Source organism: Anaerolineae bacterium (genome assembly GCA_011176535.1).
Lineage (GTDB): Bacteria > Chloroflexota > Anaerolineae > Anaerolineales > DRMV01 > DUEP01.
Map to the genome: position 1 here is coordinate 1 of DUEP01000002.1, position 57671 is coordinate 57671.

Genomic DNA, 57671 nt, shown 5'->3' on the forward strand with positions numbered 1-57671 from the left:
GAGCACCAGGTTTTGGACGGCGAACCACACCGGCCGACGGGCCCATTGCATAGCGGGCGGGAAGTCGGCATGGCCGCTGGCCTGGGCCTTGAGTTCGCGCAGGTTGTTCAGCCACTGGGGGTTAAGGCCGAAGTTCCAGAAATGCGGCCCGCGGAAGGCGTAGGGCTGGAAGACACGGAAGGCCAGCAGGCTCAGTCCCCCGGCCAGGGCCAGCAAGCTCACCCCCAGCAGGCCTTCCTCGCGCCGTTGGGCGGGGCTCAGCCGGGCCCAGCGCACCAGCAGGGCCACGGGCAACAGCACAGCCACAGGGAAGGCGCTGATTTTCGCGGCCATGGCCGCGCCGTAGGCCAGACCAAAAGCCAGGAAACGCGGCGTCAGGCGGCGCAGAGGTCGCTCGTCCAGGGAAATGTGCACCGCCACGGCCACCGCCGCAAAGGTGAACAGGTTGAAGAAGTTGTCCACGGTGAAGAAGTGGGACTGCTGGATTTGCATCACGGCCAAGGCCGAGAAAGCGGCGGCCAGCAGGCCCACTTTGCGCCCGTAGAGGCGTTTGCCCACCCAATAGACCAGCAGCACTAAGAGCACATCGGCCAGGGCGGAGAGTTGCCGCCCCACCAGATGCACCTCGCCGTAGCCGGTCTTGCCCAAGGCATCGGCCACATAGCGCACGATGAAGATGGGCAGGGTGCCGTAGACGAAGAAGCCGAAGCCCTTGTTGGCCGGGTTGAGGGAGGAGCGGGCGGTGTCGAAATACTCGCCTAGGCTGTGCACCGGCTCGATGGCGGATTCCACCATGGTGAGGAACCGCTCGTCGGGGTGCAGGTGCTGGTCTTCGTCCCAGTTGATGCCCACAAACCGCAGGTAAGCACCGAGGAGCAGGATGAGGACGAGCAGGATGTCGGCGAGAAGGGGGGGCAGTTTGGACATAGGAACCTCGAGTCGTTACTTCGTACCCCGTGTCTGGCCAAGAAAGCCGCTAAGGCGTCCAATACACAATGAAATCTTTCCCTGGGGTGGACGAACGCACCACTTTCATCTTTCCCCCAGGATACAGGGCTTCCAGCACGGCCAGGGTTTCCTGGTCTTCGGGCTTCACCAGAAACAACTTTGGGCCGGGGAGGTTTTGCGTGTTCGGGATGTTTTCGCGCCACAGGGCATAATCGGTGATTTGCGGGAACACCCCGGCGTTGATGGCCACCAGGCGGGTATCCACCCAATGGGGATAAGGGACCACCCAGACGTGATCCGGGGCTCCGATGGACTGGCTGAACCCACGGACGACCTGCCCCATTTCGGAGGTGTTCCAGGCCCCTAAGCGAAATTCCTCATCGTACCGGTGGAACACCAGATCGAAGTTGAGAAAAGCCGCCCCCGCCAACAACACCGCGCCCAGGGCCCAGGCCAGGCGGGGCCCCCACCGAGGGCGCCGCGCCCACAAGGGACGCAACACCCCTTCCAGGCCCAACCCTACGATGAGGAATACCGGCACGATGGCTCCACCGGTGCGATTCAGGCTGGGATTCTCCTCGGGGAAGGCCAGCGACAGGGCCGAAGGCAACATGAGCAAAGGCACGGCGACCAGGAGAAACAGGTCCTCCCAGCGGCGCTGGCGCAGATAGCGCACGATGAGCAAGACGCTCCCCAGGGCGTAAAGCGCTCCGCTGATCCAGTCCAGCGCTGGCCGGTGGGGGATGGAATGCACCCAGATCTGGCCGTTCTCCCAGAAAGGCATGAGCCAGACTTTCCACAGGTTGCTCAGAAAGATACGCAACGGCGGCCCCGGATAGGGACGTTCCATCTGGCCCAGGCGGGTCATGGAACGATAGAAGAAGATATCCCAGTGCCCCAGCATGTAGCGCAAGAGGGGCAAGAACACCACCACCGAGAAAAGCACCACCAACACCAAGCCTACCACCGCGCGGGTGCGTCGCTCGGCTGAGCGCCGCCCTTCATGGAGCAAGTACAATCCTACGGCGGCCAGCACCGTGAGCGTCACCATACGGAAAGGCGAATAGCCGTGCACGCCCAGCCCCAGGGCGATGCCGGCGAGAATGAAGGCGTTGCGCTCGCCCCGCCGCAGCCCGCGCACCAGAAAGTACAGCGTGGGCGCCACCCAGGCCGGGTAGAAGGTGAAGCGCAGGGCCACGCGGGTGATCACATTGGGCCAGTAGGCCATGGCCGTCAGGGCCGTGGCCCAAAAAGCCACCCGACGGTCGGCCAACTCCACGCCTAGCAGATAAATGAAGGGCAGGGTGAACAGCCCCATGATGGCCGTGCCCGCCTTGAGGGCCAGGAAACTCAGCCCCAGCCCCAGATACCGAGCGGTGAAGGCGGTGAGGTACATCTGCATGGCCTCGCGGCCCGTGTTGCGGGGGAAGAAGATGCGCCATTGCCCGGCCAGCACATCGGCCACATCGAGCAGTTTCTCGGCATGGTCCGAGAACATCTCGGCCGGCACCTCCGCCAGACGATAAAGGCGGAAAAACAGGGCCAACCCGACCAGGAAGAGCACCGCCAGATGGCCGGGCCGCAGGGTCACCTGCCATGTGCCACGGCGCCATCGCTGCCGCCACCCGGCCAGCCGTTCACGCCAGGGACGCACGGGACGCCACAGGGCCGCCACGAGCAACCCCAGCCCTCCCAGCCAGAGGGTCAAATCGAGGCCGGTGAAGCGATTGTCGCCGAAAAGGACAAAGGCGGCCAGCGCCAGGGTCAATCCCGGCGCCAGCCAACCGGGATGAGCCAGGCGCAGTTCGTCCCGCGCCCAAGGCGTCCGGGGCAAAGGCGGCAGAGTCACCTCACCGCGCAGGAGCGCCCACCCCAGCATCCCCAGCGCGGCCGCGTAAAAACCCAGCGCCGCGCCCAGGCTGCGCTCCGGCGGCTCCAGCAGCCGTTGGGCGAACAAGGCCAACGTCAAAGCCGCCAAACCGCGCCAGGGCCAGGGCTCACGATGCGGGATAGGGTCATGGGACACCGAAGGGGGGACGCCTTCCTCCGGGGGCTGCACAGGTTCAGGAGGTGCGGGCTGGACCTCTGCGTCCGGGGCCAAGCCTCCTGTTTCCCCTTCTTCCCCTAAGGCCTTCTCGACCGCTTGAAGCACCGTTGGGGGCAACGGCGCCCAATCCGCAGGCCGGAGGGCCGGGGGCAGCCACGCAGCCAACCGTCCCTTGACATAGTCCCAAAGAGTGTATTCGCGCATGGTTATATTATAGCCTCTCAGGGATGGCGAGGTCACGCCAGGGGGCGTCACCCCCAACGGCGGGCGATGTAGAACGTATAAGCCCCTTGAGGGTGGCGCGGGTTTTCGTATAGGGGGCGCAACCGGCGCGCCAGCCAGGCCAGATTCCGGTGGGTAGGGGCGAGAATCCAGCGGCCCGTGAGTTTCTTGACCACCAGACCGGGCAGGCCGAAGTAATGCCCCCATTCCAAGGCGCGCAGGGCGGCGGGCGAGAAGTAGTGCCACCAATCCACCACCTCAAAGCCCGCACGGGCCAGGCGCTGGCGCCACACTTCGGGCGGGTCGCAATGATGATGGCGGGAGATGCGGTTGAAGAAGGCGCGATACGCATCGCCCAGCGGGCGCAGGCCCAACCGGTCCAGCGCGCGGCCCACGCTCAGGTTGGGCAGGAAGTTGTGGTTGGGCACGCTGAACACGAAAGGCGCGCCGGGGCGCAACACGCGCGCCAAATCGCGCAGCACGGCGTCCAGATGGGGGATGTGCTCCAACACCGAGTTGCTCACCGCACTGGCGAAAGCGCCCTCGGGGAAAGGCATGGCCGCGCCGTCGGCCTGGACGAGCAGGCGGTAGGCCTCGCCATAGCGGCGGCGGGCCTCCTGCAGGGGCGCCCACCAGGGGTCCAGGCCCACTTCCAGGGGGCGGTCGAAAGTGCGGGCGGCAAAGTGGCCGTCGCCGCAACCCAGGTCCAGGGTAGGCGCAGGCAGGTCGAGGCCCTGGTAGAAAGTAGCCTCCACCGCGCGCAGCAAGGCGCGGAAGTAGGGCAGTTCACGCAGTTGAAGAAAGAGAAAATCGCGATTCGACGGGGTCACCATGGCCGTTATTCTACCGCAATCTCAGAGGTCTGAGCCTGCCGAAGGCCCGGCACGGCCATCCTGAAGCCAGGCCCCCGGAGACCAGAGCGGCACCCGGCCTTCAACTTCGCCCAGGCCCGGGTTCCCCCCACCAAAAATATCCCGGAGCCAGGGGGCCGCAGCGTGTGCCGGTTGCGAGGCAAAGCAAACCCCGGCAGGCAAAGGGGCCTGCCGGGGTAGCGGGCGGGATGACGGGCCGGAGGTTCACTCTTCGGTGAGGAAAAAGCCCATCCCAATCGTCCCCGGCCCCACATGGGTGCCCAACACAGGGCTCAGTTCCACAAACAGGGTTTCCTGGCAATTCAGAGTCTGCTCCACCTGGGCCTTGAAGGCTTGGGCGGCCTCGGCCGCATGGGCGTGGATGATGCCGACTTTGACCGGTCGGTCGCCGGCGCGCTCCTTGGCCAGGTCGAGGATGCGTTGCAAGGCGCGCCGCTTGGTGCGCACCCGCTCCAAGGCGTCGATTTTCCCTTCGGCGTCGAAATAAAGAATGGGCTTGATGTTGAGCGCCGTGCCCAAGTAACGGGAAGCCCCCCCGATTCGTCCGCCCTTGTGAAGGTATTTCAGCGTATCCACCACGAAAAAGGTGTGCAGACGATCCACCACCCACTGGGCTTTGTCCCGCACCTCCTCAAAGGATGCGCCCTGGGCGGCCAGGCGGGCCGCTTCCAGCGTGGCCCAACCCTGGGCCGCCGAGGTGCTCCTGGAATCCACCACGGCCACCGGCACTTTATCGAACTCTTGTGCCGCCGCCAGCGCGCTGGCCACTGTGCCGCTGATGCCCGAGGAAATGAGCACCGCCACGATGGCGTCGTACTTTTCGGCCATGGCTTCATAAGCGGCCAGGAAGTCTTGCATGGGAGGTTGCGAAGTCGTGGGCAAGGTTTTCGACTGAGACAGGCGCTCGTAAAACGCCTGGGGGGTGATATCCACCCCATCGCGGAAGGTTTCCCCATCCCAATTCACCCGCAGAGGGACCACGCGGATATCGTACTGCCGCAAAAGGTCTTCGGGGAAGTAAGTCGTACTGTCGGTCAACACACCTACAGGACTCATCGTCTCCTCCATCGAGCAACAAAGATGCGGCCCATAGCCAGACAACCGCTCCATCTATCCTAAACCCCAAACGAGGCCGAGGGATACGAAAAAACCCTCAAAAACGCTGTAACACAGAGGATGGGTTCAGGAAAGGACTCCCCTCAACCGCTCAAACAGCGCTTCGTAGGCCGCGGCCGTCGCCTCAGGGGCGAACCTGCGCGCCACGGCTTCGGGATCGCCGCGGTAGGCTTCGGGGTGCTCGAGCACTTTGAGGATGGCCTGCGCCAGGCTGGCCGCATCGCCCACCTGGGCGATTTCGCCCATACTGGTCATCCTGACCGGCTGGCGCACGCCGGGCAGGTTGGAAGCCACCACGGGCACGCCGTTCATCATGGCCTCGATTTGCACCAGACCAAAACCCTCGGTGGAGTTCAGGCTGGGCAACACGAGCACATCCAGGTTAGGGTAATACGCGGCCATCTCTTCGGCGCTGAGCAGCCCCACGAAGCGCCAATGCCCCACCTCCGCCAATTTGCGGATGGCCGGCATGACCCGCCGGCGGTACGCCTCCTCACCCAGCACGTTCTCGTATGGGCCAGCGTAAAGCACCAGGGCTTCGGGGTAACGTTCCAAAATGCGCTCCATGGCCGCCACCAGGTATTCCACCCCTTTCTCCGCAGCTAGGCGGGCCGCCATACCGATCACGGGCCGTCGACCTTGCGGGTTGTGCTGGCGGGCAAAGGCGGCGATGGCCTCCGATGTCGCTCTGGGCAGCGTCACCGGGGGCAGCACCGTGGTCAGTTTGTGCCGGTAGCGCCGCAAATAGGGCGAATGGTCGGCATAGTCCTGGGTATAGGTAACCACCTGATGGGCGAAGATGGCCGCCAGATGGTCCATGGTGTGCACCACCGTGTTAACCACGCGATTGAACGCCCCTGGAGGCAACTTCACATCGCAATGATAGGTCAACACCGTGGGGCGACGGAACACCCGGCCGCGAAAAGCCACACCAGCCGCGTCGAACTGAGGCAGGTGCAGGTGCACCACATCGTGGGCCAGCACCTGGCGGGTGGCCTCCAGGCCGATGGTGGGCATGATGACCCCTTTGCTCACCCGAAAGAGCACCGGCACCCGCACCACCCGCACGCCGTCCAGCACCTCCTCACGGGGCAGGGCGCGGTCGTATTGGGAGGTGAGCACCGTGACCTCGTGCCCCCGCGCCGCTAAAGCGCGGGAAAGTCGTTCCACATAAACCGTCAAACCGCTCACATGGGGGCGGTAGTAAGTCAGCATTTCTATAATCTTCACGCTCGCTGCCTCCCTGCACGGCCAAAGGATGTCGCCGCGATGAGGTTATCTTTTCTGGGAATGGATGCCGCACATCATTACGCCTATACGAACAACTCCCGGTTCGCCTGCACCCACGCCACCAGCCGCCGCACGCCTTCTTCTACCCCCACCTGGGGGCGCCAACCCAACTCCCGTTCGGCTTTGCGGATGTCGGAAATGTACACCCGCTGATCGCCGGGCCGCCAGTCGCCATAGGTCACCGGCACCGGATGGCCCAACAGTCCTTCCAGCAAGGGGCCAAACTCCCGCCAGATGGACACGGTGTGCTGGGGGCCGCCGCCGATGTTGTACACCTCCCCAGCCACCTGCTCCCGCCGGTCCACGGCGGCGTCATAAGCATCCAGCAAATCCTCCACGAAGAGCAGGTCACGCACCTGCTTCCCGTCGCCGTAGATGGTGATAGGCCTGCCCGTAACGGCAGCGATGACGAACCAGGCCACCCAACCTTGATCCTCCACGCCCCACTGGCGCGGGCCGTAGATGCAACTCTGGCGGAAGACCACCGTGGGCACGCCGTAGATGCGGGCGTAGTCGCGCACATACTGATCGCCCGCTCCTTTGGAGCAGCCGTAGGGGGAGTGGAAATCTAGCGGCTGAGTTTCGGGCACGCCGTGAGGCAGGTCGGCGTAGCGGTAGCGGGTCGCCTCCTCCACCACGGCCACCTCTTCCATGCCGCCATACACCTTGTTGGTGGAAGCGTAAAGGACCAGGGGCCGCCGAGGGGACAGGCGGGCGGCTTCCAGCACATTGAAGGTACCCAAGGCGTTGATTTCAAAGTCCAGGCGCGGGTCGCGCACCGAAGTCGTCACGGCCACCTGAGCCGCCAGGTGAACGACCACATCGGCTTCGCGCACCTGGGCGGTGAGCAGCGCCGCGTCGCGCACATCCCCCACCACCAGACGGAAATGCTGTTCGCCGAACTGTTCCCGCAGCCAGGCGATGTTGCGCTCGGCCCCCCGGCGAGAGAGATTGTCGTAAATCGTCACCCGCTCGCCGCGCCGCAGCAGACGGGCCGCGTAGTTGGCGCCGATGAACCCGGCGCCGCCGGTGATCAGGTAATGGCGTGCCATCTTTCCTCCCTCACGAAAAGAAGGGTGAGCGGGACACCACTTCTCATCAGGGCTACCCGCGGGTGAACGCTCACCGAGGTCTTACAGTCTGTTGCACAATCTGAGGCAACGAAGCGCCGTAGACGCTCAACCCCGCCATGCCCAGGGACACGGTCACCAGGTAGTACACGGCGTGCATGGCCAGGGCGTAGGCCAGAGCGACGGAAGGGTCCACGCCCAGGGCGTGCAACACAAAAACCATCACACCCTCCATGACGCCCAGGCCTCCGGGGGCCGAGGGCACGGCCACGCCCATACCCACGCTGCCCAGCACAAAAGTCGCCCACCACAGGTTGGCCTGGGGCACCAGGACTTGCAGAGCCAGGCCGTAGGCCACCACCTGCACCAGCCAGGAGACGGTCATCAGCCCCAGGAGGACCAAAAACCGCAGGGGGTGGGCCAGGACTTCCAGGCCGTCCAGAAAGTGTTGGGCCCAGCCCAGCAACCGTCGGGTCCGGCGACCGCCCCTGGGGGTCAGGCGAGTCTCCAGGATCCGGCCCAGAGGGACGCGGAACGCGGCCAGCAGGGCCAAGACGAACAACACCGCTATCGCCAGTCCCCCCAGGGTGAGTGACGCATGATGGGCCTGGGGCAGGTCCAGCACCCAGGGGATGGCGGCCAGCAACATCCCGGCCAACAGCACCACATCCATCAAACGCTCCACCATCACGGTGGAGAGGGCATGCCAAAAAGAAACACGAGCCCGAGGGGCAATGAGCAAGGCGCGGGCGGCCTCCCCGGCCCGCAAGGGGATGAGATTGTTCACCAAGTAGCCGGCGTTGAGGGCCCAAAAGGCCGCAGACCACGAGGCCCGCCCCCCCAGCAGCAACCGCCAAGCCAACGCCCGCAGGCCGATGGAGGCCGCCAGGAGCACCACGGCCGCCGTCAAGGTGAGGGGCGGCAGGCGGCGCAGGGCCTGGACTAAGGTGTGCACATCGGCCAGGGCCAACACGGCGGCCAGAGCAGCGGCGCTGACCAGAAAGCCCACCCAGGTGCGGGGGCTCCAACGCGTTTTCACCCTTCCTCCTCCCCCAACTGCAGCACCGCCAGAAAAGCCTCCTGGGGGATGGCCACCTTGCCCACCATCTTCATCCGCTTTTTGCCCTTCTTTTGCTTTTCCAGCAGTTTGCGCTTGCGGGTCACATCGCCGCCGTAGCACTTGGACAGCACATCCTTACGCAGGGCCTTCACATTGGCGCGGGAGATGATCCGCCCCCCCGCCACGGCCTGAATGGGCACCTCGAACAACTGTCGCGGGATGAGTTTCTTGAGTTTGGAGACCAACCGTTGCCCTCGATGGTAGGCCTCGTCCCGATGGACGATGGTCGCCAGAGCGTCCACCGGCTCGCCGTGCACCAGAATCTCCAGTTTGACCAAATCGCCGGGGCGGTATTCGGCGAACTGGTAGTCCAGCGAAGCATAGCCCCGCGTGCGGGACTTGAGTTGGTCAAAGAAGTCCACGATGAGTTCGGCCAGGGGGAGTTGAAAGTAAAGCACCACCCGGTCGGGCGTAGGATGCTCCTGACGCACGAACACCCCTCGCCGCTTGGTGACCAGGTCCATCACCGGCCCGTAGTAGGCCAGCGGGGTGAAAATCTGGATGTCCATCCACGGCTCGCGGATTTCGGCGATCTCCCCTTCGTCGGGCAGTTGTGCTGGGGAATCGATGCGCACCACCTCGCCGTTGCGCAGCACCACCTCGTACTCCACCGAGGGAGCGGTGACCACGATGTCCAGGTCGTACTCGCGCTCTAAGCGCTCCTGGACGATTTCCATGTGGAACATACCCAGGAAACCGCAGCGGAACCCAAAGCCCAGGGCCTGGGAGGTCTCCGGCTCATAGACCAGCGCTGCGTCGTTGAGTTGCAGTTTGGCCAGGGCGTCGCGCAGGTTTTCGTAGTCCTCGGCTTCGGTGGGGTAAATGCCGGCGAAGACCATGGGCTTGGGGTGACGATAGCCGGGGAGCGGCTCGGCGGCGGGGCGCTGAGCCTGGGTGACGGTATCGCCCACGCGAGCCTCCTGCACGGTCTTCAATCCAGTGGCGATGTAGCCCACCTCGCCGGCTTCCAGCCCCCCGGTGGGGGTCATGCGCGGGGCGAAGACGCCCACCTCCACCGGGCGAAACTCGGCTTCCGAGGCCATCAGGCGCAAAGTGTCGGTGGCCGTCAGGCGGCCCTCGACCACACGCACATAGACCACCACACCCTTGTAGGGGTCGTAGTGGGAATCGAAAATGAGGGCCCGCAGGGGCGCGTCGGGGTCGCCTTGCGGCGGCGGCACCTGGCGCACGATGGCCTCCAGCACCAGCTCTACATTGGTGCCCTCTTTGGCCGAGATGCGGATGACCTCTTCCTCCGGGACACCCAGGAGTTCGGCCACTTCATGGGCCACCTCATCAGGCCGCGCCGAGGGGAGGTCGATTTTGTTCACCACCGGGATGATTTCCAGGTCATTCTCCAAAGCCAGGTAAAGGTTGGCTAAGGTCTGGGCCTCCACCCCCTGGCTGGCATCCACCACCAGCAGCGCCCCTTCGCAGGCGGCCAGGGCGCGACTGACCTCGTAGCCGAAGTCCACATGGCCCGGCGTGTCGATGAGGTTGAGTTCGTAAGTCTGGCCGTCCTGGGCGGTGTAGCGCATCCGCACGGCCGAGGCTTTGATGGTCACGCCTTTCTCCCGCTCCAACTCCATGTCGTCCAGCACCTGCTCGGTCATCTCGCGGTCGGAGATGGTGCCGGTGAGTTGGAGCAGGCGGTCGGCCAGGGTGGACTTGCCGTGGTCGATATGGGCGATGATGGAGAAGTTGCGGATGAGTTTCGTCATAGCGGGGGTAAGTATACCAAAGGTGCGAAATGCGGAGTACGGTGTGCCATGTTCCACGGGTGCGATGGGCGGCGTTCCATGGCAAGGCCCAAAGGAGACAAGGCCATCTCCACGCCAGTTTACTCCACCCGCAGGATGGGGAACAGGGCGGCGATGAGGAAGGCCAGTACGGCCAGGGCAGGGCCCACACCCAGCAAGTCGGCCAGCACGCCCAAAAGAAGGGCCAGACCACTGGCCAGCAAGGTGCGCACCACCGATTCCACCGAGAGGCCCGAGGCCATCACCCGGCTGGCGATCTGGTCGCTAATGTAGGCCACATTCATCGGCCGCCGCAGGTTGTGGAGCACATAGAAGCCCAGGTAAGCCACGATAGCGACGCCCGTCCATCCGCCCCAGGTGACCGCGCCGGCCAGCGCCAGCAGGAACACGCCCAACAGATAGGAGCGGTTGATGGCCTGGGCCAGGTTGGCAAAGCGGCGGCTGAATCGGTCGGCGTTGCGCGAGGCGTAACTGGTGCTCAGGTAGATGAAGAAGTACACCACGCCCACCACCACGGCGCCGCGTTGCTGCCCCGAGTACGCCAGGAAAACGGGCAGCGCCAGGGCAAACTGTTCCAGAATAGGTTGCAGGTAATCTTTGGTGGCCTTGAACAGGGCCATGAAACTGGCGCTGTTGAGGATGGCCCGCCACACCTGGCGGTCGGTGAACATGGCCCGAAAGTCCTGCCAGGTCTGACGGGCCTGCTGCCGCACAGCCTGCCAGCGCAAGGCCGTCAACTCGCCGTCCAGTTCAGGGGGATAGGTGGCCAGGTTGATGAAATCGAGCACATACGGCACAGCCGCGGCCAGGAACATGATGCGATAACTGCCGGTATAGAAAGCCAGCGCCGCCGCAATCAGTGCGTTGATGGCCGAGCCAAACTGGGAAGCCGAACGGGTGCGCCCGTAGTAGGACACCTTGAGGTGCTCCATCCGGTTGAGTTTGAGGTACTCCAGGATGAGGGCCTTGTGGGTGCCCGAACGAAAGGCTTCGCCCACGGCGAACAGGATCATGGCCAAGGCAAACCACCCGAAGCCACGGCCCCAGTAAAACACGGCAAAGGAGACCAGATACGCACCGAAGGCCATGAGCATGGCCTTGCGGCGGCCAAAAGCGTCGGCCAGCACCCCGGTGGGCACTTCCAACAGGTATGTGGTGGTGTCGCGGATGGCGTACAGGGTGCCGATGAGGGTGAAACTCAGCCCGGCTTCACGGAAAATGAGGATGAGGAAAGGCTCGAAAAAGCGCAGGTTCTTCAGGAACCCATAGAGCGCAAAGCGGGGGAACATGCGGTCTTTGCGGAACATCGTTACCTCCCAGGGTTATCCTAAGGCCATGGCCAAGCCGTCGGCGCGGGGGTCGGAACCGCCCCACAGCACACCGCTCTCGCGATCGCGCACGATGATCTGCCCGCGGCCAAACAACGCCCGCCTGGGGGTCCAGCAACCGCCGCCGTTGGGCCGCAAACGTCTTAGAGAGCAGGGCTTCCAACGGGGCGGGGTTGGTTCGCGGGTCGGCCACATACCAGCGGGCGTCCACAAAGGCCAGGCGCAGCGCCTCGATGAGCACGTGCAAACGCTCCGCGCTTAGCGGGTCTTGCCCGGCCAAAGCCTTCCAGGATGTTGAGGGCCAGCAAGGCGACCAGGCCCTGGCCGTTGGGCGGGCACTCCCAGATCCACAAGCCACGATAGGTGACCCCAATGGGCTCCACCCATTCGCTCTCGTGCGCCGCCAGGTCCTCCACAGTCAGGCACCCGCCAGCCTGCTGAACCACAGCGGCGATGGCCGCGGCGATGGGGCCGCGGTAAAAAGCCTCCTTGCCGCCCTCGGCCACCATGCGCAAGGTGAGGGCCAGGCCGGGATTGCGGAACACCTCCCCAGGGCGTGGGGCACGGCCCTCGATGGTCAGTTCCTCTCCATTAGGTGCGTGGCGCAGTTGACGCTCCACGCCGCGGGCCCAGAAGTACGCCGTCACCGGCGCTACGGGGAACCCTTCCTCGGACAGGCGAATGGCCGGAGCCAGCACCCGACTCAAGGGGAGAAGACCAAAGCGCTCGACCAGGTCGCACCACGCCGCACAGGCCCCCGGCACGGTCACGGTATAGGGGTGAAAAGGCGGCAGGCCGTCGGCCAGCCCCTCCCGGCGCGGGCGCTCCAGGGGGAGGGCTTGCGACGCGCGGCCCGAGCCGTTGAGGGCGTACACCCGGCGCGTCGCGGCGTCGTAGTACACCCCGCCGATGCCCGTGGAAGTGGGTTCGGTACATTGAGCGCCGCGGCCACGGCCACCGCTGCATCGGCTGTCTTGCCCCCGGCCGCCAACACACCCAGCCCGGTGGCCACGGCCCAAGGCTGCGAAGTGACCACCATGCCACGGCGGCCCAACACGGGCGAGCGACGGGAAGCGAAAGTCAGTGCGTGGCTCATGGCTCCCCCTCGGTCGGGCGGGTGCAGGTCTGAATCCAGGTCGCCAGCGTGTCTTCAGCCATCGGGGGACCATCCACCGTGAGCCACACCAGAAACTCCACATTGCCTTTGGGGCCGCGGATGGGGGAGCGAATCAGGCCGCGCACTCCGTACCCGTGGGTTTGAGCAAAACCCAGAATGTCCTGCAACACCCGGCGGTGCACCGCGGGGTCCCGAATGACCCCCCGACCCCGCGCCGCTTGGCGGCGCCCGGCCTCGAATTGCGGCTTGATCAGGGCCACCACATCCCCCCGGCCCGATGGCCTCAACGGCTCCGGGAACCACCCGTGCACCACGGGCAAGATCACCCGCAAGGAAATAAAGGAAACATCGATGGTGACCAACGAGACCGGCTCAGGCAAGCGCGCCACATAACGGGCGTTGGTGCCTTCCATCACCACGACCCGCGGGTCGCGGCGCAGTTTCCAATGCAGTTGCCCTTTGCCCACATCCAGGGCATACACCCTGGCTGCGCCGTACTGCAACAGGCAATCGGTAAAGCCCCCCGTGGACGCGCCCACATCGGCGCACACCCGCCCCGTCACAGCGATGGAAAAAGCCTCCAACGCCGCGACCAACTTCTCCCCGCCGCGGGAGACGAAGCGCGGGGCCCGGGCCACTTCGATGGGGGCATCGGCCGCCACCCGCTGGCCAGGCTTGAGGGCCATCTGGCCCGCCACCCGCACCTGCCCGGCCATGATCAGCCGCTGGGCTTGGCTGCGGCTCTCGGCCAGACCACGCTTGACCAGCAAAGCATCCAAACGCGTCTTCCTGGGCATGGGTTCATTTTACCCCCATCTAAGAAAAAGTGACCTCCTGCCTCAACCCTTCTGAACCTTCACCTAAGGTATAATTTTCTCTATGATGGACATTCTTGTCGCCCTCCTCCGCACCCTGCGGCCCAAACAGTGGACGAAGAACACCTTCGTCTTCGCCGCCCTGGTGTTCGACCGGCAACTGATGAACCCCACAGCGTTCCTCCGCACAGCGGCGGGGTTCCTCCTCTTTTGCCTGCTCTCGGGCATGGTGTACCTCATCAACGACCTGGCCGATCTGGAGGCCGATCGCCAGCATCCCACCAAGCGCCATCGCCCGCTGGCCTCAGGGCGACTTCCCGTTCCGGTAGCCCTGGTGGGGTTGGGCGTGTTGTTCCTGATCACCTTTCCCGCCGCCTGGGCTTTGGGGCGTGGTTTTTGCCTGGTGGCCCTGGGCTATTTTCTACTCAATCTGGCTTACTCCTTCGCCCTGAAGCACATCCCCCTTATCGATGTGCTGGCCATTGCCGCCGGGTTTCTGCTTCGGGTGCAGGCGGGCGTTTCCCTGATCCACGTACAACGATTCTCCCCATGGCTGTATGTCGTCACCTCCCTGCTGGCCCTGTTTTTGGGCTTCGGCAAACGGCGGGCCGAATTGAGCCTGCTGGCCGCCGGGGCCGGCGCCCACCGCCGGGTGCTGGACGGCTACACCATTCCTTTCCTCGACCAATTGCTGGTCATCACCTCAGCCACGACCATCATGGCTTACAGCCTCTATACCTTCTCTGCCCCCAACTTACCTTCCAACCACGCCATGATGCTCACCATCCCTTTCGTGACCTACGGCATTTTCCGCTATCTCTATCTGGTGCAGGTGGAAGGCCAGGGAGGCGCCCCTGAGGACGCGCTGCTTAGCGACCGGCCGCTACAGGCCGCCATCCTGCTTTGGGCGTTAAGCGTCGTGGTCATCTTTTACCTTTACTGAGGAGTCATCATGCCTGCCGTCACGGCCACCGCCCCCGGAAAAATCATCCTCTTTGGGGAACACGCTGTGGTGTACGGCCAGCCGGCCCTGGCCGTACCCGTGCAGCAAGTGCAGGCCCGCGCGGTGATCTCCGCCGCCCCCGATCTGGAACCCGGCGAGGTGTTACTCACCGCCCCGGAAGTCAACCTGCAAACCCCCTGGTCCCAACTGCCCCCGGAGCACCCCCTGGTCGTCGCCATCCGGCTCACCTTGACCGCTCTGGGGATGGCTCGCCCACCGGCGCTGCGCATCCGCATCACCTCCACCATCCCCGTGGCCGCCGGGTTGGGCTCCGGCGCAGCGGTAAGCGTGGCTTTGGTGCGGGCGCTGAGCCGCTTTCTGGGCCATCCCCTGGACAATGCCCAGGTGAACGCCATCGCCTTCGAGGTGGAAAAAATCCATCACGGCACCCCGTCAGGCATCGACAACACCGTGGTGACTTATGCCATGCCGGTGTACTTCGTCCGCGGCAGGCCGGTGGAGACCTTCCGCGTAAAGGAACCCTTCACGCTGGTCATTGGCGATACCGACGTGCCCAGCCCCACAGCCAAAACCGTGGCCGAAGTGCGCCGCCGCTGGCAGCAGGACCCTGCCACTTACGAAGCCCTTTTCGCCGCCATCGGACGCATGGTGAATCGGGCTCGTCGGCTCATCCAAGAAGGCCAACCCGCCGCCTTGGGCCCGCTCATGGACGAAAACCACGCCCTGCTTCGCCGCATGGGCGTCTCCTCCCCCAAACTGGACGCCCTGGTCGCTGCCGCAAAGGCAGCCGGGGCCTTAGGCGCCAAACTTTCCGGCGGGGGCCGCGGGGGCAACATGATCGCCCTGGCACCCGACGAAGCCAGCGCCCAACGCATCGCCCACGCTCTGCGCACCGCCGGAGCCGTACGCACATTGGTGACCACCGTGAGATAAATGGGCCGCGGATGAGACGGATTGGAGCGGATAAATCTGCATTCATCTCTCCCCATCCGCGTTGCTCCGCGTTCAATTTTGCCCTTTTGCATTCGGTGCCAAGGCACTGCCTTCCAAAGCGGCACCCGGCCTTCAACTTCGCTCAGGCCCGGGGTGCCGCACGCCAAAAAACGACTTCACGACCACGCCACGACCCCACCCAACGCTCATGCTCACCTTCCTCAAACTCGGCGGTTCGCTGATCACCGACAAACACCGGCCCATGACGCCGCTGCCCGACCGCATCGCGGCTCTGGCGCAGGCCATTGCCCAGGCGCGGGCCGAGCGCCATAACCTGCGTCTCGTGCTGGGCCACGGTTCCGGCTCCTTCGGTCACGCGGTCGCCCAGGAGCACGGCACCCGCCAGGGGGTGCACGATGTCGCGGGTTGGCGAGGCTTCGCCGCGGTATGGCACGCCGCGGCCCAACTCAATCGTCTCATCGTGGACGCGCTGCACGAGGCAGGATTGCCAGCCGTGGCCTTTCCTCCCTCGGCCGGCGTGATCGCCGAGGAGGGGCGCATCGTCGCCTGGGACATCCAACCGTTGCAAGCCGCCTTAGAGGCGCACCTGCTGCCCGTGGTTTACGGCGATGTGGCGTTCGACACCGTGCGCGGCGGCACCATCGTTTCCACCGAGGAGGTCTTCGCCTACCTGGCGGAGTCCCTGCGTCCCCAACGCATCCTGATCGCAGGGGTCGAGCCCGGCGTTTGGGCCGATTACCCCGCCTGTACGCGCCTGGTGCCCGAAATCACGCCGCATTCGGTGAAGGCCCTGAGCGCCTCCCTGCAAGGCAGCGCTGCCACCGATGTCACGGGCGGCATGGCGACCAAAGTGCATCAGATGGTGCATTTGGCGGAGAAAATTCCGGGCCTGAAGATCCTGATCTTCCGCGGCACCCCTGCCTGGGTCCGGCAAGCCCTGTTAGGGGAACCGGTCACCGGAACCTGGGTCCGGGTGCCCACCCCGTAGACCCGCACTTTCTTTTGGAGAAGGACCTGTCTATGGAGATTCCCGTCCTCCACCTGGACGAAGACATCCTGGTTATCGCCAAACCGGCCGGGCTGCGCAGCACGCCCGACGGCTGGGACCCCGACCTGCCGCATCTGCGGTCGGTGTTGGAGCCAGCCTACGGCCGGCTATGGCTGGTGCACCGTCTGGACCAAGACGCCAGTGGGGTGATGGTCCTGGCGCGAAACGCAGCGGCCCACCGCGCGTTGAGTCGGCAGTGGGAGCGACGAGAGGTGGAGAAAATTTACCATGCCATCGTGCAGGGCGAGCCCGAATGGCAAAGGCACACGGTGGAGGCTCCCTTGCGGGCCAATGTGGGCCGGCGAAAACGGACAGTGGTGCACCCCAAGGGGCAGCCGGCGCAGACCATGTTGCGGGTGATCCGGCGGCTGGCCGGCTACACGCTCATCGAAGCCCGTCCCGTGACCGGTCGGCGGCATCAAGTGCGGGCGCATCTGTACCACGCCGGGCATCCCATCGTCGCCGATCCGCTTTACGGCCCAGGCCCCCGGCCGGGTGCCCCCATCGCCCGCCTGGCCCTCCACGCCCGGCGGCTGGTTTTTCGCCACCCTCGCACGGGCGAAGCGGTGCGTTTCACCGCCCCCCATCCGGAGGGCTTTGCCACGGCCCTGGCTCAATTGGAGAAATGGCAGGCCCTGCTGGCCTGAGCGCGTTCAACTTCAAACGCCAGCGCACCCTCAGAGCGTCGGGCGTGCTGGCGTTTCTCTATCTTCTCTACGCCGGGGTCAACCCACCGCTTCTTCCCAGGGGCGGAACCCTTCCCCCAGGGCTTCATGGGCGCTGCCCACCACCATGAAAGCCTGAGGGTCGGCCTGGCGCACGAAGTTCTTCAACTGCTCCACCTCGGTACGGGTGACCACACAATAGAGCACGGCCCGTTCCCGGCCTGTGTAGCCGCCGCGCCCCTGCAGGATGGTCACGCCCCGGTTGAGGCCGTGCAGGATGTGGCGGGTCACTTCCTCGGGGCGGTTGGTGATGATGATGGCCGTGCGCACCACATTGGGCCCGGAGAGCACGCCCTCGGCCGCGATGCCCGCAATGTAAAGCGCCACCAGGGCATACAATGCCTGTTCCCAGCCAAAGGTCAGCCCGGCGAGCAGGATGACCAGGCCGTCGGCAAACAGGTAACTCTGCGCCAGGGGGATGTGACGCCACTGGGCCAGGATGCGAGCCAGGATATCCGTGCCCCCGCTGGTGCCCCGACCGCGGTAGATCAGGCCCGCCCCCACGCCGCTGAGGATGCCCCCGTAGAGCGCGTTGAGGATAAGTTCGCCGGTCAGTCCGTGGGGCGGAAGGTAGGGGGCCAAGCCGTCCACCAGCGCCGAGAAGAGCACGATGCTCACCGCGGTGCGCACGGCAAAGCGTGGCCCGCCCAGGTGCCGCCAGCCCATGGCGAACAGGGGGATGTTGGCCGCCAGGGTCATCAGCCCGATGGGCCAGCCCGTGTAAGCGTTGATGACCTGCGCCAGGCCGCTGACGCCCCCTGCGGCCAATTGCGCCGGGATGAGGAACAAATCCATGGCCAGCGCCAGGATGGCCGTGCCCACGATCACATAGCCGTAATCGCGGATGTTTTCCCAGGTGAAAGCAATTCGAGATCTCATCACCAATCGCTATTCGTCAATCACAAATCTTCCATCGCTAATCGTCAATCGCCTGGCGCCTTCAACGCCGTCCCTGTCAACGCTTCGTACACGGCAATCACGGCGGAGTTATCCAATTCACCCAGCCCTAATTCCTGCATGGCGCGATACAGTTGGGTGTGGGTGGCGGTGGCGGGCAAGGGCATCCCGTAAGCACGGGCGGTGTCGAGCACAATGTCCAGGTCCTTGAGCATCATGTGGGCTTTGAACCCCGGGCCACGTTCCCCGTCGAAGAGGCGCTGGGGTTTGTGGTCCAGCGTCCAGCACTGCGCTGCGCCGTCGCGAATGGCCTGAACCACCCGTCGAGGGTCCACCCCGGCCTTTTGCGCCAGCAACAGCAACTCGGCCATGGCGACCATCTGGGCGGCCACCATGATCTGGTTGGCCACCTTGGCCACCTGCCCGGCGCCAGGGCCCCCGATGTGGGTGATGGTGCGGCCTTCGGCCTCCAACACCGGCCGGGCTTTTTCCAGGGCCTCTTCGGGGCCGCCGACCATGATGGTCAGGGTGCCCTGCCGGGCGCCGATGTCGCCTCCGCTGACAGGGGCATCCAGGCACAGCACGCCCTTCTCCCCCAACACCTGCGCGATATGGCGGGCCGTTTCGGGCTTGATGGTGGAGTGGTCGATGAAGATCAGCCCCGGATGAGCCCCCTCGATGATCCCCCGGGGGCCCAGGGCCACCTGCTCCATATCGGGGGAGTCAGGGAGGTTGGTGATCACGATGTCCACCTGGGCGGCGACTTCGGCTGGCAAGGAGGCGGCCTGAGCGCCCAAAGCGACCAACTCGTCCACCGGACCGCGGCTGCGGTTGTGGACCACCAGGGGGAAACCGGCTTTGAGGATATTGCGGGCCATGGGCTTGCCCATGAGGCCCAACCCGATATAGCCAACGCGTAACATCACAGGCCTCCTCGGTCTGAAAATGAATGCCTGAACGGGGAATGCCTCCATTGTACATCATGCCGACAGCCAAGAGACCGCTGGCGCGACTCAGTCCCCCTCTTCCGTCCTCAACCCACCAGGCGCACCACGGCCGCCACCAGCATGGTCACCACAACGCCGATGGCCAGCGGCATCAATGCACCAAAGGCCGCCCACTTTTTGCTGCCCGTCTCTTTGTAGATGGTTATGATGGTCGTGGCGCAGGGGTTGTGCAGCAGCGAAAACAACATCAAGTTGACCGCGGTCAGCAGCGTCCAGCCGTGTTGATCCACCAGAATGCGGCGGAGTGTATCCAGCGATTGGACCTCGGTCATCATCCCCGTGCCCAGGTACACCATGAGCATGGTGGGCACGACGATTTCGTTGGCCGGGATGGCGATGATGAAGGCCAGCAGGATGACGCCATCCAGGCCCATGAGCCAGCCTAAGGGGTCCAGCCAGGCGGCGATATGTTGGGCCAGCGAGACGCCGCCCAAGTGAATGTTCGCCAGCAGCCAGATGACGGCCCCGGCCGGCGCGGCGGTCATCACCGCCCGGAGCAGCACGAAGATGGTGCGGTCCACCAGCGAGGTGTACAGAATGCGGCCGATGCTGGGCTTACGGTAAGGCGGCAACTCCAGCGTGAAGGCAGAGGCTTCCCCCTTGAGCACGGTGCGGGAGAGCGCCCAGGAGACCACCAAGGTGAAGAATACCCCGAGAAGCACCACGCCCACCACCGCCCCGGCAGCGGCCAGCGAGGCGAAAGCGGGCGGAAAAGCCGCCGCCACGAACACCGTGGCCAACATGATCAGCGTAGGGAAGCGGCCATTGCAGGGCACGAAGTTGTTGGTCAGAATGGCGATCAGACGCTCCCGGGGCGAGTCGATCACCCGCGTGGAGATCACCCCGGCCGCGTTGCAACCGAACCCCATGGCCATGGTCAACGCCTGCTTGCCGTGCGCCCCAGCCTTGCGGAAGAGCCAATCCAGGTTGAACGCCACCCGGGGCAAAAAACCCAAATCCTCCAGGATGGTGAACAGCGGGAAGAAAATCGCCATCGGGGGCAGCATCACGCTGACCACCCAGGCCAGCCCGCGCCACACCCCGTGCCAGAGGAAGCCGGTCAGCCACCAGGGGGCGCCCAGGCGCGCGAACAGCCCGGCCATCAGGCCCTCGAAGCCGAACAACAGACGGGCCAGCCACTCCGAAGGGTAGTTGGCGCCCACGATGGTCAGCCAGAACACCCCGGCGAGCATGAGCAACATGATGGGCAGGCCGAACACCGGCGAGGTGACCAGGCGGTCGATGCGCTGATCCAGGTCCCAACGGCGGGGTTCGCCGCGGCGGTGCACGGCCCGGCGGGCGATGCGCTCGGCCTCGGCGTACAGCGCCTGCACCATCTGATCGCGGAAGTCCGGCCCCAGTTCGCGGCGCAGCCGGGCCGCTTCGGCCAACACCTCTTGCGGTGTGACCTGAGTCGAGGCGGTCGGCGCACTCATAGCGATCCCTCCACGGCCATCTTGCGGCTGGTGCGGATATCCTGCTCCTGCTGACGGCGTACCAGATCAAACAGTTCGCCCTTCTCCAGCGCCTCCTGCACCCGGGCGTCGCCGTCCAGCAGTCGGATGGCGATCCAGCGCGCATTGGGGAGCCCCGGCGCCAGGGCCTCGATGAGCGGCACCAGGCGCTCCACCGCCTGCTGGAAAACCGGGGTGCCCTGAATGCGCCGCGGGTGGGTGCGAATCTCCCCGCGGATCACCCCCTCGACGGCGCTGAGCAGCGCGTGTAACCCTTCGCCGGTGCGGGCCACAATGGGCACGGCCGGCACCCCCAGGTCCTTGCTCAAGGCCCGTGTGTCCACCTCCAATCCTTTGCGGCGCGCTTCGTCCATCATGTTCACCGCCACGATCACCTTGTCCGTGATCTCCAGAATCTGCAGCACCAGGTTGAGGTTGCGTTCCAGGGCGGTCGCATCGGTGACCACGATGACCGCATCAGGCTGTCCGAACAGGATGAAGTTGCGGGCCACCTCCTCGTCGTCCGAAGCCGAGAGCAGCGAGTAAGTGCCCGGCAGGTCCACCAGTTTGTAGCGCACCCCGTTGAACTTGAAACCACCCTCGGCCCGGGTGACCGTCTTGCCCGGCCAATTGCCCGTGTGTTGCTTCAGGCCGGTGAGCGCGTTGAACAGCGTGCTTTTACCCGTGTTGGGGTTCCCGGCCAGGGCGACCACATGGTCGAAGTTTTGAATTTCGATGCCCATTTGGGCCAACCGGCTATGCACCGGACAAGTTGCACACATCTCCGGGGTCAGGGTCATGAAAACCTCCACCAAATCACCAATCGCCCATCGCCAACCGTTAATTGCCAATCGCCCATCGCCGATCGCCTTCCTCCACCGGGCGCACCCAGATGCGTTCGGCCTGGTCGTTGCGCAGGGCGATGAGCGTGCCGCGCACGCGGTAGGCGCGCGGATCGTTGAAGAAGGGGCGCAGTTCGGGGCGCACCTTAGCGCCTGGGGTGAGGCCCAGATCGAGCAGACGTCGCCGAGTGAAGCCCTGCACCGCGGGGTCGATGACCACCACCTCGGCCTCCTGCCCATCGGGCAGTTGGCTTAGCGGCAGCGCATCGGACGGCGGCCCGGGCGGCGCCGGAAGCGGGGCGACGAACACATTGGCCGCCACCGCCGGGGCCAGGCGAATTTCGCGTTCGCCGTCGGAGAGCAACAGGCGCTCGGGGGTGGCTTCCAACACGCGCACCATTTGCCCCAACCGCAGGCCCTCGGCCAACAGTTGGGCGTAGGCCACCGGCGGTTCGTCCTCCAGATGCACGATGACGCCGGGGGTATCGATGGGCCACTGGGTGAGGGGCACACCTTCCTCCTGCGGAAGTCCACCCTGAGGGCCGGGGATGGGGTCGCCGTGCGGGTCGTGGGTGGGATGGCCCAGGGCCGCGGCCAGGCGGTCCACCTCTTCGGGCGTCATGCCGTGCTCGCGGCGGTGCGCCTCGCGGTGGATGCGTTCCAGGGGCAAGCGGGCCTCGTCGGCCAGGTAGCGTTCCCAGAGGCGATGGGCGCGCAGCACATGCAGGGCCCAACGTTCGCCTTCCGGAGTGAGATGCAGTTCGCGCCCGCGCACCTGCAACAGGCCTTGCTGGCTCATGCGGTYCACCAGGGCCACCGCCTGCCGCAGACGGAGCCCTAACGCGCCGGCCAGGGCTTCAGGGGCGGCGTGGCGGCCCTGGTGCTCGCGCTCCAACAGAAACTTGAGCGCATCCTCCACCTGTTCGCGGCGATGCGCGTCCTGCCAACGCACCCACCAGAGGCGGGCGATCACGGCAAGGAGCAGTCCAATGAAAAGCACCAACCCAATCCACAGACTCATGGCACCGTCTCCGTCACCACCTCCACGAAGATGGCCTGGCTCAGGCGCGGGCCGATGACTACCGGTTCGTCGCGGGCGTCCAGGCGCAGGTAGAGCAAATCGTCGTAGGGCGTGCGTTGCAGCACGGTGAACACCGTGCCGGGCACCAACCCCAGGCAGGCTAAGTGGCGCAGCAGACCGGCGTCGCGGTCCGACACCCGGCGCACCACCCCTTGCTGACCGGGGCGCAGTTGGGTGAGCGGCACGGCGGGGTCAGGAGGCAGGTGCAGGTCGGCGCTGGGGATAGGCGCACCGTGTGGGTCGTGGGTGGGGTGGCCCAGCAGGGCGGCGATGCGTTCTTCCACGGCCTCGGAGATCACATGTTCCAAGCGTTCTGCTTCCTCGTGTACCTGATCCCACGACATACCAAGCACCTGATAGAGAAACTGCTCCAGCAAACGATGATGACGGATGACCTCTAGCGCAGCCCGTCGTCCGTTCGGAGTGAGGCACACGCCGCGATGGCGGCGGTAGTCCACCAAGGGCGGGTCGGTGGCGGCCAGCCGGCGCAACATGCCCGTGACCGAGGCCGGGGCTACGCCCAGATGAGCGGCCAGTTGCCCGGTGGTCGTACGCTCCTGATTCTGGGTGAGGTGGAAGATGGCTTTAAGGTAGTCCTGCACCGAGGAAGTTGTCGGCATAACGAAAACTTGTTTTAGGATATCCTAATTCGTTGAGATTATACCTGAGTTTTCCCGCCCACACAAGGGTTCGACGGGAAAACACAAAGGTTGTGTGTGAGAAACTCAGGAACGTGCCCCCCGCCAAGCCAGCCAAGCGAGAGAAAAGGCAAAGCCTTTCAGCACGCCGGCGAATACGGGCAAAACCACCCGCCAGGGTTCCACGGAGTATTGGCTCACCTCGTAGGCACCATCCAGCTTGCGCCGCATCCAGGCACACTTCCCGCAGGCCAGCGTTAGCAGCATCGTCAAGAGCCAGCCGGGCAGCTCCCATAGCCCCACGCCCCCCACCATCAAAGGAGAGGACACGCTCTGGACCGTACCACCTCAACCACAGCACTCCGCCTCCCCAACGCTGTCCCAAAAGCCTCGCACCCAAAATGTAACCTCCAAGCCTCAGCCTCCGTCCTATGAGCACCAACCCTTAGCAAACCTGCCTTCGGGCATCCCAAGGAGGACAATATGTTCAAGAAGATCATCATCCTGCTGGTTTCCGTGTTGGTACTCACCGCAAGCTTGGTGGCCCCAAGCCAAGTCTACGCTTTCTCCCTCACCCCCACCACAAACAACATCGATGGGAGCGCCATCCAGGCCCAGACCACTGCCATTGCCCAAGAGGCTCAGAACATCCTGGTGGCCTCACAGCACATCCAAGTCTTTGCCACCCAGATCCAGCGCACAGAAACGGACCCTCAGATCCTCTCCCTGGCCGCCAGCCTGATCGCTTTGACTTCTCAGTCCGAACAGGACGCCGCGGCCATCATGGTCACCGCTCAGGATATCAACACCCGCATTGACAACTCGGAGACCACCACCCTGGCCCTCTCCGCCGACATCGGCGCCATGGCCGACCGCATCGGTGAGATGGCCGACCGCATCCTCTGGACCGAGTTGCAAATCGGGATCATGGCCGACCGCATCGTGGAAAGCGAGTACCTGATCAGCGACAGCAGCCTTACCCTAGCCCAGATGATCCTGGACGAACAACACACCATCGCCGGTCCTGCCGACAGCATCCTGATAAACGTCGCCGCCATCCAGGCCCTGCTGCCCTGACCCTGAAAGCCGGTCCGCGGTAAGGCGGGGAGTACGCTCCCCGCCTCCCATCTTCTGCCGGAGACGCCTATGTCTGCTCCCCTCTATCCCTACGCCGACGAAGACCAGTTGCTCGACGCCCTAAAGCAAGGCCAGCCCCAAGCCTACGAGCAACTCATCGAACAGTACGCCGATACCGTGTACCGGGTCGCCTATCGCCTGCTACAGAACCCCCAGGACGCCGAAGATGCCCTCCAGGAAACCTTCCTCACCGTCTACCTCAGCGTCAGCCAATTTCGCGGCGATGCCAAACTCAACTCCTGGCTCTACCGCATCGTGACCAACAAAGCCCTCGACATCCTCCGCAAACGCCAGCGCAAGTCCGAAGCAGCCACCCAAGCCTTGGATGACCTGGGCGAAGCCATGCTTGAGCAGATCCCCGACCACCAGGCGGTGCTCCCCGAGGACTGGGTGGAGCGCCAAGACATCCACGAAATCATCGAACAAGGGTTGGCCTCCTTGTCCCCGCGCCTGCGCACAGCCTTTGTGCTCTTTGAGTTGGAGGGCCTCAGTATGCAGGAAACCGCCCAAGTACTCAACATCTCCCCTTCCACGGCCAAGGTCCGAGTACACCGTGCCCGGCAAGCCTTGCGCGACTTTCTGACCGCCCACCTTTCCCCTGTTGAGGAGTGAACGATGGACAAGCAACATTCCCGTTTCGAAGCCATGCTGGCCGATTATCTAGAAGGCGCCCTCCCCCTTTCCGATCGCCTCGAATTCGAGCGCCATTTGCAGGAATGCCCCCGCTGCCGCCAAACGGTGAAAGACTTGCAAGCCCTGCAGAGCAAAGCGCGCCAGGTCATAAACCGCGCCCTGCCGCCCGACGCCAAACTGCGTCTCTACCAAAAACTCAACGCCGAGCGGGCCGCCCGCGGCGAGCCCCTGCTGCGCATCCCCCAGGAGCTGCTCGCCCTGGTCAAAGCCAAGGCCGCAGCCTCAGCTAAAGCCGCCCAGGAAGTGGCCCGCGCCGGGGCCTCGACAGCCAAGACAGCCACCGAAGCGGGAAAGCGCAGCGCCCAGGAGGCTGCCAAAGGCGCTGCCGAAAGCGCCCGCCACATGGAAAAAGCGGCCCGCGCCCTGGCCTCCGGTGCCTTAGCCGCCGCCCAGGAAGGGCTGGAAACCTCAGCGAAGGTGCTCTCCTCCCTGGCTGAAGGCGCCGAGGCCCTCAAGGAGATCCCCGACGCCCCGATCAAAGGCACCCTGACCGCCCCGCCGAAAATGGCGGCCAAGGGGGCCCAAGCCGGGGCGCAGATGGCCGGCGGCGCGGCCAAAGCGGCCAGCAAGGCGGCTCAGGCGGGGCTGAAAGCCATGGCCGAGGGGACCAAAGGGGCGCTGAAGGGGGTACAAGGCGGGCTACGGGCTGCCGCTGAGGCCGCCAAAGGCGCCACCGAAACGGCCAGGGCAGGCAAAAAGATGCTTGACGCCGCCACACAAGGCGCCCTGAAAGTCGCCCGCGCCCGGCCTGAGGACGCCGAGGAGCAAGACGACCAACGCGATGCCGAGGACAAGCCTTGACCCCGATCGCGACTCAGGCCTTTGCCCAACATGCCGGGGGCATGGTGGCTCCCCCACCGTGCCCCCGGCAGCGGTTGCTCAACCAGACACCCCCCGCCGAGAATGCCGCCGTAGCCTGCAGTGGCAAGGGGACCGCCGCACTCAACGGCGTGCTCTCAGTAAACGTCGCTATAGCGAGTGCCCTCCCCTCCTCCCAAAGTTTAGGTATAAGGCCAGACGATCACAGAGGCCTTGACCGCCTGGCCGCTTTGGCGCCCCACGCAGCCGACAAACGACCAGCCGATCGGCCACGGGGGCCAGCCCGCGACCAGCGCACTGCGTGCCGGTCGCGCCCCAAAAGCACCCTCAAGGGTTAGTAAATTTTAGGAGTTACGCAGTTGTCGGGAGGGTAATGGTAGGCTGAGCGAGATAAGCCCGCATAGCCTGCCGAAGAAGTGCATGTTTCGCTTCAAACCAAGTGACCCTTTTCTGCAAACGAAAGATCTCCAAACGCAGAAAAGCCCGARTGGCCAAACCCATATGGTCGCGCTGCGYCTTCTCCATACRAAATTGSCCCCGTKCAATGCCGGTGAACCGTTTCAAGCCTTGGTGGTAYACTTCCATCTGCCACGCCCACCGCGCATATTCCGCTGYTTCCACGACGCTCATGTCSNAACCGGCYGNTCGCCCAGTATCCCTCGCCACCGTCTTGAACCCTTTCRCCCAGCCATAGCCTTTCAAAKRCATCTTCCTCCCGTGGGGCGGGATGTACCCTGTCGACCCMRRCCGATGGTGCYCYTTCCCTTCCACCGACACCRACCGATGGGCTTTYAAGGGTGTYARCYYGYGCCRGCCRTACCCCCTNNCTNGCTTCAAGTTCGCCAGGCCRGCATACCAACTGTCGAACCGCACCAACTCAGGCTTGAAATCCTGCTCATAGGCGGTTTGCCACATCTGCCGGGAATGATCCTTTTTGCTCAGTCCGTCCTGCGCCTTGTCGTAAATCCGGCAATCGACCGGCAGCCGCTCTGGACCCTGGCTCCAGAGCAAGGAAATCAGGTTGAGGCCTTGCACTACCCGCTGGTGTTTCCCCGACCAATGCCGCCACCAAGCGCATCCGACGGGCATAAGGCTTGTCCAGGGTGGTATCATTCACCACAAGACCCCGACCTTCCGTTGGACGAACGGGGCAACTTCCCGGCTATAAAGGCCGGGTGTCGGGCGGTATGCGCTGCAGCAGACAGGCGTAGGCATCATGCGCCGGTGCATGGGGCGCCCCGGCTTGGATCGCGCCGCTTCGGTTGTGCTCAACACCTTCTGGGCGGCAATGAGAAACTGTAGAAGCCTGCCCACCGGCCATCCATACCCACGGCCCGGACGCTCTATGGCAGCTCTCCACCGATGCGCTGCGGGTAAAGCCCAAGCCGTTGAACCTTCCTCACCAGCCTTTGGTGTCCTCCAATCTCTGAAAGGAGTCGCCTTATGAAGAAGATCTTCGGTTGGCTGCTTCTGCTGCTTCTCCTCGCGGGCGTGGTACTCTTATTCGTCCAAATCCGCCTTGCCTTCCAACAGGTAGATCGGCGAGTCGAAACCTTGAGCCAACCCATGCAGGCCATGAGCACGCAGATTGCCCGGATCCTACACCCCACCCCCACCGTGCTACCCGACCCGGTCACCATTATCCACAAAGTGCGTAGCCTGGCTCGCTTGGAGACCGTGCAGTACACGGTGGAAAAGGTGGTCACCGCCGAAACCAATCAAGGGACGTTAGGCTTCCTCTTCGGCGACCGCTTGCTCTTCGTCGCCCACGGCGTGGTCATCGCTGGAGTAGATCTGACCAAAATGCAATCCGAAGACCTCCAGTTGCGCGACGGGGTGCTCTATGTGCACCTACCCCAGGCCGAAGTCTTCATCGCCACCTTAGACAACGAGAAGTCGTATGTGTACGACCGCGACACCGGCCTGCTGACCAAGGGTCAGGTGCACCTGGAGACGGAAGCCCGCCGCGAGGCCGAGCGCCTCATCCGCCAAGCCGCCCTGGAGGATAGGATTCTCGACACGGCGCAGCGCAACGCCGAGGCCTATCTCGACCGTCTGTTCCGCAGTTTGGGCTTCCCAGAAGTGGTGTTCCTGCCCCCGACCCCTGAGGCGACGCCTACCCCCTGAAGCGCTTCTCTGCCAACCTTGAATCTAACTACACACCTGCTACTTGCGTAACGTCCATGCGGGGGCGTCGTACTTCTCGTGGCGCAAGGCCACGGCGCGTGCATATTCCCCCTCGGTCAAGGTGCCGTACACCCAATGCAACCCAAAGCGCTGGGCGAAAGCTTGGCGAAAGGCCCTGGCCGCTTCAGCCCAGGAGACGATGCGCCCGGACGCCTCGGCCACGGTGGTGGCCCGGACGCGGACCTGCGCGGCAGCCCGCGCTCGCGCGGCCTCGTCGGGGTAGCGCAGCGCCTGCGCGATGCGGCCTATGTCCCCCCAGAGGGGCAGCGAACCGTGTTGCAGGATGGCCTTCTGCCGGCGCAATTGGGCGCTGCCCAGTAACTTGCGCCCGCCCACGGTGATCTCGTAGCGCGAGGGCTCCTCAAAGCAAATGGCTTTGCCATGCATGGGACGGCCCGGTTCGGGCGTGATGGTGGGCGTCAGCCCCAGCAGGCGCAGCGCGTCCACCAACGCCTCGGCCAGCTGGCGGTAACTGTCCAGCACGCCGCCCTGAGCCAGCGGATGCCCAGCGGGGAGCACGATGGCGTAAGTTAACTCGTCGGCGTGCAGCACGGCCCGCCCGCCCGTGGGGCGACGCACCAAATCCCAGCCCAGGGCCGTCAGGCGGGCCTGCTCGACTTCGGCGACCGACTGCCCCTGGCCCAGGGAGAGGCACGGCGGCGACCAGGCGTACAGCCGCAGCGTGGGCGGCACGCGACCCGCCGCCACGGCCTCTAAGATGCCCTCGTCCACCGCCATGTTCCACGCCCCCCGCGCAGGGGGATGCAAAAGCAAGCGAAACCGCTCCATGACCGCTGTCTCAGGGGCTATTCAGCCCGATGCGCCTCCACAGGCAGCCGCACCAGGGCCGTCTCCAACACCAGGGCTTCCAACCGCCCGGCTGAGGCTTCGCGCAGGGTCGCCTGAAAAGCCGGGAAATCTTCCACCGCAAAACAGGCGGTGAGAGTCACCTCGGCGGCAAAATCCTCGTCGAGCACCACCCCGCCATGCTGCGCCACCAGGCGACGCACCCGCTCCAGCCAGCCATAAGGCAGGCCCACCATCACGGTATGGCAACGCACTTTGCGGGCGCGGGGCACCGCGGCCACGGCCTCTTGCGCGGCCTGCGTGTACGCCCGCACCAGCCCGCCGATACCCAACTTGGTCCCGCCAAAATACCGCGTGACCACTAGCACCACATCGCCCAGGCCGCTGCCCCGCAGCACGCTGAGCACCGGGCGCCCTGCCGAGCCCGAAGGCTCGCCGTCATCCGACGTGTGGGCCACCGCGCTGCTCCCACCGCCCACGATATAGGCCGGCACATGATGCGTGGCGTCTGGGTATGCCGCGCGAATGCGGGCGATGAAAGACCGGGCCTCCTCGACCGTCTCGGCGGGGGCGATGGCGGCGATGAAACGCGAGTTGACCACCACGATTTCCCGCCGCACCTCGGCGGCCGGCACCAGATAGGAGGCTCCGCGTGCTTCGGGCATGGGGGGATTATACCAGGGGGCGACATCCTCTCCGGGGAGCAGATAAACCCCAGGGTCCGGAAAGGCGGCGACATCCGGGGGTGGGGTACAATATCCAGAGAACGGCAAATCCCCTATCCCCAACAAGAGGTTGTCCTATGTCTACCCTGCTGGTGCGTCATGCCACGATATTGATCACCATGGACGATGAACGCCGGGAAATCCCCGACGGCGGGATGTTCATCCGTGATGGTTTTATCGAACAGGTCGGCCCCACGGCCCAATTGCCGGACACCGCCGACGAGGTGCTGGACCTCGAAGGCTATGTGGTGGCCCCCGGGCTCATCAACACCCATCACCACTTCTACCAGACCCTGACCCGGGGGGTTCCCCGTGCCCAGGATGCCAATCTGTTCCACTGGTTGAAGACGCTGTACCCCATCTGGGCGCGTATGACGCCGGAGCACATTCGCGTTTCCACGCAAACGGCCCTGGCCGAGTTGGCCCTCTCGGGCTGCACCACGGCCTTTGATCATCTTTACCTCTTCCCCAACGGGGCCCGTTTGGACGACGAAATCGAGGCCGCCCGCGAGGTGGGGCTGCGGCTGCACGCTTCGCGGGGCTCCATGAGCCTGGGGGAAAGCCAGGGCGGTCTGCCCCCTGACAGCGTAGTGGAGGACGAAGCGCACATCCTGCGCGATTCCCAACGCCTCATCGAGCGATATCACGATCCTAGCCCGGGCTCCACGCTGCAAATCGTGCTGGCCCCCTGCTCGCCCTTCAGCGTGACCGGCGACCTGATGCGCCAGAGCGCCCGGCTGGCGCGGGCGTACGGGGTGCGTCTGCACACGCACCTGGCCGAAACCGAGGACGAAGAGCAATTCTGCCTGGAGAAGTTCGGCTTGCGCCCGGTGGCCTACATGGAATCATTGGAATGGATCGGCCCGGATGTGTGGTTTGCCCACTCCATCTATGTCAACCAGGAGGAAATCGCCCACTACGCTAAGCACGGCGTGGGCGTGGCCCATTGTCCCACCTCGAACATGCGATTGGGGTCGGGCATCATGCCGCTGTACGAGATGCTCACCGCAGGGGTCAAGGTAGGCTTGGGCGTGGACGGCTCGGCCAGCAACGACGGCTCGCACATGTTGGAGGAGGTGCGCCAGGCCATGTTGCTGGCCCGGGTGCGGTCGGGCCTGTTGGGGTTCTCGCGCAGCGACGAGCAGGCCCCGCCGCTACTCACCGCCCGCCAGGCCCTGGAACTGGCCACGCGGGGCGGAGCGGCCGTGCTGGGCCGCGACGACATCGGGCAACTGGCGCCGGGTAAGGCAGCTGACTTCTTCGCCGTGCGGCTGGCGCGCCTGGAGTACGCCGGCGCGCTGCACGATCCGGTGGCCGCGCTGGTCTTCGCCTCCCCCGTGCGCGCCGACTACACCGTGGTGGGCGGACGTTTGGTGGTTAAGGAAGGGCACCTGGTCACAGTGGATGTGCCGCGCCTGGTGGAGCGTCACAATCGCCTGGCAGCCGCGCTGGTGACGTAGTAGCCTCACGGGGACGGGCAAGGTGTCCCTCACAGGTCACCCATGCCGGTATCCCTGGGAGTCCCTCCAGCGGCCTCTCGGTTATAATGACCCCCCCACTTTTCCCCGGAGGCAGGAGATATGTCTCAGGAAACCTACACCGACCTGAACCCCCATCCGCGCATTCTGCTTGGCCCCGGCCCCAGCATGGTGCACCCGCGCGTGCTGCGGGCTATGGCCACGCCCCTGGTGGGGCACCTGGACCCCGATTTCCTGCAAATCATGCGTGAGGTCCAGGACCTGCTGCGCTATGTCTTTCGCACGCAGAACGAACTCACCATCCCGGTCTCAGGCACGGGCAGCGCGGGCATGGAAGCCGCGTTGTGCAACTTCATCGAGCCGGGGGACGCTGTGCTGATCGCGGTCAACGGCTACTTTGGCTTGCGGCTGGCCGATATGGCCGCGCGCTATGGGGTCGAGGTCCACACGGTGGAGCGGCCCTGGGGCGAAGTTTTTGACCCGGATGAAATCGAGTCGGCTTTGCAAAAGCGCCACTACAAACTGCTGGCCCTGGTGCACGCCGAGACATCCACTGGCGCGCTGCAACACCACATCCGGGCCATCGCCGAGGCGGCGCACAAGCACGGCGCCTTGTTGGTACTGGATACGGTGACCTCCTTAGGTGGCGTGCCGGTGGAGATCGACGCCTGGGATGTAGATGTGGCGTACAGCGGCACGCAGAAGTGCCTCTCAGTGCCCCCCGGGTTGGCACCGCTCACCGTGTCCGAACGGGCGCGCGAAGTCTTGAGGAAGCGTAGAACCCCGGTGACCAACTGGTACCTTGACCTCACCCTGGTGGAGAAGTATTGGGGTGATGAGCGCACCTACCACCATACCGCTCCCATCAGCATGATTTACGCTTTGCGGGAAGGGCTGCGCCTGGTGGCCGAGGAAGGCCTGGAGACCCGCTGGGCCCGCCACCGCGAGCACGCGCAGATGCTTTGGCAAGGGTTGCAGGGCCTGGGGCTTAAACTTCTGGTGCCTGAAGCCCATCGGCTGCCCACACTGACCACGCCTTTGGTGCCCGCCGGGGTGGACGAAGCCACGGTGCGCCGTCGGCTGCTGCACGAGTACAACATGGAAATCGCTGCCGGCTTTGGCCCGCTCAAGGGCAAAATCTGGCGCATTGGGCTGATGGGCTTCAGCAGCCGCCGTGAGCATGTTGCCTTGCTGTTGACCGCGCTGCGGGCCATCCTGGGCTGACGCCAGGGGCTGAGTGGGGCCGCAGTCGAAGCCCGTCTTGACCGGCCAGCGTCACGATGTGCGCCCTTCGACTACGGGCTTCGCCCGCCGCTCAGGGTGCTGCACCAATGAAAGGTTAACGCCAGAGGCTGAGCAGAGGCACCGTAATCGGAGCCCCCATTCCCAGCGCAAGGAGAAAGCACATGCCTTATGTGTACATCCTGCGCTGTGCTGACGGCAGTTACTACACCGGCGTGACCACGGATTTAGCCCGACGATTGGAAGAACATCAACAAGGCCTAAATCCCCGAGCCTATACCTTTCGCCGCCGCCCTGTGAGGTTGGTTTGGGCCCATGAGGTGGCCACCTACGAAGAAGCGTTACGCTTAGAGCGTCAAATCAAAGGCTGGCGGCGGGCCAAGAAGGAAGCCTTGATCCGAGGAGATTTTGAAGCGCTCCATCAGTTGGTGACCGAGGAGCGCCGCCAGCGTGAGAGGCAGAAGCGCCGCGTGTGAGAGGCCTGGAGCAGGGCACCCTCCGACTACAGGTGCTCACATGCCCTCCGCTCAGGGCGCTGGGTCTTGGAAGGGTTGACGCCAGGGGCTGAGCGGAGGCGCCGCAGTCGAAGCCCCGTCTTGACCGCAAACGCCACCTGGGCGCCTGGCGACTGAAGTCGCAGGTCACGGTTACGAAGTCCGCCTGCGCGGACTCTGAGCCGCCGTAGGGCGGCTTCGCAGATGTGGGTGCAGTTTCAACTGCTGTTTCCATTAAACTGTGGACCCCGCTCCTTAGTTTTACCCATGTCTCGCGGGGCATAACGGACGATTGAGCGCAATGGAGAGATCCCCTCCACTCCCCCCTCTTCCCCCCCTTGTGAAAGGGAGGAGAGGGGGAAGCGAAGCCCGGCCCAGCCGGGCGAAGCAGGGGGAGAGGTGGGGATCCGTCCCATCCACATGAGGTTCGTTTTATGCCCGAGGTCACCATCATCGGCGCCGGGATCGCAGGAGTAAGCCTGGCCTATCATCTGAGCGTACAGGCCGGGATGCGCGATGTCGTCCTGGTGGACCAAGGTGCTCCCCTCAGCCTGACCTCTGACAAATCCACCGAGGCCTATCGTAATTGGTGGCCCGGCCCCGACGATGCCATGATTCGGCTGATGAACCGCAGCCTGGATTTGCTGGAGGAACTGAACGCCGCCAGTGGTGGGCGTTTTGGCCTCAATCGTCGGGGGTATCTTTTCGCCACGGCGGATCCTGCCAGAGTGGACGCCTGGGCCCAAACAGGGCAAGCCGCGGCCCACGGCGGCGCCGGGCCCCTACGATTGCACCCTGGCCCGGACCCCTACATCCCTGCCGTGCCCCAAGGTGCCCATCCTCCCCTCACGAGAGCGGATCTGATCACCGCCCCTGCCCTCATTGCCCGGCATTTTCCTTACCTGGCCCCGGAGACGGTGGCCGTGCTCCATGTCCGGCGGGCTGGGTGGCTTAGCGCACAACAGTACGGTCAATGGATGCTGGAGCGGGCCCGTCAGGCTGGCGTGCAGTTTTTGCAAGGGGAACTGGTCGAGGTGGAAGTGCGGCGCGGGCGCGTGCAGGCCGCGCGTCTGACCGATGGCACGCGCCTCCCCACCGCGCACTTCGTATTGGCCACCGGCCCCTACCTCAAAGCCACCGCCGCCTTGCTGGGCGTCGATTTGCCTGTGGTCTGCGAACGGCACCTCAAAGTGGCGTTCTCCGAACCCCTGGGCGCCCTTCCGCGCGAGGCTCCGCTACTTATCTGGGCCGACCCTCAGCGTTTACCCTGGGACGAAGAGGAGCGCGCGGCTCTGGCCGAAGACCCTGAAGCGGCCTGGCTGCTGGGCGAGTTCCCCGCCGGGGTGCACATTCGTCCCGAGGGAGAAGGCGGCAGCCCAATGGTGCTGGCGTTGTGGGAATACCACACGCCGCGCTACACCCAGCCGCGCTTCCCCGTGCCCGGCGACCCACTTTACCCGGAGATCGTGTTGCGCGGCTTGAGCACCATGTTGCCCGGGATGCGGCCTTACCTGACGCGCCTGCCGCGCCCCACGGTGGACGGCGGCTACTATGTCAAGGCACCGGACAACCGTCCCCTCGTCGGCCCGCTGCCGGTGCAGGGCGCCTGGGTGCTGGGGGCCCTTTCGGGGTTTGGTATTATGGCCTCCCAGGGTGTGGCCGATTTGCTGACGGCCTACCTAATCGGTCATCCGCTGCCCGGCTATGCCGCGGCTTTCGCCCCCGACCGCTTCACCCCGGAGTACCTGGCCCGCTGGGAGGCCAGCGCCGACGCATGGCAATTGTAAGCCAAGCGCGATGCATTTCGACTTGGGAGGTTGCCTGGCATCATCTTGAAATCGAGCGACCGACCAGACGCTTCCTGGGCGCTCCCAAACTCAAGGCGCCTACAGAGCCCGTATCCCCCGCAGAAGTTTTTGGGGTGGCTTAGCCCCCCTCACCCTCAGGAGGCAGGCATGAACGGTCAAACAGAACCTCTGCGCGTCGCTGTCTTCGGCGCCGGTGGCGTAGGTGGCTACTTCGGCGCCCGCCTGGCCGAGGCGGGATACCAGGTCACCTTTATTGCCCGGGGTGAGCACCTGCGGGCCATCCGGGAGCGCGGCCTGCGCGTGGAGAGCATCCGTGGCGATGTGCATATTTTCCCAGCCCAAGCCACCGACGACCCCGCTGAAGTCGGGCCGGTGGACCTGGTGCTGGTCGCCACCAAGGCCTGGCAACTCCCCGAAGCCGCTCTCGCCATGCGTCCCCTGGTAGAGCCGGGAACTGTGGCCCTGCCCCTGCTCAACGGCGTGGAGGCGCCGGAGGCGCTTTCCGCGGCGCTGGGACCGGAGCCCGTGCTGGGCGGATTGTGCAAAATATCGGCCTACAAAGCCGCGCCGGGGCTCATCCGCCATGTGGGCGTCGAGCCTGAAATCGTCTTTGGCGAACTGGACGGTCGCCGCACGCCGCGGGTTGAGCGCCTGGAACGGGTTTTTGCCGCCTGCCGGGGCGTCAAGGTGACGGTGCCGCCCGACATCCGCGCGGCCATGTGGGCCAAACTGACCTTCATCGCCGCCTTTAGCGCCGTGGGCGCGGTGACGCGGGCGCCTGCCGGGGTCATTCGCCGTCTGCCGGAGACGCGTCGCCTGCTGGAAGCCGCCATGCGCGAAATTGTGGCCGTGGCCCAGGCCGTGGGCGTCGCCCTCCCTGATGAAGCCGCCGGGCAGGCCCTGGCCTTCACCGATCGCATGGAGCCCCATGTCACCGCGTCCATGCAGCGGGACATCATGGAAGGCCGGCCCTCGGAACTGGAAGCCCAGGTGGGCGTGGTGGTGCGCCTGGGTCGCCAGGCCGAGGTGCTCACGCCGGTCAACGCATTTCTCTACGCTGCTTTGCTGCCGCAAGAACGGCGCGCGCGGGGCCTGGAGACCTGGTGATGCCGCGCGAGCACACCGCCTTCATCGCCCTGGGCACCAATCTGGGCGACCGCGAGGCAAACCTCCAGGCGGCGCGTGCTGCCTTGCGCCAGGTCGTGTGGCTCACCGGCGTTTCCCCCATCTACGAGACGACCCCCTGGGGCTACACCGACCAGCCCCCTTTCCTCAACCAGGTGGTCATGGGCCTGACGACGCTGCCTCCGCGCGACCTGCTGGCCTTTCTCAAAGCCACCGAGCGCCGGCTGGGACGCCAACCCACCTTTCGCTACGGCCCGCGCGAAATTGACCTGGACTTGTTGTTCTACGACCAGGCGGTCATCACAACGCCGGAACTTACCGTACCCCATCCGCGCCTGCACGAACGGGCTTTTGTGCTGGTGCCCCTGAATGACCTGGCTCCTCACTGGCGGCACCCACTTCTAGGCCGTACCATGGCTGAACTGCTGGCCCAGGTGTCCCGCGGAGGCGTCCGCCGCCTCTAATGCAACCTGCACCTTGCCACCTTTGTCCTGCCTCTTCTGTCTTGCATCCTCTCCTGCATCTTCTATCCTGCATCTTCTATCCTGCAACCCTTATCCCTGTACCTCCAGGAGGTTCCATGCCCCTACACACCCCCGAACTCCCCATTGGCCCCCGTACCTTTCGCTGGGGGGAACGCAGTTACATCATGGGCATCCTGAATGTGACCCCGGACAGTTTCTCCGGCGATGGCTTGCTGAAACGCGCTGACCCCGTGGAGGCGGCGCTGGCCCAGGCGCAGGTCTTTCTGGAGGCCGGGGCCGACATCCTGGACATCGGGGGGGAGAGCACCCGCCCGGGGGCGCAGCCCGTCCCTGTGAAAGAGGAGATCCGCCGCGTGATCCCGGTGGTGAGCGAGGTGGCCCGCCGGTTCCCCCAGGCCGTGATCTCTGTGGACACCTACAAGGCCGCCGTGGCTGAGGCCGCCCTGCAGGCCGGGGCCCATCTGGTGAACGACGTCTGGGGCCTGCGCGCCGATCCCTGCCTGGGCGAGGTGGTGGCCCGCTTTGGCGTCCCGGTGATTTTGATGCACAACCGCAGCACGCCGCAAAACGCCCAAGGGCGGGAGCGCTTAGGCGGGCGCTATGTGGGCGTGGCCTACGAGAACCTGCTGGAAGAGGTGAAGCGCGAGTTACTGGAAAGCGTGGCCCTGGCCCACGCGGCGGGCATCCCCGATGAGCGCATCATCCTGGACCCTGGCATCGGGTTCGGCAAGACGGTGGAACAGAACCTGGAGTTGGTGGATCGCCTGGGGGAGGTGCGGGCCCTGGGGTATCCGGTGCTGTTGGGGCCTTCGCGCAAGTCCTTCATCGGCTACACGTTGAACCTGCCGCCAGAGGAGCGCCTGGAGGGCACGGCGGCCGCAGTGGCCGTAGGCATCGCGCGCGGCGCCGATATCGTGCGCGTGCACGATGTGGCGTTCATGGTACGGGTGGCCCGTATGACCGACGCCATCGTGCGGCGTGGGGGGGAAACCACCGAGGGACGCCCGGGAGGCGCCCCTCGGTGGTCCGCTAAATCAACCGCTTGAGTTCTTTGATGACCCGTTTGGCGATGACCATGCGCTGCACCTCGCTGGTGCCTTCGCCGATGGTCATCAGGCGGGTGTCGCGGTACATGCGTTCCACCGGGTATTCGCGGCTGTAGCCGTAACCGCCGTGGATCTGGATGGCGTTGCGACAGACCCGCTCGGCCATCTCGGTGGCGAAGAGTTTGGCCATGGCCGCCGCGTGGGTGTAGGGCCGCCCTTGTTCTTTGAGCCAGGCGGCGTGATAGATCATCAGCCGCGCGGCATGGATCTCGGTGGCCATATCGGCCAGCATGAACTGGATGGCCTGGTGCTTGGCCAGGGGTTTGCCAAAGGTGTGACGTTCCAGGGCGTAGCGCCGCGCCTCTTCAAAGGCGGCCTGAGCGATGCCCAGGGCCAGGGCGCCAATGCCCACCCGGCCGCCGTCGAGCACTTGGAGCGTCTGATACAACCCACGGCCCACTTCGCCCAACAGGTTTTCCCGCGGCACGCGCACGTTTTCGTAGGTGATGGCGTGGCTGTGGCTGGTCCAGAGGCCCATTTTCTTTTCGGGCGGGCCGATGTACAGGCCGGGGATATCGGTGGGCACGATGATCATGCTCAGGCTTTTGCTGCTGCGCTCGGGCGCCGTGCGCACCAGGGTCACGATGTAGGCGGCGTCGGCCGCGTTGGTGATCCACATCTTGCTGCCGTTGATCACCCACTCGTCGCCGTCCAGTTCGGCTTTGGTCTGCAGGCCCTGGAGGTCCGAGCCGGTGTTGGGTTCGGTGAGCGCCAGGGCGGCCAGGGTGCCTTTTTGGCCGCTGGTGGCCGTGGGCAGGAAGCGCCGCTTTTGCTCCTCGGTGCCGAACATCACGATGGGGGCCAGGCCCAGGCTGTTGTGGGCTGCCACCGTGAGGGCGGTGCCGCCGTCGGCCCAGCCCAGTTCCTCGATGGCGAGGGCCATGCTCACCGCGTCCAGTTCGCTGCCGCCGTAGGCTTCGGGCACGGTCATGCCCAGCAGGCCCAGTTGCTTCCCCCCTTTTTCCAGGGCGGGCCAGATCATTTCGTGTCGTTCACCGAATTCAGCGGCTTTAGGGCGCACTTCTTGCGCCGCAAACTGATGCACAGCGTCACGCCACATGCGTTGTTCGGGGGTCAGGTCAAAGTCCATTTCCTCCTCCGAGGGATAAGGTTGTTGAGAGGGAGGGCTGGTCAGGGATACGCCAGCACCAGCACGCGCCCGTAGTTACGCCATTGACGGGCGAACGCTTCGGCATCGCGCCAGACCAGGTTGGGGTGGGGATGGGCGGAGTCCACAAAGCCCCAGCCTTGCTCCGGGTGGAAGGCGGCCAACACGGCAATGTGCGCCCAGAGGGGACGCCACTGGCCGAAGGCGGCAACAACACCCAGCCCCGTGACAACCCTTCGCGTAGCAGGTGGGGCGGGGCGGCCCAGCGCCACTCGGCGCGCAAGCCGTGTTGTCGCAGGGCGTCCACCACCCCCCAGGGGAAGGTGGCCCAGTTGGGAATGCGACGGATAAAAGGCAGGGGCCCCACCCAACGGGGGCGGTTGAGTTCGCGGGCCAGGGCACGGCCATCCACTCGGCGCTGCGTCAACGCGCTGAGCACCATGGCCGCTGCGAAAGGGCCGCAATGGTTGCTCTGGCCCTGCCATTGATGTGCAGCCAGCAAAGCCGGAAGATGCGGCGTGACGAGGTTGGGGGCCTCAGCTATGTCGTTCAGCGGGTCGGCCCTCCGCCGCCGTGGGCCTGTTTCGGGCGTACCATGCCTTCGGGCACCTCGACCAGCACGGCGTGGCCCTTGACCGTGACCACATCCCCGGCCCAGACCTCGGTCTCGACGACCACCTTGCGCCCCTTGTGCTCCACGATGCGCCCCTTGGCGACCAGTTCCACGCCTTGAGGCGTGGGCTTGAGAAAGTCCACTTTGAGCGAGGCGGTGACGAACCGTGGGGCAGGGTCAGTGTCACCGGGTTTGTGCCCCCGGGCCAGGTAGGCGGCCCAGGCCGCCGCGCCGGTGCTGTGGCAATCCACCAGCGAGGCCAGGAAGCCGCCGTACACATATCCGGGAATGGCGGTGTACTTTTCCTCCGGTCGATACCGGGTCACGGCGATCCCATCCTCCCAGGTCGTCTTGAAGTGATGACCGTGGGGGTTTAGCCGTCCACAACCGAAACACCAGGCTACATCGTCGGGGTACAGGTCTTGGATAAAGAAGTCCATGTTCGCTCCCTCGTCGTGAGTTTCCGAAAGGGGGGAAGCGGGCGCTGAGTACGCCTGCTTTCGACCCTATCGTGCTTTCTTGATTTCTTCCACCGCCTCGGGGTTGACCAGGGCGGAGGTGTCGCCGGGGTCCTGCCCCAGATAAGCCGCCCGGATCATCCGGCGCATCACCTTGGCGTTGCGCGTCTTGGGCAGGTCGCTGACGAAGAGCACAGCTTTCGGGGCCAGGGCCTTGCCCATAGCCTTGACCACCCGCTGCCGCAGCTCCTCACGCAGCACCTCCGAGGGCTCCTCGCCCGGCTTGAGCACGGCGAAGACCACCAAGGCGTTGCCCTTGACCTCGTCGGGGACGCCGATGGCGGCGGCTTCCATCACGGCAGGGTGCTCCACCACCACCGACTCCACCTCTGCCGGCCCCAGGCGCTTGCCGGCGACCTTGATGGTGTCGTCCGAGCGGCCCAGGATGTACCACATGCCGTCCTCGTCAATGGCCGCGAAGTCCCCGTGCACCCACACATTCGGCCAGCGGGACCAGTAGGTGCGGATGTACCGGTCGGGGTCCTTCCAGAAGCCGCGGGTCATGCCGATCCAGGGAGCCTTGATGACCAGTTCGCCCACCTGGTTGCGCGCGGGCTGGCCGTTTTCGTCGAACACGTCGGCGGCAATGCCGGGGCAGGCAGCAGAGAAGGCGCAGGGTTTCAGCGGCAGGATGGGGTTGCCCATGACAATGCCGCCGGAAATCTCCGTGCCGCCGGAGTAGTTGATGATGGGTCGTTTGCCCTCGCCCACTTCCTGGAAGAGCCACATCCACGGATCGGGGTTCCATGGCTCGCCGGTGGAGGCGAAGAAGCGTAGGCTGCTCAGGTCGTGTTTCTTCACCGGTTCGATGCCGTGGGGGATGATGGCCCGCACATAGGTCGGCGAGAGGCCCAGGTGGGTGATTTTGTGGCGCTCCACCAGGGCCCACACCCGGTCCACCTCAGGGTAATTGGGGGCGCCGTCGTAGATGAAGAACGTGGCTCCCAGGAGCAACGCGCCGAACACCAGCCAGGGGCCCATCATCCAGCCCATGTCGGTCATCCACCAGATGATGTCGCCGGGGTGGACGTCGGTGCCAAAGGCCATATCCTGTGCAGCCTTGATGGGGAAGCCACAATGGGTGTGCACCGCGCCTTTGGGCCTGCCCGTGGTCCCCGAGGTGTAAATCACCATGAGCACATCCTCGGCATCGGTGACCTCGGTTTCGGCCTCTTCGGGTTGGAAGGTGACAAAGTCGTGCCACCAGTGGTCGCGGCCTTCCTGTATTTGAACCGTGTTCCCGGCCCGACGCACCACGATCATGTGTTTCAGAGTGGGCACCTGTTTGGCGGCCTTGTCGGCCACGGCTTTCATATCGACAATCTTGCCGCGGCGGAAGAAGCCGTCGGCCGTGATCAGGGCCTTGGCATCGGCGTCCTTCAATCGTGTGACCACGGCGTCCACGCCATAGCCGCTGAACAAGGGCAGGATGATGCCACCGATCTTCGCCACGGCCAGCAGGGCGACCACGATTTCGGGAATCATGGGCATGTAGATACCGACGGCGTCGCCCTTGCCCAACCCCAGGGAACGCAAGGCGTTGGCCGCCTGGTTCACGCGCCGGTACAGGTCGCGATATGTATAAGAGCGGGTCTGTCCACCTTCGCCTTCATAGATGAACGCGACCCGCCCTTCGGTCTCGGTGCCCATGTACTTGTCCAAAAGGTTATGGACGATGTTCATTTTGCCCCCAACGCACCATTTCGGCCACTGAATGCCTCGGGAAAAGTCCACAATTTGGGTGTAAGGCTCGTAAAACTGGATGCCCAGGTATTGCAACACCGCTTCGGTAAACCAGGCGATATCCTCGGTGGAACGGCGCATGAGTTCGTTGTAGTCTTTGATGCCATGTTGCCGCATGAAGGCGGTCAGATGCGCGCGCTCGATGTACTCCGGCGTGGGACGCCAAACGATCTCACCACCAAATTCAAAGGTGCCGCTCATGGTCTCCTCCGTCCGAGTGTGATATGGTCGGTGTGTATATTCTAAGTCCAGATGGCCGAAAAGACAAATTCGGTCAGGGCTTCAGAGGTCTTGGGGGCTGCTTTTTCTGCAGGCGTCGGGGTAACCAGCCGCTGCCAGTAAGCGCGCAAGACTTCGGCATCCTCTTTGGGAACCAGAAAGGTGACCACATCCCCCAAACAGAGCATGGTATCGCCGTGGGGCATGATACCCTCGCCCTGACGCCGAATGTGAATAACCAGGAAGTCCCGCGGCAGGTTTAGCCGGGCCAACCGTTGGCCGATGATGGGCGGCGTATCGGGGGGACCGTGCACTGCAGTTCCACCGTCCCCGGCGGGGCACCCGGCAGCCGCCTGACCAGCAGCCCGCGCCGCACGGTGCCCAACTCGTAGGCGTGGACGAGGTCGTTGCGTTTGACCACGCCCAGCAGGCGATAGGGGTCGTCGCGGGCGGCCATGGGGACGCGAGAGATGTCGCGCGGGGCCATGCGTTGCAGCACGGCCCGCACCGGCTCGTCGGGGTAAACCACCACCACACGCCGGGTGGCGATGTCACGCACCCGCAGGTCTTCGGGCGGCACACTTTCGTGCCCTACCGCACGGCGATAGTCCTCCAGCGAGACGATGCCCCAGAGGCGCCCCTGCTCATCCACCACCGGGAAGCCGTGGGAGTTGGTCTGCAGGAACAGCCCCGCCAGGGCGCGAACGGGGCAGGTCGGGGCTGACCGTAACGGGGTGGGTATCCATCACTTCTTCCACCCGCACGGCGGCCAGCACATCCCCAAACGCCATCCGCCGGATCACCGAGGGGGCAGGGAGGCCACCACTACCGCGTGGCGAACTGTAAAGCGCCGAACTCGGCCAGGATGATTTCCAGGGCGAACATCACCCTGGCGATGGGGGCGTTGAAGTGGCGGCGATTCCTGCCGCTGCCCCACACGCCACCAGGGTGCGAATGCGGCGCTCGCTTTGGTGCATCCATTGGCCGATGGTCGAGCCCAAAGCCGTGCCGATTTGCACGATGGGGCCTTCGCGCCCCACTGAGCCTCCCGAACCGATATTGATGGAAGACGCCAGGGCTTTGATGATCACCACCAGCGGCCGGATACGACCACCGCGCCCAGGCCGCCGCCCAACCCCACAACCAACGCCAGGGTCATCATCACGTGGCTTCATCGGTGACCCATTGGGGAGACCAGAGGCGCGTTTTCCGACCCGATTGTGGCGACATCCGTCCTCCACAAAGTTCATCCCGGCCCGACCTGATTGTATTGTACAACGAGATGAACTTCCGTGCGGGAAAAATATGAGCAGGGCGTCAGTGCCCTGCTCGCTCGAATGCGCATCGAGTGGTGAAAAGGCCCGGAGGTTTACCCCTTGGCGGGCTTTTCCTCTGCTTGCCGTTCTGCCTGGGGCGGAGAAGCGGAAATCAACTGCTGCCAGAAGCGGTTGAGGGCCTCCACATCGCCGTCGCGGGCCAGCAGGGTGACCACATCCCCGGCCTGCAGCACCGTATCCCCGTGGGGCACGATACTCTCCCCGTCCCGATGGATGTGGATGATCAGGAACGCTTCAGGGATGTGCAACTCGGCCAGGGTCTTCCCCACGATGGGAGCGTCGGGTGGAATGGGGAACTGGGCTTCGGCGGTGCCTTTGGGCATGCCAGGCAGATGGCCCAGAGCAAAGCCACGGCGCACCATACCCAGGTCGTACGCACGCACGATTTCGTTGCGCCGCACCAGCCCCAGGAGTTTGCGCGGGTTGTCTCGCGCCACCACCGGCACGCGCGAAAGGTCGCGCGGGGCCATGCGCTGCAACACAGCCCGCACTGGCTCGTCGGGGTAGGCCACCACCACATCCCGCGTGGCGATATCCCGCACTTTCAAATCGGGGGGGATGCTTCCATCGGGCCGGAGGGCGTTGCGGTAGTCCGTGATGGAGACGATGCCCCACAACTCGCCTTTCTCGTCCACCACCGGGAAGCCATGGGAATTGGTCTGTAGGAACAGGCCGGGCAACGCCTGCACGGGCAGGTCGGGGCTGACCGTGACCGGTTTGCGGTCCATCACCTCCTCCACCCGCACGGTGGACATGATGTCCACATCCCGCCCGCGGAACAGGTGAATGCCCCGGCGGGCCAGTTTGAGGGTGTAGATGGATTCGTGGTGGAGGTGTTCGGCCAGGACCATGCTGACCACCACGGAGGCCAACAGAGGGAGCAGAATGCGGTAATCGTCCGTCATCTCAAACACGATCATCACCGCCGTGAGCGGAGCCCGCGCCGCGGCCGCGAAGACGGCCGCCATCCCCACCGTCGCGTAGGCGCCCGGCCCGGAAATCCATTGGGGAACTAAGGAGTGCAATAACCAGCCGAATGCCCCTCCGGTCATCGCGCCCATGAACAGGGAGGGGGCAAACACCCCACCGGAGTTCCCCGAACCCAGGGTGAGGATGGTGGCCACCAGTTTCAGTACCAGCAAAGTAACCAGCAGCCACACCGACACCTCGCCCAACAGCGCCGCCTGAATGCTGGGATACCCCGAACCGTAAATCTGCGGCATCCCGGCCAACAAATCCCGGGCGTTGAGGCTCAGTTGCTCCGTCGGGACGCTCCCGCGGAGCAGGTAGGGATACCCAAAGCCCACAACCCCCATGATCACGGCCCCCGCGGCCGGCTTCAGCGCATCGGGGAAGCGCCAGTTGTCGAACAGGTCCTCCATGGCATAGAGCGTCTTGATAAACGCCACGCCCACCAAGGCCGCAATCAACCCCAAACCAAAATAAGCGATGATTTCCCACGGGCCAGCGAGGACATACGAAGGCACCGAAAAGGCCGGGCGTTCTCCCAAGAAGGCCCACGAAACGGTGGCGGCGGTCACCGCCGAGAAGATCACGCTGGCCAAGTCTTCCAGCGAAAGTTCCCCGAGAATGATTTCCAGTGCAAAGAGCACGCCAGCGATGGGCGCGTTGAAGGTGGCGGCGATACCCGCCGCCGCACCGCAGGCCACTAAGTTGCGGATGCGCGACTCGGAGAACCGCAGCCATTGACCGATGGTGGACCCCAGGGCGGCGCCGACCTGGACGATAGGCCCTTCGCGCCCGGCCGAGCCCCCCGAACCGATGCAGGCTGCCGACGCGCCCACCTTGGCCACCACCACCACGGGCCGAATGCGACCACCTCGCAGAGCAATGGCTTCCATCACCTCCGGCACGCCGTGCCCTTTCGCCTCATGGGCCACATAGGCGATAATGGGCCCAGCGACCAAGGCGCCCAAAACCGGTCCCACGATGTACCAGCCCCGCCCTAAATCGGGTAGCATGCCTGGCAACACGGCATAAAGCAAATGAGTCACCCACTCGATGAGCCGGATGAAAAACACAGCACCCAACCCGGTACCCAAACCGACCAAGAAGGACAATGTGAACATCACCGGGGTGCGAGAAGGCTGCAGGCGATCTAGCCAACGCGCCATGGGGTTGGGAGCACAACCAGTTGCAGGCATCGCCCTTTCTCCGCGTGAAGAGATGGCGTGTCGTCCATAGGGGCGATCACGCAGAGGATGTGCAGTCAAGCGGCCTCTATTTTACTACGCGCCAAGGGTTCCCTTCCACTCCAGATTCGTATAAAATGGGAGGGCAGCGGCGCGTTTTGCGGAAATCCCACGCGCCCTTTCGGCAAGTTGACTTTTAGAACATCTGTGCTAAAATAAGGGCACTTCACCGGGAGGATAGGCTATGGCACGAAAACCAGACAACGGCACGGAAGACCCCCGGCGCGCGGTGCTGGAAGGCGCGCTGAGAGAAATCACCAAACGCTTCGGGGAAGGTGCCATCATGCGCCTGGGCGAGGCGCGCCATTTGCAGGTCGAGGCCATCCCTACTGGGGCGTTATCCCTGGACATCGCCCTGGGCGTCGGGGGCATCCCCCGGTCGCGGATCACCGAAATCTACGGCCCCGAATCTTCTGGCAAGACCACCCTCTGCCTGCACATCGTGGCCGAGGCTCAAAAACGAGGGGGCGTGGCCGCCTATGTGGACATGGAACACGCTCTGGATCCGGCTTACGCGGAGCGCATCGGCGTCAATGTGGACGAATTGTTCATTTCCCAACCGGATACCGGGGAACAGGCGCTGGAAATCGTTGAAACCTTGGTGCGCTCCGGCGCTGTGGATGTGGTGGTGATCGATTCGGTGGCTGCTTTGGTGCCGCGGGCCGAAATCGAGGGCGACATGGGCGACGCCACCATGGGCATGCAGGCGCGCCTGATGTCTCAGGCGCTGCGCAAACTCAGCGGGGCCATCGCCCAGACCCGCACCGCTGTCATCTTCACCAACCAATTGCGCCAGAAAATCGGCGTGCTCTTCGGCAATCCGGAGACCACCCCCGGCGGCATGGCGCTGAAGTTCTACGCTTCGGTGCGCATGGACATCCGCCGCATCCAGAGCATCAAGGTCGGCTCGGAGATCATCGGCAACCGGGTGCGGGTGAAAGTGGTGAAGAACAAAGTCGCTCCGCCTTTCCGCCAGACAGAATTCGACATCCTTTACAACGAAGGCATCTCCCGGGAGGGCGACCTGCTGGACCTGGCCACCAACCTGGAGATCATCACCAAACGCGGATCGTTCTACTCCTACGGGGATCTGCGCCTGGGTCAGGGGCGGGAGAACGCCAAGACCTTCCTGCGACAAAACCCCGACCTGGCTGCCGAGATCGAGATGGCCGTCCGGCAGTGGTATGTGGAGCAAGAACTTTTGCCGCCCTCGGCGCTCCCCGGCGGGGCAGAAGAGGCGTAAATCGCACCTTGGCACGGGCGTCGAGGACAGCGGGGAACGCCCCGCTGTCCTTTTTGCCCGTGCAGCACGCAGCATGGGAGGAGCATCACCATGGGTCGTGGATGGTGGATTTGGTTCGCTGGGCTCCTTGTAGGTGGGGCGCTTTTCGCTGGCTGCCGTCGCCAGCCGCAGGGCGCCCCGTCCGGCGTGTTCGTCCCCCCTCCGGTGCAGATGGCCACGGCGGCCGTGGGCGCCGTCACGGCCACGCCACAACCCGCCTCCTTCCCCACCCCGACACCCCCCTGCCAGGATGCGCTGACTTATCTGGAAGACCTCACCATCCCCGACGGCACGGTGGTCTCGCCGGGGGAGACGCTGGACAAGCAGTGGCGGGTGCGCAACAGCGGCACCTGCAACTGGGATGAACGCTACCACCTGCGCCTGGTCGATGGCGTGCCCCTGGGAGCCGAGAAGGAACTTCCTCTCTATCCTGCCCGCGCGGGAGCCGAGGCTGTGATCCGCATCCTTTTCACCGCGCCGGAAGAGCCCGGCCTCTACATCAGCACCTGGCAGGCGGTGAACCCGGACGGCCAGTACTTCGGCGACCCCATCTACATTCAAATTCGCGTGGCTTCTTCCCCCTGACCCCGCTTTTCGAGGGAAAGGGAAGCGGGATGCCCACTCACTGGAAAAGCCAGCCCCTGCCGAGCCCCACCCCACGGTCTCCCCGCCCGGCGCCCGCATGGGGACTGCTGGGCCTGCTGATGACCGTCCTAGTCCTTTGGGGCGGGGCGGCATGGCCCCGGCCAGCACAGCCTCATCCGAACCCGACGACGACCTTGCCGTCCCCCGCTTCGGTGCGCCCGCCCCTGGCCTTTACTCCCACCCCCACCCCCTGGCGACCGCAGCCTCCTACCCCCACCTGGGATCCCTCCCCTACCCCGTCACTGACTCCTACTGCCGCCCCTTCGCCTTTCCCCACGCCCACATCCCAACCCACCCTGCCCGCGGAGGCCCACCTCACGGGCGTTGGCGGCCACTGGCCCCTCTACAACCTGAGTTGTGAGGCGGCCAGCGCCGTGGATTGGGCCGCCTTCTTCAGCGTCTCGCTCAGCGAAGATGAGTTTCAACGCCAGTTGCCCCGCTCCGACAACCCCAATCGCGGCTTCGTCGGCAGCCCCTACGGCGTGTGGGGGCAGATCCCCCGCACGACTACGGCGTGCACGCCCCGCCGGTGGCGGCGCTGCTGCGGGCGTACGGCCTCCCCGCCCAAGTGGTCACCCACCTGGGATGGGACGGCCTGCGCGCCCAAATCGCTGCCGGGCATCCGGTCATCGCCTGGGTGGTGGGGGATTTGTGGGCCGGCACCCCAGTGACCTATCGCGCTGCTGACGGTCAGCAGGTCACCGTGGCGCCTTTCGAGCACACCGTGCTGGTGACCGGGCACACCGCCAGCACCGTGCGGCTCATCAACCGCGGTGTGGTGCAGGTGGTGCCCCGCTGGGCCTTTCTGCGCTCCTGGGAGGTGCTGGGGCAGATGGCCGTGATTTGGGGCGAAGAGCCGACGGCGCCTTAGCCCCACGCCTCAGGGGGCATGCCGCCGCAGAATCTGCCGTACCGAGCCGTAGTAACTTTCCCCGAAAAGATTGAGGTGGTTCAACAGGTGATAGAGGTTGTAAATGGGAAGCCGCTCCCGCCACTCGGGCATCAGGGGGCGAACCTCCTCGTAGGCGCGGTAGAAGGCCTCGGGAAAGCCACCGAAAAGTTGGGTCATGCCCAGTTCGGCTTCGGCCCAGCCGTAATGCGTGGCCGGGTCGATCAAAGCCGGCTGGCCGTGCTCATCCGGGATCACATTGCCGCTCCACAGGTCGCCGTGGAGCAGCGAGGCCGGTTGAGGCGGGACCAGTTCGGGCAAACGGGCGGCCAGCCGTTCCACCCGGCGCACATCTTCCTGGGGCAACAGCCCGCGCCGGTGGGCCAAGCGGGCCTGGAAGAGCAAACGGTGCTCGGCGAAGAAAGCGTAGCCGTCCTCAGTCCAGGGGTTGGGTTGAGGCATGCTGCCGATATAGTTGTCGTGGGCAAAGCCAAAGCGCGGGTTCGTATGGCGATGCAACGCGGCCAGTTGGCGGCCCAGGGTTTCCCAAAAGTCCGGTCGGCGTGAGGCCGGAGCTAGGTCTTCCAGGAGCAGGAAATCTTGCCCCCACAGATAAGGTCGCGGCACCCGGGGACCGTCGGGCACGCGCAGCGCCTCCAGGCCCTCGGCCTCGCGGGCGAACATGTCCGGCGGCGCGCTGGGGTTGGTTTTGAGGAAGAAGGTGTGCCCGGAGGCCGTCACCAGCCGCGCCCCGTTGTTAATGCACCCCCCGCCCACGGGGGCGACCCGGACCACCTCGCCGTAGCCCTGGGCCTGTAACCATGCGGCCACCTGTTGGGGCACCACCGACATCCTTACGCCTCCTGCTCTGAGGATAACTGACCGCTTTCCAGCGCCTCCAACAACCCCTGCACCGAGCGATCGATGACGCGATACACCAACTCAAACCCGTCTTCGCCGCCGTAGTACGGGTCCGGCACTTCACGTTCCCCATGGGCCTGGGGGTCGAACTCGCGCAGATAGCGCACCTTGTGCCCCTGGCCGCGCAGGCTGGCCAGGGCCATCATGTGGGCGTAGGTGTCGTCGTCCATGACGAAGAACCAGTCGAAGCGGTCGAAGTCGTCGGGGTGAATCTGGCGTCCCCGATGGTCATAGTGCAGCCCATGGCGGGCGGCCACCCGGCGTATACGGGGATCGGGCGGTTCGCCGATATGCCAAGCACCGGTGCCGGCTGAGTCCACCTCGTATTTGTGGGCCACGCCGCGCTGTTCGGCGTAGTGCCAAAAGAGGGCTTCGGCCAGAGGACTGCGGATGATGTTGCCCAAGCAGACGAAACAGAGGCGAACAGGTTGAGTCACGCAAGTAACCTCCGTTGCAGGAAGGATGCACCACGCCCCCGAATTATACCCAATCCAAATCCAGGTCTTTTGACTTCCGCCTCTGGCCGTGCTATAAAAAGCATCTCCCGCGTTTTTTTGAAGGGCAACCTATGCTCGAGAAGGTGTACGAGGCCATCGGGAAAGCCATCGCCATCATCCTCGGCTTGCAGATGGTCACCTCCCTGTCGAGCCATGCCTTCGTTTTTCCGTGAAACCGGCGGGATTCCGACAGGTACAAGGGTGAAAAAACGCCCCCGAAGGCCATCACGGCTCCGGGGGCGCGGTTGTACGGAAAGAGGGGGCTCATTCGCGGCTGGCGGCGTCCATCACCGCCACGGCGGTGATGTTCACGATATCGCGCACCTCGTCGCCGGTCTGAAGCACATGCACCGGCGCGCCCATACCCAGCAGGATGGGCCCGATGGCCTCGGCCTTGCCCAAGCGGGCGAGCAACTTATAGGCGATGTTGGCCGATTCCAAGTCGGGGAAGACGAGCACATTGGCGTCCTTGACCCGGCTGAAGGGGTAGCGTTGCTCGATGATCTCCGGCACCACCGCGGTGTCGGCCTGCATCTCGCCGTCCACGGCCAGGTCGGGCCGCTTTTGGCGGATGATCTCCACGGCGCGGCGCACTTTCTCGCTGAGCGGGTGCGGCGTGCTGCCAAAGTTGGAGAAGGAAAGCAGCGCCACGCGGGGCTCTAACTCCAACTGTTTGGCAAAGTCGGCGGCCAGGATGGCGATCTCGGCCAGGTCCTCGGCGTTGGGGTCGATGTTCACCGTGGCGTCGGTGAACAGGTACACCCGGTCGTTGACGATCATGATGTACAACCCGGCTGCCCTACCCACGCCCTCGCGGGTGTGGTGGATTTGCAGCGCCGGACGGATCACTTCGGGGTACTCGTAGGTCAACCCGGAAACGAAGGCGTCGGCGTCGCCCATCTTGACCATCATCGGGCCGAGCACATTGGGGTCGCTCAGGCGCTTGTAGGCCAGGCTCAGGGTCACGCCCTTGCGCTGGCGCAGTTCGTAGTAGGCTTGCGCATATTCGTCCATGCGCTCGAAGGCACGCGGATCCACGATCTGCGGGTCGCAATCCAAGCCCAGGCGCTGGATCTTCTCGTGGATCACCTCGGGCCGACCAATGAGAATGGGGATGCCGATGCCCTCTTCCGCGATCTGAGCGGCGGCGCGGAGAATCTTGTCCTCCTCACCTTCGGCAAAAACCACGCGCTTCTTGGTCTTGAGGCTCTTGGCCCGATTCATGAAGAAGTAGCGCACCTGCTGGCCCTTCCCCTGGCGGAAGGCCAACTGCTCGCGATACTCTTCGAGGTCGATGTGCTTGCGGGCCACGCCGGTTTCCATGGCCGCCTGGGCCACGGCTGGCGCTTCCCAGAGGAGCACCCGCGGGTCGAAGGGTTTGGGGATGATGTACTCCGGCCCGAACCTCAGGCTCTCCAGGCCATACGCTCGCAGCACACTATCGGGCACATCCTCCTTGGCCAGCGCAGCCAGGGCCTTAGCGGCGGCGATCTTCATCTCGTCGTTAATGGCCCGGGCCCGCACATCCAGCGCCCCACGGAAGATGAAGGGGAAGCCCAACACATTGTTGATCTGGTTGGGGTAGTCCGAGCGCCCGGTGGCCACGATGGCATCGGGCCGCACTTCTTTGGCCACTTCGTAGGGGATCTCGGGGTCGGGGTTGGCCATGGCAAAGATGATAGGCCGCTCGGCCATTTGCTTGACCATTTCCGGTTTGAGGATGTTGGCCACCGAGAGGCCGTAAAACACATCGGCGCCCACAATGGCTTCGGCCAGGGTGCGGGCGTCGGTTTCGACGGCGAACTCTTCCTTGTAGGGGTTCATGCGCTCTTTGCGGCCTTTGTAAATCACGCCCCGGCTGTCACACATGATGATGTTCTCTTTTTTGGCCCCTAACTTGACGGCCAACTTGGCGCAGGCGACAGCCGAAGCGCCTGCCCCGGAGACCACAATCTTCACCTCATCGATGCGCTTGCCCACCAGTTCCAGGGCGTTGAGCAACCCGGCGGCGGAGATGATGGCCGTTCCATGTTGGTCATCATGGAACACGGGAATATCCAGCATCTCCTTGAGTTTTTCTTCCACATAGAAGCACTCAGGGGCCTTGATGTCTTCCAGGTTGATCCCGCCAAAGGTAGGGGCGATGGCTGCCACGACGCGGATGAGTTCATCGGGATCGTGCGTATCCACTTCGATGTCAAAAACATCGATGTCGGCAAAGCGCTTAAATAACACGCCCTTGCCTTCCATCACCGGCTTGGAGGCAAGGGCACCCCGGTCACCCAAGCCCAGGATGGCCGTGCCGTTGGAGACCACGGCCACCAGGTTCCCCTTGGCCGTGTATTCATAGGCCAGTTCGGAGTCTTTTTCAATCTCTAACACGGGGACGGCGACGCCCGGGGTATAGGCCAGGGAGAGGTCACGCTGGGTGGCAAGTGGCTTGGTGGGTTCGACGGAAATTTTGCCAGGCTTCCCACCTAAGCGGTGATACTCTAACGCTTCTTCTCGGGTAATCTTACCGGCCATAGGAAACTCCTTTTGGAAAAATTGAAAGTGAAGGATGAGCAGTTATCACGGTTGACCCGAACCTATAGTTACAACCGTCACTAATATTATACACCTGACCTCGCCAGAAGTTACCCGGAAACGGGAAAAAGGGCGCTTTTTTTCGCAATTTTGATGGTATGATTAAGTAGGCAGCACCCTGAATGTGACCCGCTTCGGCAACACGGTCACGGCGTTCCCCTTCTGGGTTGGCTTATTCCTGCCGCTGGACGGCAGTGTAGTTGACTCAAAGGAAATCCCGACGGACTTGTTTCTCCGCCATCCCCTTTTCGGTGATGGGCGGGGCTCTCTTTGGAAAAGTTTGGGCTCCTCTTTAACACCCGAACCCGTGTGGGATGTCGTTAACCGCCGTGGCCGAGACTGGTCATGGCGGTTCTTCGTTCTATGGCGCGCAAAATCACGGCTTTGAAGGCACAAAAACGCAACCCCCAACGGGTCAATGTGTACCTGGATGGGGAATTCGCCTTCGGCCTGGCCCGCATCGTGGCCGCCTGGCTCCATGTGGGGCAGGAACTCAGCGAAGCCAAAATCGCCGAGTTGCTGCGCGCCGATGCCGCCGAGCAGGCTTACCAAAAAGCGTGGCGCTACCTGAGTTATCGCCCCCGCAGCGAAGCGGAGGTGCGGACTTACCTGGCGCGACGCGGCGTGGAGCCAGCCCTCATCGAGAGTGTGTTGGCCCGTTTGCGCGACCTCGGCCTGGTGGACGACGAAGCCTTCGCGCGGGCATGGGTGGAAAACCGGGGCACCTTTCGCCCGCGCGGACGGCGCGCCTTGCAGGCTGAACTGCGCCAGAAAGGCATCTCCCCCGACCTGGTGGAGCGTGCCCTGGCCGAGGTCGACGAAGAGCAACTGGCCCTGCAGGCGGGGCTGAAAGCGCTGCGGCGTTACGCCCGCCTGGAGTGGCCGGCTTTTCGTCAAAAGATGGGCGCCTATTTGGCCCGCCGGGGATTTGATTACGAAACCATCCGGGCCATCCTCCCCCAACTCTGGGAGCGGCGTCCTTCTTCCCCGGATGAACTTAGCGAAAAGGGAGCGAGACGATGAGACTGGGACTGGTTGTTTGGATTTTCGCCACGGTCGTGGCCCTGGCCCTGGGGCTAGGATTGGGCTACTGGCTCAAAATACTCAGCGACCGACGGCGCAAGGCCGACATTGAATCCCAAGCAGAGGACATTTTGCGCCAGGCGCGGGAAAAGGCCCGCGAACTGGAACTCCAGGCCAAAGACGAAGCCCATCGGGTGCGCCAGGAGGCCCAGCGGGAAATCTCCCGCTTGCGGCGTGACCTGCAACGGGAAGAAGACCGCCTGATGCGTCGGCGGCAGGAATTGGACCGCCGCTGGGAGAAGATAGAGAAGCGCGAACACGCGCTGACGCAAAAGGAACACACCCTGGCGAAACGCGAGGCGGAGTTGGAACGCCTGTATCAGGAACAGGTGCAGCGTCTGGAGACTATCGCCGACATGAGCCGGGAAGAAGCCCGCCAACTTCTGTTGACCGAGGTGGAGAGCGAGGCCCGGAGCGATATGGCCCGCATCATCCGCCAGATCGAAACCGAAGCCCGCGAAGAGGGCGAGAAACGGGCGCGCAAACTCATCGCCCTGGCTATCCAGCGGGTGGCCTCGGAACATGTGAGCGAAATCACCACCTCGGTGGTCCCCCTGCCCTCCGACGACATGAAAGGGCGCATCATCGGCCGCAACGGGCGCAACATCCGCGCCTTCGAGCAGGCGGTCGGGGTGGATGTCATCGTGGACGACACCCCCGAGGCGGTGACCATCTCCTCCTTCGACCCGGTGCGCCGCGAGGTGGCCCGCCGCGCCATGGAGAAACTGGTGGCCGATGGCCGCATCCACCCGGCGCAAATCGAAAAGGTGGTGGCCAAGGAGCGCCGCGAGGTGGAGCGCATCATCGTCGAGGCCGGAGAACAGGCGGCCTACGAGGCCGGCGTCACCGGCCTGCACCCTGATATCCTCAAAACCCTGGGCCGCCTCAAATTCCGCACCTCCTACGGCCAGAACCAACTCTACCACGCCGTGGAGACGGCCAAAATCGCCGCGGTGCTGGCCGCCGAACTGGGCGCCGATGTGGAAATCGCCAAAACTGCCGCCCTGCTCCACGACATCGGCAAGGCCATGGACCACAACCTGGAAGGCACCCACGCCATGATCGGGGCCGAGTTCCTCAAGCGCTACCGCGTGGATCCCCGGGTGGTCAACGCGGTGGCTTCGCACCACCACGAGGTGGAACAGGAAAGCGTGGAAGCCATCATCGTCGAGGTGGCCGATGCCATCTCCGGTGCCCGGCCCGGCGCCCGTCGCGAAAGCCTGGAAGACTATCTCAAGCGGGTGCGCGCGCTGGAGGAAATCGCCAACTCCTTCAAGGGCGTCTCCGAGAGTTTCGCCCTCCAGGCCGGGCGCGAAATCCGCATCATTGTGCGTCCCGAGGACATCGACGATCTGGAGGCCGCCCGTCTCGCGCGGGACATCGCCAAGAAGATCGAAGAGAACATGCAGTACCCCGGCCAGATCAAGGTCACCGTCATCCGCGAGACGCGGGCCGTGGATTACGCCAAGTAACCCCCATGGCCGGACCCCTCGACTGCTCCCTTCCTCCAGGGTTTTGCTCCGCCCTGGGGGAAGTTCCATTAAAAGCCATTCGCCCCTGCCTGAGCCTCCGGGCTGCCTGGTAGGCTCCGACGGCCCGCAATGCCCCCGGCAAGCGGCACCGTGGGCCACACCCGCGAGGCCGCGCCTCAGGGTGCACCCCTGGAGATTCATTTGGCAACGCTTTAGCAACGGGGGGGAAATGAACAGAGGAGGGAACTCACCTGATTGACTGACAAAACGCTGCCCATCAGCCAATCTCTCCCATCCTCCGATGAGCCTCGCTGGCGCTTGGCTCATCCGCCCCCTTCCCTCCCTTGCCAAGGGCGAGAAGGGGGCGGCTTCGGCGACGGAGTCGCGTCGCCGAAACGGGGTAGGGGTAGGGAGAGATCAAACCCAGGGAACCCTCTCGACGAGATTTGTCAGTCAACGAGACAGGAGAGATACCATGAGCCGCCAAAAAGGGTTCTGGCTTCTTCTGGCTTTCCTGGCCCTGCTCGGTCTGTGGGGCGGGTACCGCGCCGTCCGCGCCGGGGGAAACCCGGCCAGCGATCACACGCCCGTAGTGCAGGCCCGTTTCACCGCCCATCTGGGGTTCGTGTTCTGGCAAGCCGATCCGGCCCTTCTCCTGCCGGAACGGGTGAGCCCCAGGTCGTCTGGCAAGCGGCGGAGGAGGCCGTGCCCACGCAACGACGCCGGGGCTTTGGGGGCACGGACGCCCACACCCCGGGGGTGATGAGCGCCGGCCTCATCTTTACGGGCGACTTCGACCGCCACCCTCCGCAAAAGGTGGAACTCCGCTTCCCCCACGGCGTCTCCCTGAGCGCCCCGGCCCAACCGGGAACGGCGTTGACGCCCAGCCCCAGGCGGGCGACGCCCCGCTCCGCGTGGACGAAGGCCTTTGGGCCGCGCCGTACCTCATCCTCTCGCTGTGCGTGGATGCTCCGGATACGCGGGCATGGCTGCCGGAGATGCACTTCCAGGTGGGCGATGCGTCTTGGAAGATAGGTTATTTTGCCCTGCAGAACAAAGAGGCCCTGGGGCGCTCGACGCTTTTGTGCCATTTCCAGATCTACGATCTCAGCCGCGCACCGCTCTCCGGGTCAGGCACGGCCAAAGCGCGGCCAGGGCCTCCCAGGAAGGCACTGCAGAACTGCGCCTGCAAGGTTTTCGTCTCCAGCCCTATCACTGCCTCAGCGATGAGGAAGCGGAGCGTATCCGGCAGGCGCTGCCCGAGGCCTGGCAGCAGGGGCACTACGAAAGGGTGGCTTCCCAGGGGCCTCTCCTCTGGTACCCCACCGCGCCGCCCGACGCCTCGGCAGCCCAATAAGAAGCATGGGAAGCCGCGATGCGCACGGTAGCCAGGCAGGTGTTCGTCCCCCGGTCAGTCCGGGTGTGGCTCACCGCCGCGCCTTAGGGCCAAAGCATAGGGCGGTTGGGCGCCCAAACCGCCCAACCGCCAAAGCGCTTCTACCCCCTGACAAAGGGATTGTGCGCCCGTTCATAGCCCACGGTGGTCTCCGGGCCGTGGCCAGGCAGCACGCGCGTTTCCGCTGGCAGGGTGAACACCTGCCGACGGATACTGTGAAGCAGGATGGCGTGATCGCCGCCAGGTAGGTCGGTGCGGCCAATGCCTTCGTAGAAGAGTACATCCCCGCTGAACAGCACCTGCTCTTGCGCGCAGTACAGCACCACATGGCCGGGGGTGTGTCCCGGCGTGTGACGCACCTCGAAGGCGATTTTCCCCACCGTAAGCCATTGCCCATGGGCCAGTTCCTCAGTAGAATTGGGCAATGAGCCGATGGAGAGGCCGAACCACTCGGCCCCGCCTTTCCTTTCCCACAGAGGTTTTTCCAACGGATGGAGCCAGACACGAGGTGTGGGGCTCACCCGGGCCAGCAACCCGGGGATGCCGCCAATGTGATCAAAATGGGCGTGGGTGACCCAGATGGCGACAATGCGCCATCCATGCTGCTGGGCCATCTGGGCGATGTCCTCTCCCGCGTCAGCCGGGTCGATGACCACCGCCTCACCCGAGGCCGGGTCGGCCACCAAATACGTGTTCGTCTCTACGGGGCCAAGGACCAACGGGACGATGTGCAGCATAACCCCTCCCAACAGTGAAGAGCAAACCAGGGAAAACGCCAGATGCAGGTGGGTATAATGTTAACATGAAAACCTTTCAACTACACGCCCCTTTTGAGCCTACGGGAGACCAACCCGAAGCCATCCGCCGCCTGGTGGAAGGGGTGCGGAAGGGATACCGGCATCAGGTGCTGTTAGGAGCGACGGGCACGGGCAAGACGTACAGCATAGCCTCGGTGATCGCCCAACTCCAACTACCCGCCTTAGTGCTGGCCCACAACAAAACCCTGGCGGCGCAACTGTACGCCGAATTCAAGTCCTTCTTCCCCGAAAACGCCGTCGAGTATTTCGTCTCCTACTACGACTACTACCAGCCCGAAGCCTACATCCCCCAGCAAGACCTGTACATCGAGAAGGACACCGAAATCAACGAGGAAATCGATCGCCTGCGCCTGGCGGCCACCACGGCCCTCATGTCGCGCAAGGATGTGATCATCGTGGCCTCGGTCTCGGCCATCTACGGCCTGGGCAGCCCCGAAGCCTATGGCCGCGCCGTCATCCACCTGGAAGTGGGGCAGATTTACCGTCGCAACGCCCTGCTGCGCCAGTTGGTGGAGAGCCAGTATCAGCGCAACGACCTGGAACTGCGCCCTGGCACCTTCCGCGTGCGCGGCGATACGCTGGAGGTCGCCCCAGCTTACGAGGAGGAGAAAATCTACCGCATCTCGTTCTTCGGCGACGAGGTGGAGCGCATTCTGGAAATCAACCCGCTCACCGGGGAGACCTTAGGGGCCTTGCTTTCGGTGACCATCTTCCCGGCCAAGCACTACCTCACCGAAGAGGAAAAACTCCAAAAGGCCCTGGCCGACATCGAACGCGAACTGGAAGAGCGGGTCGCCTGGTTCAAGGCTCAGGGCAAACTGCTGGAGGCCCAGCGCCTGGAACAACGCACCCGCTACGACCTGGAAATGCTGCGGGAGGTGGGCTACTGCTCCGGCATCGAGAACTATTC

The 57671-nt window shown here is 64.5% G+C and carries 54 protein-coding genes and 1 pseudogene (1 of these 55 running past the window's edge); 23 read left to right on the top strand and 32 right to left on the bottom strand.

The genetic code is table 11. The features are described 5' to 3' along the window. From G4O04_00315 to G4O04_00370, 12 genes are all read right to left on the bottom strand, one after another. A partial coding sequence (locus G4O04_00315; GenBank protein HEY56995.1) for a phospholipid carrier-dependent glycosyltransferase occupies positions 1–927 on the bottom strand: 927 nt, incomplete at its 3' end. Positions 928–976: 49 nt separating this feature from the next. After that, positions 977–3199: a glycosyltransferase family 39 protein gene (locus G4O04_00320; GenBank protein ID HEY56996.1), complete on the bottom strand. Its 2223-nt coding sequence runs from the start codon at positions 3197–3199 to the stop codon at positions 977–979. 47 nt (positions 3200–3246) lie between these two features. Beyond that, the gene (locus G4O04_00325) at positions 3247–4050 is read right to left on the bottom strand and encodes a class I SAM-dependent methyltransferase (protein HEY56997.1); all 804 of its coding nucleotides are present in this window, start codon (positions 4048–4050) and stop codon (positions 3247–3249) included. 243 nt (positions 4051–4293) lie between these two features. Further along, complete coding sequence (locus tag G4O04_00330) at positions 4294–5145, bottom strand: DegV family protein (GenBank protein HEY56998.1); 852 nt, start codon at positions 5143–5145, stop codon at positions 4294–4296. A 126-nt stretch (positions 5146–5271) separates the two neighbouring features. Next, positions 5272–6435, bottom strand: a complete 1164-nt coding sequence (locus G4O04_00335) for a glycosyltransferase family 4 protein (protein HEY56999.1) — start codon at positions 6433–6435, stop codon at positions 5272–5274. An 83-nt stretch (positions 6436–6518) separates the two neighbouring features. Beyond that, the gene (locus G4O04_00340) at positions 6519–7547 is read right to left on the bottom strand and encodes an NAD-dependent epimerase/dehydratase family protein (protein ID HEY57000.1); all 1029 of its coding nucleotides are present in this window, start codon (positions 7545–7547) and stop codon (positions 6519–6521) included. Between the two features lie 70 nt (positions 7548–7617). Then, positions 7618–8604: a flippase-like domain-containing protein gene (locus tag G4O04_00345; GenBank protein HEY57001.1), complete on the bottom strand. Its 987-nt coding sequence runs from the start codon at positions 8602–8604 to the stop codon at positions 7618–7620. Continuing rightward, positions 8601–10406, bottom strand: coding sequence for an elongation factor 4 (gene lepA, locus G4O04_00350; GenBank protein ID HEY57002.1), 1806 nt, complete (start codon positions 10404–10406; stop codon positions 8601–8603). The genes G4O04_00345 and lepA overlap by 4 nt, the downstream gene beginning before the upstream one ends. A 119-nt stretch (positions 10407–10525) precedes the next feature. Beyond that, a complete protein-coding gene (locus G4O04_00355; protein ID HEY57003.1) occupies positions 10526–11752 on the bottom strand; it encodes an MFS transporter in 1227 nt (408 codons plus the stop codon). After that, positions 11655–12014: a hypothetical protein gene (locus G4O04_00360; protein ID HEY57004.1), complete on the bottom strand. Its 360-nt coding sequence runs from the start codon at positions 12012–12014 to the stop codon at positions 11655–11657. Before G4O04_00360 ends, G4O04_00355 begins: the two co-directional genes overlap by 98 nt. After that, on the bottom strand, positions 11917–12675 hold the full coding sequence (locus tag G4O04_00365) for a hypothetical protein (GenBank protein ID HEY57005.1): 759 nt from the start codon (positions 12673–12675) through the stop codon (positions 11917–11919). Before G4O04_00365 ends, G4O04_00360 begins: the two co-directional genes overlap by 98 nt. 190 nt (positions 12676–12865) lie before the next feature. After that, positions 12866–13687 (bottom strand): TlyA family RNA methyltransferase, encoded by an 822-nt coding sequence (locus G4O04_00370; GenBank protein ID HEY57006.1) that lies wholly within the window; start codon positions 13685–13687, stop codon positions 12866–12868. 85 nt (positions 13688–13772) lie between these two features. Between G4O04_00370 and G4O04_00375 the strand changes: the two genes are divergently transcribed. From G4O04_00375 to G4O04_00390, 4 genes are all read left to right on the top strand, one after another. Next, a complete protein-coding gene (locus tag G4O04_00375) occupies positions 13773–14648 on the top strand; it encodes a decaprenyl-phosphate phosphoribosyltransferase (GenBank protein ID HEY57007.1) in 876 nt (291 codons plus the stop codon). A 9-nt stretch (positions 14649–14657) separates the two neighbouring features. After that, positions 14658–15602: a mevalonate kinase gene (gene mvk, locus G4O04_00380; GenBank protein ID HEY57008.1), complete on the top strand. Its 945-nt coding sequence runs from the start codon at positions 14658–14660 to the stop codon at positions 15600–15602. 208 nt (positions 15603–15810) lie between these two features. Beyond that, a complete protein-coding gene (locus G4O04_00385; GenBank protein ID HEY57009.1) occupies positions 15811–16611 on the top strand; it encodes a uridylate kinase in 801 nt (266 codons plus the stop codon). A gap of 32 nt (positions 16612–16643) precedes the next feature. Next, complete coding sequence (locus G4O04_00390) at positions 16644–17318, top strand: RluA family pseudouridine synthase (protein HEY57010.1); 675 nt, start codon at positions 16644–16646, stop codon at positions 17316–17318. A gap of 78 nt (positions 17319–17396) precedes the next feature. Here G4O04_00390 and G4O04_00395 read toward each other — a convergent pair whose 3' ends face one another. The 6 genes from G4O04_00395 to G4O04_00420 form a co-directional block, all read right to left on the bottom strand. After that, on the bottom strand, positions 17397–18275 hold the full coding sequence (locus G4O04_00395; GenBank protein HEY57011.1) for a YitT family protein: 879 nt from the start codon (positions 18273–18275) through the stop codon (positions 17397–17399). Between the two features lie 44 nt (positions 18276–18319). Then, the gene (locus G4O04_00400; GenBank protein ID HEY57012.1) at positions 18320–19216 is read right to left on the bottom strand and encodes an NAD-binding protein; all 897 of its coding nucleotides are present in this window, start codon (positions 19214–19216) and stop codon (positions 18320–18322) included. Between the two features lie 110 nt (positions 19217–19326). After that, complete coding sequence (locus tag G4O04_00405; GenBank protein HEY57013.1) at positions 19327–20736, bottom strand: ferrous iron transporter B; 1410 nt, start codon at positions 20734–20736, stop codon at positions 19327–19329. Further along, a complete protein-coding gene (locus tag G4O04_00410; protein HEY57014.1) occupies positions 20733–21554 on the bottom strand; it encodes an iron transporter FeoB in 822 nt (273 codons plus the stop codon). Before G4O04_00410 ends, G4O04_00405 begins: the two co-directional genes overlap by 4 nt. A gap of 40 nt (positions 21555–21594) precedes the next feature. Then, positions 21595–22617: a hypothetical protein gene (locus G4O04_00415; protein HEY57015.1), complete on the bottom strand. Its 1023-nt coding sequence runs from the start codon at positions 22615–22617 to the stop codon at positions 21595–21597. Further along, entirely contained in the window at positions 22614–23297 is a 684-nt protein-coding gene (locus G4O04_00420; GenBank protein HEY57016.1) for a metal-dependent transcriptional regulator, read from the bottom strand. The genes G4O04_00415 and G4O04_00420 overlap by 4 nt, the downstream gene beginning before the upstream one ends. 501 nt (positions 23298–23798) lie before the next feature. On the opposite strand from G4O04_00420, the gene G4O04_00425 reads away from it, so the two are divergent. The 4 genes from G4O04_00425 (at position 23799) to G4O04_00440 (ending at position 28091) form a co-directional block, all read left to right on the top strand. Next, positions 23799–24392, top strand: a complete 594-nt coding sequence (locus tag G4O04_00425; protein ID HEY57017.1) for a hypothetical protein — start codon at positions 23799–23801, stop codon at positions 24390–24392. A gap of 69 nt (positions 24393–24461) precedes the next feature. Next, entirely contained in the window at positions 24462–25064 is a 603-nt protein-coding gene (locus tag G4O04_00430) for an RNA polymerase sigma factor (GenBank protein HEY57018.1), read from the top strand. A 3-nt stretch (positions 25065–25067) separates the two neighbouring features. Continuing rightward, positions 25068–25946 carry a zf-HC2 domain-containing protein gene (locus G4O04_00435; protein ID HEY57019.1) on the top strand — a complete coding sequence of 293 codons (879 nt, stop codon included), beginning with the start codon at positions 25068–25070 and terminating at the stop codon, positions 25944–25946. Positions 25947–27407: 1461 nt separating this feature from the next. Next, on the top strand, positions 27408–28091 hold the full coding sequence (locus G4O04_00440) for a DUF4230 domain-containing protein (GenBank protein ID HEY57020.1): 684 nt from the start codon (positions 27408–27410) through the stop codon (positions 28089–28091). Between the two features lie 39 nt (positions 28092–28130). Here the strand turns inward: G4O04_00440 and G4O04_00445 are convergent, their stop codons facing one another. After that, positions 28131–28940: a lipoate--protein ligase family protein gene (locus G4O04_00445; protein HEY57021.1), complete on the bottom strand. Its 810-nt coding sequence runs from the start codon at positions 28938–28940 to the stop codon at positions 28131–28133. Positions 28941–28957: 17 nt separating this feature from the next. Continuing rightward, entirely contained in the window at positions 28958–29623 is a 666-nt protein-coding gene (locus tag G4O04_00450; protein HEY57022.1) for a YigZ family protein, read from the bottom strand. A gap of 137 nt (positions 29624–29760) precedes the next feature. Between G4O04_00450 and G4O04_00455 the strand changes: the two genes are divergently transcribed. The 7 genes from G4O04_00455 (at position 29761) to folP (ending at position 37361) form a co-directional block, all read left to right on the top strand. Next, a complete protein-coding gene (locus tag G4O04_00455; protein ID HEY57023.1) occupies positions 29761–31143 on the top strand; it encodes an 8-oxoguanine deaminase in 1383 nt (460 codons plus the stop codon). Positions 31144–31263: 120 nt separating this feature from the next. Then, complete coding sequence (locus G4O04_00460; GenBank protein HEY57024.1) at positions 31264–32385, top strand: alanine--glyoxylate aminotransferase family protein; 1122 nt, start codon at positions 31264–31266, stop codon at positions 32383–32385. Positions 32386–32567: 182 nt separating this feature from the next. Next, the gene (locus tag G4O04_00465) at positions 32568–32879 is read left to right on the top strand and encodes a GIY-YIG nuclease family protein (protein ID HEY57025.1); all 312 of its coding nucleotides are present in this window, start codon (positions 32568–32570) and stop codon (positions 32877–32879) included. Positions 32880–33331: 452 nt separating this feature from the next. After that, positions 33332–34684: an FAD-binding oxidoreductase gene (locus G4O04_00470; protein HEY57026.1), complete on the top strand. Its 1353-nt coding sequence runs from the start codon at positions 33332–33334 to the stop codon at positions 34682–34684. A 168-nt stretch (positions 34685–34852) separates the two neighbouring features. Then, on the top strand, positions 34853–35812 hold the full coding sequence (locus G4O04_00475; GenBank protein HEY57027.1) for a 2-dehydropantoate 2-reductase: 960 nt from the start codon (positions 34853–34855) through the stop codon (positions 35810–35812). Continuing rightward, the gene (folK, locus tag G4O04_00480; protein HEY57028.1) at positions 35812–36294 is read left to right on the top strand and encodes a 2-amino-4-hydroxy-6-hydroxymethyldihydropteridine diphosphokinase; all 483 of its coding nucleotides are present in this window, start codon (positions 35812–35814) and stop codon (positions 36292–36294) included. Before G4O04_00475 ends, folK begins: the two co-directional genes overlap by 1 nt. A 116-nt stretch (positions 36295–36410) precedes the next feature. Beyond that, positions 36411–37361, top strand: coding sequence for a dihydropteroate synthase (gene folP, locus G4O04_00485; protein ID HEY57029.1), 951 nt, complete (start codon positions 36411–36413; stop codon positions 37359–37361). Here the strand turns inward: folP and G4O04_00490 are convergent. The 8 genes and pseudogenes from G4O04_00490 to G4O04_00525 all read right to left on the bottom strand — a co-directional run bounded on the left by G4O04_00490 (position 37345) and on the right by G4O04_00525 (position 45094). Next, entirely contained in the window at positions 37345–38511 is a 1167-nt protein-coding gene (locus G4O04_00490; GenBank protein HEY57030.1) for an acyl-CoA dehydrogenase, read from the bottom strand. The two genes, folP and G4O04_00490, sit on opposite strands and share 17 nt — an antisense overlap. Positions 38512–38552: 41 nt before the next feature. Beyond that, on the bottom strand, positions 38553–38801 hold the full coding sequence (locus tag G4O04_00495) for a hypothetical protein (protein HEY57031.1): 249 nt from the start codon (positions 38799–38801) through the stop codon (positions 38553–38555). A 277-nt stretch (positions 38802–39078) separates the two neighbouring features. After that, positions 39079–39582, bottom strand: coding sequence for a PaaI family thioesterase (locus G4O04_00500; protein ID HEY57032.1), 504 nt, complete (start codon positions 39580–39582; stop codon positions 39079–39081). 66 nt (positions 39583–39648) lie between these two features. Continuing rightward, positions 39649–41520 (bottom strand): AMP-binding protein, encoded by a 1872-nt coding sequence (locus G4O04_00505; protein ID HEY57033.1) that lies wholly within the window; start codon positions 41518–41520, stop codon positions 39649–39651. Positions 41521–41645: 125 nt separating this feature from the next. Then, the gene (locus G4O04_00510) at positions 41646–41936 is read right to left on the bottom strand and encodes a hypothetical protein (protein ID HEY57034.1); all 291 of its coding nucleotides are present in this window, start codon (positions 41934–41936) and stop codon (positions 41646–41648) included. Then, positions 41882–42274, bottom strand: coding sequence for a CBS domain-containing protein (locus tag G4O04_00515; GenBank protein HEY57035.1), 393 nt, complete (start codon positions 42272–42274; stop codon positions 41882–41884). Before G4O04_00515 ends, G4O04_00510 begins: the two co-directional genes overlap by 55 nt. A 173-nt stretch (positions 42275–42447) precedes the next feature. Further along, positions 42448–42872: pseudogene (locus G4O04_00520) on the bottom strand (hypothetical protein). Positions 42873–42991: 119 nt separating this feature from the next. Then, on the bottom strand, positions 42992–45094 hold the full coding sequence (locus G4O04_00525) for a CBS domain-containing protein (protein ID HEY57036.1): 2103 nt from the start codon (positions 45092–45094) through the stop codon (positions 42992–42994). Positions 45095–45356: 262 nt separating this feature from the next. Between G4O04_00525 and recA the strand changes: the two genes are divergently transcribed. The 3 genes from recA to G4O04_00540 all read left to right on the top strand — a co-directional run bounded on the left by recA (position 45357) and on the right by G4O04_00540 (position 47970). After that, positions 45357–46415, top strand: coding sequence for a recombinase RecA (gene recA, locus G4O04_00530; protein ID HEY57037.1), 1059 nt, complete (start codon positions 45357–45359; stop codon positions 46413–46415). A 90-nt stretch (positions 46416–46505) separates the two neighbouring features. Beyond that, entirely contained in the window at positions 46506–47039 is a 534-nt protein-coding gene (locus tag G4O04_00535) for a hypothetical protein (protein HEY57038.1), read from the top strand. Between the two features lie 544 nt (positions 47040–47583). Continuing rightward, positions 47584–47970 (top strand): hypothetical protein, encoded by a 387-nt coding sequence (locus tag G4O04_00540; GenBank protein ID HEY57039.1) that lies wholly within the window; start codon positions 47584–47586, stop codon positions 47968–47970. 9 nt (positions 47971–47979) lie between these two features. Here G4O04_00540 and G4O04_00545 read toward each other — a convergent pair whose 3' ends face one another. The 3 genes from G4O04_00545 to G4O04_00555 form a co-directional block, all read right to left on the bottom strand. Continuing rightward, positions 47980–48840: a fructosamine kinase family protein gene (locus G4O04_00545; GenBank protein HEY57040.1), complete on the bottom strand. Its 861-nt coding sequence runs from the start codon at positions 48838–48840 to the stop codon at positions 47980–47982. Between the two features lie 2 nt (positions 48841–48842). After that, a complete protein-coding gene (locus G4O04_00550) occupies positions 48843–49346 on the bottom strand; it encodes a low molecular weight phosphotyrosine protein phosphatase (protein HEY57041.1) in 504 nt (167 codons plus the stop codon). Positions 49347–49670: 324 nt separating this feature from the next. Further along, a complete protein-coding gene (locus G4O04_00555; protein ID HEY57042.1) occupies positions 49671–51932 on the bottom strand; it encodes an NADP-dependent malic enzyme in 2262 nt (753 codons plus the stop codon). Positions 51933–52337: 405 nt separating this feature from the next. Here G4O04_00555 and G4O04_00560 point away from each other — a divergent pair, with 405 nt between their 5' ends. The 4 genes from G4O04_00560 to G4O04_00575 all read left to right on the top strand — a co-directional run bounded on the left by G4O04_00560 (position 52338) and on the right by G4O04_00575 (position 55904). Next, entirely contained in the window at positions 52338–53015 is a 678-nt protein-coding gene (locus G4O04_00560; protein ID HEY57043.1) for a hypothetical protein, read from the top strand. 2 nt (positions 53016–53017) lie between these two features. Next, positions 53018–54547 carry a ribonuclease Y gene (rny, locus tag G4O04_00565; GenBank protein HEY57044.1) on the top strand — a complete coding sequence of 510 codons (1530 nt, stop codon included), beginning with the start codon at positions 53018–53020 and terminating at the stop codon, positions 54545–54547. A 475-nt stretch (positions 54548–55022) separates the two neighbouring features. After that, complete coding sequence (locus G4O04_00570; GenBank protein ID HEY57045.1) at positions 55023–55310, top strand: hypothetical protein; 288 nt, start codon at positions 55023–55025, stop codon at positions 55308–55310. A gap of 321 nt (positions 55311–55631) precedes the next feature. Beyond that, entirely contained in the window at positions 55632–55904 is a 273-nt protein-coding gene (locus G4O04_00575) for a hypothetical protein (GenBank protein ID HEY57046.1), read from the top strand. A gap of 140 nt (positions 55905–56044) precedes the next feature. Here G4O04_00575 and G4O04_00580 read toward each other — a convergent pair whose 3' ends face one another. Beyond that, entirely contained in the window at positions 56045–56680 is a 636-nt protein-coding gene (locus G4O04_00580; GenBank protein ID HEY57047.1) for an MBL fold metallo-hydrolase, read from the bottom strand. 65 nt (positions 56681–56745) lie between these two features. Here G4O04_00580 and uvrB point away from each other — a divergent pair, with 65 nt between their 5' ends. Next, positions 56746–57671, top strand: partial view of an excinuclease ABC subunit UvrB gene (gene uvrB, locus G4O04_00585; protein ID HEY57048.1) — the beginning only. It continues 1123 nt past the right edge of the window; the window shows 926 of its 2049 coding nt (coding positions 1–926); the start codon lies at positions 56746–56748; its stop codon lies beyond the right edge, outside the window.

Bases quoted from the DNA above. Each gene is read 5' to 3' on its own strand.
- G4O04_00320 (HEY56996.1), bottom strand. From the start codon at position 3,199: ATGCGCGAATACACTCTTTGGGACTATGTCAAGGGACGGTTGGCTGCG.
- G4O04_00325 (HEY56997.1), bottom strand. From the start codon at position 4,050: ATGGTGACCCCGTCGAATCGCGATTTTCTCTTTCTTCAACTGCGTGAA.
- G4O04_00330 (HEY56998.1), bottom strand. From the start codon at position 5,145: ATGAGTCCTGTAGGTGTGTTGACCGACAGTACGACTTACTTCCCCGAA.
- G4O04_00340 (HEY57000.1), bottom strand. From the start codon at position 7,547: ATGGCACGCCATTACCTGATCACCGGCGGCGCCGGGTTCATCGGCGCC.
- lepA (HEY57002.1), bottom strand. From the start codon at position 10,406: ATGACGAAACTCATCCGCAACTTCTCCATCATCGCCCATATCGACCAC.
- G4O04_00355 (HEY57003.1), bottom strand. From the start codon at position 11,752: ATGTTCCGCAAAGACCGCATGTTCCCCCGCTTTGCGCTCTATGGGTTC.
- G4O04_00370 (HEY57006.1), bottom strand. From the start codon at position 13,687: ATGCCCAGGAAGACGCGTTTGGATGCTTTGCTGGTCAAGCGTGGTCTG.
- G4O04_00375 (HEY57007.1), top strand. From the start codon at position 13,773: ATGGACATTCTTGTCGCCCTCCTCCGCACCCTGCGGCCCAAACAGTGG.
- mvk (HEY57008.1), top strand. From the start codon at position 14,658: ATGCCTGCCGTCACGGCCACCGCCCCCGGAAAAATCATCCTCTTTGGG.
- G4O04_00385 (HEY57009.1), top strand. From the start codon at position 15,811: ATGCTCACCTTCCTCAAACTCGGCGGTTCGCTGATCACCGACAAACAC.
- G4O04_00390 (HEY57010.1), top strand. From the start codon at position 16,644: ATGGAGATTCCCGTCCTCCACCTGGACGAAGACATCCTGGTTATCGCC.
- G4O04_00395 (HEY57011.1), bottom strand. From the start codon at position 18,275: ATGAGATCTCGAATTGCTTTCACCTGGGAAAACATCCGCGATTACGGC.
- G4O04_00400 (HEY57012.1), bottom strand. From the start codon at position 19,216: ATGTTACGCGTTGGCTATATCGGGTTGGGCCTCATGGGCAAGCCCATG.
- G4O04_00405 (HEY57013.1), bottom strand. From the start codon at position 20,736: ATGAGTGCGCCGACCGCCTCGACTCAGGTCACACCGCAAGAGGTGTTG.
- G4O04_00410 (HEY57014.1), bottom strand. From the start codon at position 21,554: ATGACCCTGACCCCGGAGATGTGTGCAACTTGTCCGGTGCATAGCCGG.
- G4O04_00420 (HEY57016.1), bottom strand. From the start codon at position 23,297: ATGCCGACAACTTCCTCGGTGCAGGACTACCTTAAAGCCATCTTCCAC.
- G4O04_00425 (HEY57017.1), top strand. From the start codon at position 23,799: ATGTTCAAGAAGATCATCATCCTGCTGGTTTCCGTGTTGGTACTCACC.
- G4O04_00430 (HEY57018.1), top strand. From the start codon at position 24,462: ATGTCTGCTCCCCTCTATCCCTACGCCGACGAAGACCAGTTGCTCGAC.
- G4O04_00435 (HEY57019.1), top strand. From the start codon at position 25,068: ATGGACAAGCAACATTCCCGTTTCGAAGCCATGCTGGCCGATTATCTA.
- G4O04_00440 (HEY57020.1), top strand. From the start codon at position 27,408: ATGAAGAAGATCTTCGGTTGGCTGCTTCTGCTGCTTCTCCTCGCGGGC.
- G4O04_00445 (HEY57021.1), bottom strand. From the start codon at position 28,940: ATGGAGCGGTTTCGCTTGCTTTTGCATCCCCCTGCGCGGGGGGCGTGG.
- G4O04_00450 (HEY57022.1), bottom strand. From the start codon at position 29,623: ATGCCCGAAGCACGCGGAGCCTCCTATCTGGTGCCGGCCGCCGAGGTG.
- G4O04_00455 (HEY57023.1), top strand. From the start codon at position 29,761: ATGTCTACCCTGCTGGTGCGTCATGCCACGATATTGATCACCATGGAC.
- G4O04_00460 (HEY57024.1), top strand. From the start codon at position 31,264: ATGTCTCAGGAAACCTACACCGACCTGAACCCCCATCCGCGCATTCTG.
- G4O04_00465 (HEY57025.1), top strand. From the start codon at position 32,568: ATGCCTTATGTGTACATCCTGCGCTGTGCTGACGGCAGTTACTACACC.
- G4O04_00470 (HEY57026.1), top strand. From the start codon at position 33,332: ATGCCCGAGGTCACCATCATCGGCGCCGGGATCGCAGGAGTAAGCCTG.
- G4O04_00475 (HEY57027.1), top strand. From the start codon at position 34,853: ATGAACGGTCAAACAGAACCTCTGCGCGTCGCTGTCTTCGGCGCCGGT.
- folK (HEY57028.1), top strand. From the start codon at position 35,812: ATGCCGCGCGAGCACACCGCCTTCATCGCCCTGGGCACCAATCTGGGC.
- folP (HEY57029.1), top strand. From the start codon at position 36,411: ATGCCCCTACACACCCCCGAACTCCCCATTGGCCCCCGTACCTTTCGC.
- G4O04_00490 (HEY57030.1), bottom strand. From the start codon at position 38,511: ATGGACTTTGACCTGACCCCCGAACAACGCATGTGGCGTGACGCTGTG.
- G4O04_00500 (HEY57032.1), bottom strand. From the start codon at position 39,582: ATGGACTTCTTTATCCAAGACCTGTACCCCGACGATGTAGCCTGGTGT.
- G4O04_00505 (HEY57033.1), bottom strand. From the start codon at position 41,520: ATGCGGCAACATGGCATCAAAGACTACAACGAACTCATGCGCCGTTCC.
- G4O04_00525 (HEY57036.1), bottom strand. From the start codon at position 45,094: ATGGCGCGTTGGCTAGATCGCCTGCAGCCTTCTCGCACCCCGGTGATG.
- recA (HEY57037.1), top strand. From the start codon at position 45,357: ATGGCACGAAAACCAGACAACGGCACGGAAGACCCCCGGCGCGCGGTG.
- G4O04_00535 (HEY57038.1), top strand. From the start codon at position 46,506: ATGGGTCGTGGATGGTGGATTTGGTTCGCTGGGCTCCTTGTAGGTGGG.
- G4O04_00545 (HEY57040.1), bottom strand. From the start codon at position 48,840: ATGTCGGTGGTGCCCCAACAGGTGGCCGCATGGTTACAGGCCCAGGGC.
- G4O04_00555 (HEY57042.1), bottom strand. From the start codon at position 51,932: ATGGCCGGTAAGATTACCCGAGAAGAAGCGTTAGAGTATCACCGCTTA.
- G4O04_00560 (HEY57043.1), top strand. From the start codon at position 52,338: ATGGCGGTTCTTCGTTCTATGGCGCGCAAAATCACGGCTTTGAAGGCA.
- G4O04_00570 (HEY57045.1), top strand. From the start codon at position 55,023: ATGAGCCGCCAAAAAGGGTTCTGGCTTCTTCTGGCTTTCCTGGCCCTG.
- G4O04_00580 (HEY57047.1), bottom strand. From the start codon at position 56,680: ATGCTGCACATCGTCCCGTTGGTCCTTGGCCCCGTAGAGACGAACACG.